General features: G+C 70.5%; 54 protein-coding genes and 1 pseudogene (1 of these 55 cut by a window edge). 29 read left to right on the top strand and 26 right to left on the bottom strand.

Translation table 11 applies throughout. From position 1 onward, the window contains the following. A protein-coding gene (locus HJC40_RS21910; RefSeq protein ID WP_250003163.1) for an amidohydrolase crosses the window boundary here: on the top strand, positions 1-1,154 show its 3' portion. It extends 103 nt beyond the left edge of the window; 1,154 of the gene's 1,257 nt are visible here — the last part of the coding sequence; its start codon lies beyond the left edge, outside the window; the stop codon is at positions 1,152-1,154. Between the two features lie 6 nt (positions 1,155-1,160). On the opposite strand, the gene HJC40_RS21905 is transcribed toward HJC40_RS21910, so the two are convergent. After that, the gene (locus HJC40_RS21905; protein WP_250003162.1) at positions 1,161-2,117 is read right to left on the bottom strand and encodes a DUF4349 domain-containing protein; all 957 of its coding nucleotides are present in this window, start codon (positions 2,115-2,117) and stop codon (positions 1,161-1,163) included. A gap of 107 nt (positions 2,118-2,224) precedes the next feature. Here HJC40_RS21905 and HJC40_RS21900 point away from each other — a divergent pair, with 107 nt between their 5' ends. The 4 genes from HJC40_RS21900 to HJC40_RS21885 all read left to right on the top strand — a co-directional run bounded on the left by HJC40_RS21900 (position 2,225) and on the right by HJC40_RS21885 (position 5,590). After that, entirely contained in the window at positions 2,225-2,860 is a 636-nt protein-coding gene (locus tag HJC40_RS21900; RefSeq protein ID WP_250003161.1) for an MBL fold metallo-hydrolase, read from the top strand. Position 2,861: 1 nt separating this feature from the next. Beyond that, positions 2,862-3,788 carry a hypothetical protein gene (locus tag HJC40_RS21895; RefSeq protein WP_250003160.1) on the top strand — a complete coding sequence of 309 codons (927 nt, stop codon included), beginning with the start codon at positions 2,862-2,864 and terminating at the stop codon, positions 3,786-3,788. Positions 3,789-3,855: 67 nt separating this feature from the next. Then, on the top strand, positions 3,856-4,593 hold the full coding sequence (locus HJC40_RS21890; RefSeq protein WP_250003159.1) for a hypothetical protein: 738 nt from the start codon (positions 3,856-3,858) through the stop codon (positions 4,591-4,593). 40 nt (positions 4,594-4,633) lie between these two features. Then, on the top strand, positions 4,634-5,590 hold the full coding sequence (locus HJC40_RS21885; RefSeq protein ID WP_250003158.1) for a GNAT family N-acetyltransferase: 957 nt from the start codon (positions 4,634-4,636) through the stop codon (positions 5,588-5,590). Here the strand turns inward: HJC40_RS21885 and HJC40_RS21880 are convergent. Continuing rightward, positions 5,587-6,048, bottom strand: a complete 462-nt coding sequence (locus HJC40_RS21880) for a gamma-glutamylcyclotransferase (RefSeq protein WP_250003156.1) — start codon at positions 6,046-6,048, stop codon at positions 5,587-5,589. The genes HJC40_RS21885 and HJC40_RS21880 overlap by 4 nt on opposite strands. Positions 6,049-6,137: 89 nt before the next feature. Between HJC40_RS21880 and HJC40_RS21875 the strand changes: the two genes are divergently transcribed. Continuing rightward, positions 6,138-7,538, top strand: a complete 1,401-nt coding sequence (locus HJC40_RS21875; RefSeq protein ID WP_250003154.1) for an NAD(P)H-quinone dehydrogenase — start codon at positions 6,138-6,140, stop codon at positions 7,536-7,538. On the opposite strand, the gene HJC40_RS21870 is transcribed toward HJC40_RS21875, so the two are convergent. After that, on the bottom strand, positions 7,468-8,217 hold the full coding sequence (locus HJC40_RS21870) for a DedA family protein (protein ID WP_250003152.1): 750 nt from the start codon (positions 8,215-8,217) through the stop codon (positions 7,468-7,470). The two genes, HJC40_RS21875 and HJC40_RS21870, sit on opposite strands and share 71 nt — an antisense overlap. 370 nt (positions 8,218-8,587) lie before the next feature. Between HJC40_RS21870 and HJC40_RS21865 the strand changes: the two genes are divergently transcribed. Continuing rightward, the gene (locus HJC40_RS21865; protein WP_250003149.1) at positions 8,588-9,130 is read left to right on the top strand and encodes a GNAT family N-acetyltransferase; all 543 of its coding nucleotides are present in this window, start codon (positions 8,588-8,590) and stop codon (positions 9,128-9,130) included. Between the two features lie 190 nt (positions 9,131-9,320). Here the strand turns inward: HJC40_RS21865 and HJC40_RS21860 are convergent, their stop codons facing one another. Then, positions 9,321-11,069: a biotin carboxylase N-terminal domain-containing protein gene (locus tag HJC40_RS21860; protein WP_250003147.1), complete on the bottom strand. Its 1,749-nt coding sequence runs from the start codon at positions 11,067-11,069 to the stop codon at positions 9,321-9,323. Between the two features lie 44 nt (positions 11,070-11,113). On the opposite strand from HJC40_RS21860, the gene HJC40_RS21855 reads away from it, so the two are divergent. From HJC40_RS21855 to HJC40_RS21845, 3 genes are read left to right on the top strand one after another with little or no spacing between them, the layout of a single operon-like run. Continuing rightward, positions 11,114-11,725, top strand: coding sequence for a PadR family transcriptional regulator (locus HJC40_RS21855; protein ID WP_308200928.1), 612 nt, complete (start codon positions 11,114-11,116; stop codon positions 11,723-11,725). Between the two features lie 32 nt (positions 11,726-11,757). Next, positions 11,758-12,702, top strand: a complete 945-nt coding sequence (locus tag HJC40_RS21850; protein WP_250003145.1) for an ATP-binding cassette domain-containing protein — start codon at positions 11,758-11,760, stop codon at positions 12,700-12,702. Positions 12,703-12,705: 3 nt separating this feature from the next. Then, positions 12,706-13,461, top strand: a complete 756-nt coding sequence (locus HJC40_RS21845; RefSeq protein WP_250003143.1) for an ABC transporter permease — start codon at positions 12,706-12,708, stop codon at positions 13,459-13,461. 210 nt (positions 13,462-13,671) lie between these two features. Here HJC40_RS21845 and HJC40_RS21840 read toward each other — a convergent pair whose 3' ends face one another. From HJC40_RS21840 to HJC40_RS21830, 4 genes are all read right to left on the bottom strand, one after another. Further along, positions 13,672-14,286, bottom strand: coding sequence for a Maf family protein (locus tag HJC40_RS21840; protein ID WP_250003141.1), 615 nt, complete (start codon positions 14,284-14,286; stop codon positions 13,672-13,674). Between the two features lie 204 nt (positions 14,287-14,490). After that, positions 14,491-15,606 (bottom strand): S8 family serine peptidase, encoded by a 1,116-nt coding sequence (locus HJC40_RS46630; protein ID WP_374272481.1) that lies wholly within the window; start codon positions 15,604-15,606, stop codon positions 14,491-14,493. A gap of 1,405 nt (positions 15,607-17,011) precedes the next feature. Continuing rightward, on the bottom strand, positions 17,012-17,458 hold the full coding sequence (locus HJC40_RS21835; protein ID WP_250003139.1) for a hypothetical protein: 447 nt from the start codon (positions 17,456-17,458) through the stop codon (positions 17,012-17,014). Between the two features lie 108 nt (positions 17,459-17,566). Beyond that, positions 17,567-17,764, bottom strand: a complete 198-nt coding sequence (locus HJC40_RS21830; RefSeq protein WP_250003138.1) for an acyl-CoA carboxylase subunit epsilon — start codon at positions 17,762-17,764, stop codon at positions 17,567-17,569. A gap of 101 nt (positions 17,765-17,865) precedes the next feature. On the opposite strand from HJC40_RS21830, the pseudogene HJC40_RS21825 reads away from it, so the two are divergent. From HJC40_RS21825 to HJC40_RS21810, 4 genes and pseudogenes are all read left to right on the top strand, one after another. Further along, positions 17,866-18,808: pseudogene (locus tag HJC40_RS21825) on the top strand (serine/threonine-protein kinase); the annotation flags it as partial. Between the two features lie 2,430 nt (positions 18,809-21,238). After that, positions 21,239-21,469 (top strand): hypothetical protein, encoded by a 231-nt coding sequence (locus tag HJC40_RS21820; protein ID WP_250003136.1) that lies wholly within the window; start codon positions 21,239-21,241, stop codon positions 21,467-21,469. A 38-nt stretch (positions 21,470-21,507) separates the two neighbouring features. Beyond that, on the top strand, positions 21,508-22,242 hold the full coding sequence (locus HJC40_RS21815; RefSeq protein WP_250003133.1) for a M50 family metallopeptidase: 735 nt from the start codon (positions 21,508-21,510) through the stop codon (positions 22,240-22,242). Between the two features lie 71 nt (positions 22,243-22,313). After that, positions 22,314-22,976: a M50 family metallopeptidase gene (locus HJC40_RS21810; protein ID WP_250003131.1), complete on the top strand. Its 663-nt coding sequence runs from the start codon at positions 22,314-22,316 to the stop codon at positions 22,974-22,976. Positions 22,977-22,984: 8 nt separating this feature from the next. On the opposite strand, the gene HJC40_RS21805 is transcribed toward HJC40_RS21810, so the two are convergent. Continuing rightward, positions 22,985-24,568, bottom strand: coding sequence for an acyl-CoA carboxylase subunit beta (locus tag HJC40_RS21805; protein WP_250003441.1), 1,584 nt, complete (start codon positions 24,566-24,568; stop codon positions 22,985-22,987). Positions 24,569-24,724: 156 nt separating this feature from the next. Here HJC40_RS21805 and HJC40_RS21800 point away from each other — a divergent pair, with 156 nt between their 5' ends. From HJC40_RS21800 to HJC40_RS21790, 3 genes are read left to right on the top strand one after another with little or no spacing between them, the layout of a single operon-like run. Continuing rightward, positions 24,725-25,894 (top strand): hypothetical protein, encoded by a 1,170-nt coding sequence (locus tag HJC40_RS21800; RefSeq protein ID WP_250003130.1) that lies wholly within the window; start codon positions 24,725-24,727, stop codon positions 25,892-25,894. A 16-nt stretch (positions 25,895-25,910) separates the two neighbouring features. Beyond that, a complete protein-coding gene (locus tag HJC40_RS21795; RefSeq protein WP_250003128.1) occupies positions 25,911-26,762 on the top strand; it encodes a biotin--[acetyl-CoA-carboxylase] ligase in 852 nt (283 codons plus the stop codon). Positions 26,763-26,766: 4 nt separating this feature from the next. Continuing rightward, positions 26,767-27,333: a PH domain-containing protein gene (locus HJC40_RS21790; RefSeq protein ID WP_250003126.1), complete on the top strand. Its 567-nt coding sequence runs from the start codon at positions 26,767-26,769 to the stop codon at positions 27,331-27,333. A gap of 40 nt (positions 27,334-27,373) precedes the next feature. On the opposite strand, the gene HJC40_RS21785 is transcribed toward HJC40_RS21790, so the two are convergent. The 3 genes from HJC40_RS21785 to HJC40_RS21775 are packed head-to-tail and all read right to left on the bottom strand — an operon-like array spanning position 27,374 to position 29,312. Next, the gene (locus tag HJC40_RS21785) at positions 27,374-27,916 is read right to left on the bottom strand and encodes a GtrA family protein (protein ID WP_250003123.1); all 543 of its coding nucleotides are present in this window, start codon (positions 27,914-27,916) and stop codon (positions 27,374-27,376) included. 27 nt (positions 27,917-27,943) lie between these two features. Further along, a complete protein-coding gene (locus tag HJC40_RS21780; protein ID WP_284043529.1) occupies positions 27,944-28,555 on the bottom strand; it encodes a GtrA family protein in 612 nt (203 codons plus the stop codon). Beyond that, positions 28,536-29,312: a sigma-70 family RNA polymerase sigma factor gene (locus HJC40_RS21775; protein WP_250003120.1), complete on the bottom strand. Its 777-nt coding sequence runs from the start codon at positions 29,310-29,312 to the stop codon at positions 28,536-28,538. Before HJC40_RS21775 ends, HJC40_RS21780 begins: the two co-directional genes overlap by 20 nt. Before the next feature lie 343 nt (positions 29,313-29,655). Between HJC40_RS21775 and HJC40_RS21770 the strand changes: the two genes are divergently transcribed. From HJC40_RS21770 to HJC40_RS21755, 4 genes are read left to right on the top strand one after another with little or no spacing between them, the layout of a single operon-like run. Next, on the top strand, positions 29,656-31,467 hold the full coding sequence (locus HJC40_RS21770) for a phosphoenolpyruvate carboxykinase (GTP) (RefSeq protein ID WP_250003440.1): 1,812 nt from the start codon (positions 29,656-29,658) through the stop codon (positions 31,465-31,467). A 20-nt stretch (positions 31,468-31,487) separates the two neighbouring features. Next, positions 31,488-32,408 (top strand): hypothetical protein, encoded by a 921-nt coding sequence (locus HJC40_RS21765; protein ID WP_374272389.1) that lies wholly within the window; start codon positions 31,488-31,490, stop codon positions 32,406-32,408. Positions 32,409-32,446: 38 nt separating this feature from the next. Then, positions 32,447-33,589 (top strand): NAD(P)/FAD-dependent oxidoreductase, encoded by a 1,143-nt coding sequence (locus HJC40_RS21760; protein ID WP_250003118.1) that lies wholly within the window; start codon positions 32,447-32,449, stop codon positions 33,587-33,589. Between the two features lie 32 nt (positions 33,590-33,621). Then, on the top strand, positions 33,622-34,404 hold the full coding sequence (locus tag HJC40_RS21755; RefSeq protein ID WP_250003117.1) for an isoprenyl transferase: 783 nt from the start codon (positions 33,622-33,624) through the stop codon (positions 34,402-34,404). 69 nt (positions 34,405-34,473) lie between these two features. On the opposite strand, the gene otsB is transcribed toward HJC40_RS21755, so the two are convergent. Then, a complete protein-coding gene (otsB, locus tag HJC40_RS21750; RefSeq protein WP_250003116.1) occupies positions 34,474-35,280 on the bottom strand; it encodes a trehalose-phosphatase in 807 nt (268 codons plus the stop codon). 271 nt (positions 35,281-35,551) lie between these two features. Here otsB and HJC40_RS21745 point away from each other — a divergent pair, with 271 nt between their 5' ends. From HJC40_RS21745 to HJC40_RS21735, 3 genes are all read left to right on the top strand, one after another. Further along, positions 35,552-36,961 carry a PhoH family protein gene (locus HJC40_RS21745; RefSeq protein WP_250003115.1) on the top strand — a complete coding sequence of 470 codons (1,410 nt, stop codon included), beginning with the start codon at positions 35,552-35,554 and terminating at the stop codon, positions 36,959-36,961. Between the two features lie 326 nt (positions 36,962-37,287). Continuing rightward, complete coding sequence (locus HJC40_RS21740; RefSeq protein ID WP_250003114.1) at positions 37,288-38,037, top strand: lytic transglycosylase domain-containing protein; 750 nt, start codon at positions 37,288-37,290, stop codon at positions 38,035-38,037. 68 nt (positions 38,038-38,105) lie between these two features. Continuing rightward, a complete protein-coding gene (locus HJC40_RS21735) occupies positions 38,106-38,879 on the top strand; it encodes a trypsin-like serine protease (RefSeq protein WP_250003113.1) in 774 nt (257 codons plus the stop codon). Between the two features lie 10 nt (positions 38,880-38,889). Here HJC40_RS21735 and HJC40_RS21730 read toward each other — a convergent pair whose 3' ends face one another. Continuing rightward, positions 38,890-39,540 (bottom strand): rhomboid family intramembrane serine protease, encoded by a 651-nt coding sequence (locus HJC40_RS21730; RefSeq protein WP_250003112.1) that lies wholly within the window; start codon positions 39,538-39,540, stop codon positions 38,890-38,892. Between the two features lie 63 nt (positions 39,541-39,603). Beyond that, entirely contained in the window at positions 39,604-40,647 is a 1,044-nt protein-coding gene (gene glpX, locus HJC40_RS21725) for a class II fructose-bisphosphatase (RefSeq protein WP_250003111.1), read from the bottom strand. A 101-nt stretch (positions 40,648-40,748) separates the two neighbouring features. On the opposite strand from glpX, the gene HJC40_RS21720 reads away from it, so the two are divergent. Then, positions 40,749-41,366: a DUF4245 domain-containing protein gene (locus HJC40_RS21720; RefSeq protein WP_250003110.1), complete on the top strand. Its 618-nt coding sequence runs from the start codon at positions 40,749-40,751 to the stop codon at positions 41,364-41,366. Positions 41,367-41,383: 17 nt separating this feature from the next. On the opposite strand, the gene HJC40_RS21715 is transcribed toward HJC40_RS21720, so the two are convergent. From HJC40_RS21715 to HJC40_RS21700, 4 genes are all read right to left on the bottom strand, one after another. Further along, positions 41,384-41,587, bottom strand: coding sequence for an exodeoxyribonuclease VII small subunit (locus tag HJC40_RS21715; protein WP_250003109.1), 204 nt, complete (start codon positions 41,585-41,587; stop codon positions 41,384-41,386). A 109-nt stretch (positions 41,588-41,696) separates the two neighbouring features. Further along, entirely contained in the window at positions 41,697-42,935 is a 1,239-nt protein-coding gene (gene xseA, locus HJC40_RS21710) for an exodeoxyribonuclease VII large subunit (protein WP_250003108.1), read from the bottom strand. A gap of 63 nt (positions 42,936-42,998) precedes the next feature. Then, complete coding sequence (locus HJC40_RS21705) at positions 42,999-43,607, bottom strand: hypothetical protein (protein WP_250003107.1); 609 nt, start codon at positions 43,605-43,607, stop codon at positions 42,999-43,001. Between the two features lie 89 nt (positions 43,608-43,696). Then, on the bottom strand, positions 43,697-44,248 hold the full coding sequence (locus HJC40_RS21700) for a hypothetical protein (RefSeq protein ID WP_250003106.1): 552 nt from the start codon (positions 44,246-44,248) through the stop codon (positions 43,697-43,699). A gap of 137 nt (positions 44,249-44,385) precedes the next feature. On the opposite strand from HJC40_RS21700, the gene HJC40_RS21695 reads away from it, so the two are divergent. Beyond that, positions 44,386-45,396 carry a 4-hydroxy-3-methylbut-2-enyl diphosphate reductase gene (locus HJC40_RS21695; protein WP_250003105.1) on the top strand — a complete coding sequence of 337 codons (1,011 nt, stop codon included), beginning with the start codon at positions 44,386-44,388 and terminating at the stop codon, positions 45,394-45,396. An 89-nt stretch (positions 45,397-45,485) separates the two neighbouring features. Here the strand turns inward: HJC40_RS21695 and HJC40_RS21690 are convergent, their stop codons facing one another. Then, a complete protein-coding gene (locus tag HJC40_RS21690; protein WP_250003104.1) occupies positions 45,486-46,628 on the bottom strand; it encodes a DNA recombination protein RmuC in 1,143 nt (380 codons plus the stop codon). Between the two features lie 54 nt (positions 46,629-46,682). Here HJC40_RS21690 and HJC40_RS21685 point away from each other — a divergent pair, with 54 nt between their 5' ends. Continuing rightward, positions 46,683-47,444: a hypothetical protein gene (locus tag HJC40_RS21685; RefSeq protein WP_250003103.1), complete on the top strand. Its 762-nt coding sequence runs from the start codon at positions 46,683-46,685 to the stop codon at positions 47,442-47,444. 30 nt (positions 47,445-47,474) lie between these two features. On the opposite strand, the gene HJC40_RS21680 is transcribed toward HJC40_RS21685, so the two are convergent. The 6 genes from HJC40_RS21680 to HJC40_RS21655 form a co-directional block, all read right to left on the bottom strand. Continuing rightward, the gene (locus tag HJC40_RS21680) at positions 47,475-48,044 is read right to left on the bottom strand and encodes a hypothetical protein (RefSeq protein WP_250003102.1); all 570 of its coding nucleotides are present in this window, start codon (positions 48,042-48,044) and stop codon (positions 47,475-47,477) included. A 110-nt stretch (positions 48,045-48,154) separates the two neighbouring features. Beyond that, on the bottom strand, positions 48,155-50,692 hold the full coding sequence (gene valS / locus HJC40_RS21675) for a valine--tRNA ligase (RefSeq protein WP_250003101.1): 2,538 nt from the start codon (positions 50,690-50,692) through the stop codon (positions 48,155-48,157). 105 nt (positions 50,693-50,797) lie between these two features. Next, positions 50,798-51,535 (bottom strand): SDR family oxidoreductase, encoded by a 738-nt coding sequence (locus HJC40_RS21670; protein ID WP_250003100.1) that lies wholly within the window; start codon positions 51,533-51,535, stop codon positions 50,798-50,800. A 100-nt stretch (positions 51,536-51,635) separates the two neighbouring features. Further along, a complete protein-coding gene (locus HJC40_RS21665; protein ID WP_250003099.1) occupies positions 51,636-52,571 on the bottom strand; it encodes a LysR family transcriptional regulator in 936 nt (311 codons plus the stop codon). Between the two features lie 21 nt (positions 52,572-52,592). Further along, on the bottom strand, positions 52,593-53,108 hold the full coding sequence (locus HJC40_RS21660; RefSeq protein WP_250003098.1) for a methylated-DNA--[protein]-cysteine S-methyltransferase: 516 nt from the start codon (positions 53,106-53,108) through the stop codon (positions 52,593-52,595). Positions 53,109-53,184: 76 nt separating this feature from the next. Next, positions 53,185-54,603 (bottom strand): DNA-3-methyladenine glycosylase 2 family protein, encoded by a 1,419-nt coding sequence (locus HJC40_RS21655; RefSeq protein ID WP_250003097.1) that lies wholly within the window; start codon positions 54,601-54,603, stop codon positions 53,185-53,187. Between the two features lie 109 nt (positions 54,604-54,712). Between HJC40_RS21655 and HJC40_RS21650 the strand changes: the two genes are divergently transcribed. Both HJC40_RS21650 and ychF read left to right on the top strand, forming a co-directional pair. Further along, positions 54,713-55,486: an alpha/beta fold hydrolase gene (locus HJC40_RS21650; protein ID WP_250003096.1), complete on the top strand. Its 774-nt coding sequence runs from the start codon at positions 54,713-54,715 to the stop codon at positions 55,484-55,486. Positions 55,487-55,508: 22 nt separating this feature from the next. After that, complete coding sequence (ychF, locus tag HJC40_RS21645) at positions 55,509-56,594, top strand: redox-regulated ATPase YchF (RefSeq protein ID WP_250003095.1); 1,086 nt, start codon at positions 55,509-55,511, stop codon at positions 56,592-56,594. The last annotated feature ends 95 nt before the right edge of the window (positions 56,595-56,689 follow it).

Below are 56,689 nucleotides of genomic sequence, written 5' to 3'. Positions count from 1 at the left end.
CGCACGGTGCGGAGCTCGTAGCGATTCGGCGTCACATTCACGCTCACCCCGAGCCCTCGTACCACGAGTTCGAGACGGCAGCCCTGGTCGCTCGTGAGCTCGCCGTGGCCGGGCTGCACCCGCGGCTGCTGCCCGAGGGCAACGGGGTGATCTGCGACATCGGTGAGGGCGACCGGGTGATCGCCTTCCGTGCCGACCTCGACGCGCTGCCGCTGCAGGACCTCAAGAATGTGCCGTACAAGTCCACGGTGCCCAACGTCGCCCACGCCTGCGGTCACGACGTGCACACCACCGTCATGCTCGGCCTCGGCCTGGCTCTGCAGCAGCTGGCCGAGCAGGGACAGCTGCCCGGCCGGGTCCGGCTGATCTTCCAGTGCGCCGAGGAGACCGTCCCCTCCGGCGCCCCCAGGCTGATCGCCGCGGGCGCCCTCAAGGACGTCGCCGCGATCTTCGCGCTGCACTGCTACCCGCAGCTGCCGGCCGGTCTGATCGGGGTGCGTTCCGGCCCGTTCACCGCGGCCGCCGACACGGTCGACATCAAGCTGAGCGGCCCCGGCGGGCACACCGCCCGGCCGCACCTGACCGCCGACCTCGTGTACGCGCTGGGCAAGGTCCTCGTCGACGTGCCGGCCCTGCTCGGCCGTCGCGTCGACCCCCGCGCCGGGCTGTCGATGGTCTGGGGCGCGGTGCACGCGGGCGAGGCGTTCAACGCGATCCCCGGCGAGGGCGTGGCCCGCGGAACCGTGCGGATCCTGAGCCGGGATGCCTGGCGGACCGCGCCCGAGCTGGTCACCCAGCTCATCAAGGACGTGGTCGCGCCGACCGGGGCGCACGTCGAGGTGGGCTACCACCGCGGCGTCCCGCCGGTCATCAACGACCGGATGGCCGCCGCGGTGATCGCGGGCGCGGCCGGCGCCGCGCTGGGCGCCGAGCGGGTGGTCGAGGCCGAGATCAGCATGGGTGGCGAGGACTTCGCCTTCTACCTCGACCAGGTGCCCGGCGCGATGATCCGGCTGGGCACCGGCGTGCCCGGCTCGGACGCCAAGCACGACCTGCACCAGGGCGACTTCGATGTGGACGAGAACAGCATCGGATACGGCGTGCGGGTCATGGTCCACACCGCGCTGGCCGCCCTGGCCACCGCCTCCTTCTGACCTGATCTACGGCTGCTGGTCGGGCGGTCCCGAGACCGGGGCCTGCTCGGCCGGCGGCTGGTGCGCATAGGCCGGGGCGAGCTGGGCGCCGCGGCGGCTGCGGTTGTAGCGCCGCAGGGCGTACAGGACGGCCCAGATCGGCAGGCCGAAGGCGAGCAGCCACGGCAGCAGGGCGCCCAGCACGGTGAGCAGGACGCGCAGCGACGCCAGCAGCGCGTGCCAGCCCGCGCCCAGTCCGCCGAGGAATCCCGGGTCGTCCTCGGCGATCGCCTCGGCGTCCGGGTCGAGCAGGGTGACCGAGATCGTCGAGAGCGCGGTCAGGTCGGCCAGGTTGCGCTTCTTGGCCTGCAGGGACGCCAGATCGGCCTCCCGGGTCGCCACCTCACGCTCGAGCATCACCAGGTCGTTGAGCGACTTGGCCTGGGCCAGCAGCTTGCGGCCGCTGTCCACCCGGGCCTGTTGCACGGTGATCCGGGCGTCCAGGTCGATGGTCTGCTCGGTGACGTCCTCGGTGCTGATCTGGCGCTGCTCCTCGTCGCCCAGCTTGGACAGTTGATCGACCACCGCGCCGAACTTCTCGGCCGGGATGCGCAGCTCCATCGTCGCGGTGGCCGCTCCGGAGCCGCTGCTGCGGTTGTCGCCGCTGACGAAGCCGCCCGCGGTCTTGGCGATGCCGGTGGCCTGCCCGGCCGCGGCCTCGACGTTCTTGACCCGCACGCTGACGGTGCCGCGGTAGATGATCGAGCGTTGTTCCACCTTCAGGTCGGGGGCCTGAGCCGGGGTGTCGGCGACCTTCCCCTTCTGCTCCGCCACGTCGGCCCCGCCCATGGCCGGGGCCGGAGCGTTCTCGGCCCGGCTGCTCGACGCGCTCTGATCGGCGCTGTCCTCCCCGCAACCGGCGAGCAGGACGCCGGCGAGCAGAGCCGTTCCCAGTAGATATGTCGTCCGCGAGCGAGCGCGCATGTTTCTCCCCATCCCCGTTCGGTGTGCCCCTGGGACGTGCGGCGGAGCATTCCCGGTTCCGGCAGACTGCGAGATGAGCGGTTACGAATCGGCAGCGGAGGCATCCCGTGCGCATCACGAAGTTCACCCACTCCTGTCTGCGGGTCGAGGGCGCGGGCGTTCTCGTGGTCGATCCGGGGGCGTTCAGCGAGCGAACGGCCCTCGACGGCGCCGACGCTGTCCTGATCACGCACGAGCACATCGACCATCTCGATCCCGACGCGCTCGCCGAGGCGATCGACAAGCAGCCCGGTCTGCGGCTCTACGCCCACGCCGATGTCCTGGGCCGGCATCCGCGTTTCGCGGCGGTGGCCACCGCGGTCGAGCCGGGCGGCGCCTTCGAGGCGGCGGGATACCGGATCCGGGCGTACGGGGGCCGGCACGCGGTGATCCACCCGGACATCCCGGGCATCGCGAACGTCGGCTATCTGATCGCCGACGGGTCCACGAACCTGTACCACCCCGGGGACTCGTTCACCGTGCCGGAGGACACGACGGTGGACACGCTGTTCGCGCCGTTGAATGCTCCGTGGATGAAGCTTTCCGAGTCCATCGACTTCGTCCGCGCGGTCCGGCCCGGACGGGCGTACGCGCTGCACGACTTTCTGCTGACCGAGACAGGGGCGAAAATCTCCGACGGCCATCTCGAACGACTCTCGGGCACGAAGTACGCCCACGTCGCGCCCGGCACTACCATCACCTGACGTGCCCAGCGCGACCGACGAACTGATCCAGCGGCTCTACGAGTCCCCGCCCGAGGGTTTCGTCGCGGCCCGGACAGCCGCGATCGACCAGGCCCGCAAGTCCGGTGACAAGCCGACCGCCAAGCGCCTGGCTGCCCTCAAGAAGCCGACCGTGGCCGCCTGGGTGGTCAACCTGCTGGCCCTGCGCAAGCCCGAACTGATCGACGAGCTGGTCGAGCTCTCCGGCGCCCTGCGCGAGGCTCAGCGCGGCCTCGACGGCACGGCCCTGCGCGAGCTGACCAACCAGCGCCGCCAGGTCGTCTCGGCCCTGGTCGCCGCGGCCGGCAAGCTGGCCCGGGCCGAGGAGCCGTCGATCAAGCTGCCGCTCGGCGAGGTCGAGGCGACGCTGACCGCCGCCCTGGCCGAGCCCGAGATCGCGGCCCAGGTGCGCACCGGCCGGCTGATCCGGGCCGCCACCTACGCCGGCTTCGGCGAGGTTCCCCGTCCGCGGCTGCGCCTGGTCACCGACGACACCGACGTCGACGAGGCCGACACCGGCACCGAGGACGAGGAGCCGGACGGCGGCGAGGTCGTCGAGTTCCCGCAGCAGTCGGCGCGGGAGCGGGCGGCCGCCGAGCGCCGCCGCCGGGAGCGGGAGCAGCGCCGGCGCGAGCTGCGCCGCGAGCTCGGCAACGCCCAGTCGGCCGAGAAGCGGGCCGACGCCCAGCTGGAGCGAGCCGAGTCGGCCGAGCGTGACGCTGGTCACCTCGTCGAGGATCTGGACGCCGAGCTGGCCGAGCTGGAACGCCGGCGTACCGAGGCGCAGGCCGACGTGGCCCGCCGCAAGCAGGCTCGCCGCCTCGCCGAACGGGAAGCGGCGGCGGCCCGGCGCCAGGTGGGCGACGTCCAGGCGGCCCTCGAAGACCTCGAATCGGACGAGTCGGATTGATCCGGATCGCCCGGCCAGACGAAAAGAATATTTTCCAAGTCGTGTCAGGGAGAGCAGAATCGGGCGGGTGACACCCGAACAGGCTGCCGCCACTGCCAAGACGGGACTCGCGACGATCGTCGGCGCCTTTGCCGAGTCGCCCCAGACGCTGCGCCGCGCGCGCCTGCTGGGTCTGTCCGGCTGGGCCTACCACGTCTCGGCCCGGGCCGGCGCGCTCGGCGACGTGCGTCCCGAGACCGTGGCCGCGTCGATCGGCATGATCGCCCCCGAGGCGGTCATCGACGGCTGGGAGGCGACGGCCAAGTCCTCCGCGCCCCTGGAGGTGGCCACCTGGCACCTGCACGAGCTGTGCACCTGGGGCACCGAGCAGCTCGGCGGCTTCCCCCGGCTGGCCCGGCTGCACGAGCTGACCCATCGCGTGGTGGCCGCGGTCGACTACGCGGGACTGCCGCTGTTCGCCGCGTGGCGGGCCATGCCGGTGACCGACCAGACGCCCGGCGCGCAGGTCGCGGTGCTGCTCCACCTGCTGCACGAGCATCGGCTCGGCGTGCAACTGGTCGCCGTGCGGGCCGGCGGGCTCACCCCGCTGCAGGCCATCATCGCCGGGCCCGAGGGCGAGACCGGCGCGGTCGCCTTCGGCTGGCAGCCGCCCTATCCGCCGGCCGGCCCGATCGTCCGCCGCCTGATCTGGGCCGAGTCGGTCGCCGACGCGATGGCCGGCCAGGCCTATGCGGCTCTCGACCTGGGCGAACGGGTCGAGCTCATCGGTCTGCTGGAGTCGTTGCGCCACCGCCTCGCGCAATAAACGCTGGCCGGGCCGGGCCGCCCCGTGATCCGATGCGCGGGTGACTGAGCTTCCCGACGGCTGGAGCGTTCGCCGGCCCACCCTCGACGACTCGCCCGCGCTCCTCGCGCTGGTGCACGCCAGCGACATCGCCGCCGTCGGTTATCCCGACTACAGCCCCGAAGAGGTGCGCGAGGCGCTGACCGAACCGCACACCGACCCGGCCCGCGACTGCTGGGTCGTGCTCGATGCCGGCGGGCGCATCGTCGGCTGGACCTACCCGGGCAACCCGACCGGCGAGAGCCGTGACTTCATCGAGGTGTACGTGTGGCCGGGCGACGGGCGGCCGGCCATGCGCCCGCTGCTCGAGCTGATGCTGGCGCGGGTGGCCGAGCGCAAGGTCGAGTTCGGCCATGCGGCGTACGAGGTGCGGGCCGGGGCGTTGCCGGCCGAGACCGCCTACATCGACCTGCTGTCCGAGTACGGCTTCACGTTCCTCAAGCAGCACGCCCGCATGCGGATCTCCTTGGCCGGGGTGGCGCCCACCGCCCCCGAGCCGCCCGCGGGCGTCACGATCCGGACGGTCCGCCCCGGCGACGAGGCCGACATGCGCGCCTTCCACGCCGTCGTCGAGCAGGCCTTCCTCGACTCCGACCACCGCAGCGCCTCCTATCAGGACTGGCGCAAGCAGGTCGACGACGATCCCGCGCCGGTCTTCGACGAGTGGTTCGTCGCCGAGGTCGACGGGGTCGTGGCCGGCGTGCTGGAGTCCTCGTACGACAGTGACGAGGACTCCGGCGAGGGCTGGGTCAAGCGGCTCGCGGTGCTGGGGTCGTACCGGAGAAAGGGTCTGGGGGAGGCGCTGCTGCGCCGGGCCTTCGCCGCCTATGCCGCCAAGGGGCGGGCCCAGGCCGGGCTGGGCGTCGACCTGGCCAACCCGACGAGGGCCGCGCGGCTCTACCGGGCCGTCGGCATGACCCCGCTCTACGAGGCGAACATCTATCAGAAAATGATCTAGCCTTCGGGCTTCGACGTGCCGGTGGGACGGCGGCGCAGCTCCTCGACGTAGTCGTCGGGGGCGCCCGCCTTCTCCGCGGCGGTCGCGATCTCGCTCAGATACCACGCCGTGGGCAGGCCGCCCTCGTAGCCGTCGAAGACGTAGACCCAGGCGCTGAACTCACCCTCGAGCGTGGATACACGCACGGTGAGCTTCTGGTATGCGCCCGCGGTGACTCCCTCGACCTCGTCGAGCTGTGACGCATCCCACGGGTGGACGTCGTAGAGCGACACGAACACCCGGTCGCCGGGGGATTCGACGATCGTGCTGACGGCCCCCTCCCAGCCCATCTTTCCCTCCCCGGCGAAGGTCAGGCGCCAGCCTTCTATCCACCCCACGCCCACCATGGGCGAGTGCGGACAGTAGGCCCGCATGCGGGCCGGATCCAGGTTTGAGCCATACGCGGCGTAATGACGCACGGCGATGACGATAGCCGGATCGGGCGGTGGTGGAGAATACAAGGAGTGCGTGTCGGCACATCTGCCATGCGGGAAGAGGTTGAAGCGTCGTGAGTCGGATCGTGATCATCGGTGGGGGGCCGGGCGGGTACGAGGCGGCCCTGGTCGCCGCTCAGCTCGACGCGGACGTCACCCTCGTCGAAGCCGAGGGCCCGGGCGGCGCCTGCGTGCTGACCGACTGTGTGCCGTCCAAGACCTTCATCGCCAGCTCCGAGGTCATGACCGGTTACCGGCACAACGAGCGCTTCGGCATCCGCTCGGCCGGGCTCGAGGGCGTGTCGGTCGACGCGGTCGCGGTCAACCAGCGGGTCAAGAAACTGGCGCTGGCCCAGTCGGCCGACATCCAGGCCAAGCTGATCAAGGCCGGGGTCGACGTCGTGCACGGCCACGCGCGGCTCGGCGAGGACACCCTCGGGCACACCCACCAGGTCCTGGTCACGCCGCACGGCGGCGACACGTACGCGGTGGAGGCCACCACCGTGCTGCTGGCCACCGGGGCCACCCCGCGCGTGCTGGCGACCGCCCGGCCCGACGGCGAGCGCATCCTCGACTGGCGGCAGCTCTACGACCTCACCGAGCTGCCGTCCCACCTGATCGTGATCGGCTCGGGGGTCACCGGCGCCGAGTTCGCCAGTGCCTACCTGGCCATGGGCGTGCGGGTCACCCTGGTCTCCAGCCGCGAGCGGGTCATGCCGCACGAGGACGCGGACGCCGCGATGGCGATCGAGCGCGTCTTCCGCGAGCGGGGCATGGCCATTCTCAGTCAGTCACGGGGCAAGTCGGTGGAGAACACCGGCGACGGCGTCCGGGTGACGCTGGGCGACGGCTCGGTGGTCGAGGGTTCGCACGCGCTCATCGCCGTCGGGGCCGTGCCCAACACGGCCGAGCTGGGCCTGGCCGAGTACGGCGTCCAGGTGGGCGACGGTGGCTACGTGACCGTCGACCGGGTGTCGCGCACCAACGTGCCGGGCATCTACGCCGCCGGCGACTGCACCGGCGTGCTGCCGCTTGCCAGCGTCGCCGCCATGCAGGGCCGCATCGCGATCTGGCACGCGATGGGCGAGGCGGTGGCGCCGCTGCGGCTGCGGACGGTGTCGGCGAACGTCTTCACCGATCCCGAGCTGGCCACCGTGGGCGTCTCGCAGAACGAGGTCGACTCGGGCCGCACGCCCGCCCGTCAGGTGATGCTGCCGCTGACCGGGAACGCCCGGGCCAAGATGGCCGACCTGCACGACGGCTTCGTGAAGCTCTTCTGCCGCCCGGCGACCGGTCAGATCGTCGGCGGCGTGGTGGTCGCGCCCAAGGCGAGCGAGCTCATCCTGCCGATCACGATGGCGATCGAGAACAACCTGACCGTGGACCAGCTGGCCCACACGATCACTATCTACCCGTCGTTGTCGGGGTCGATCGCGGAAGCGGCGCGTCAGCTGATGCAGCACGAGCGGCAATGACGTCGGCCTGACCGGCCGCCGCGGCGGCTTTGGCGGCGGCCTCGAGGGCGTCCTCCTTGCGGCCGCCGAACAGCGCGAGGATCCAGCCGGCGGTGCCGAAGACGACCGCGGCGGTGGCGGCGATGGCGAACAGCCGCCACGCGGACTGGGTGATCGCGGTGCCGCCGATGTGGCCGACCAGGCCGCCGTACGAGCCCCAGGCGAGCGCGGCGGCCCCGTCGTACAGGACGAAGAGCTTGGCCGGGTATCCGCGGCGGCCGGCGTGGAACCCGGCGGCCATGCGCCCGCCCGGCACGAACCGGCAGAGCAGCAGAACGAGCGGGCCGGGCCGGCGCAGGCCGCGGGTGAAGCGCTGGGCCGCCTGCTTGGTGCGGGACGGGTCCTTGTCCTCGTCGTGCTTGGGCGCGTAGCGGGCGCGTAACGCGGCCAGCCGGCCCGAGCCGCGGTCACCGCTGCTGCGGCCGAGGACGAAGGCGATCGTGTCGCCGGTGAACATGCCGAGCGCGCCGACGGCGATCACCAAGGCAAGATCAAGATTGCCGTAGACAGTGAGCGCGCCGGATGTGATCATGATCGCCTGGATCGGCACCACCGGGATCAGCGCGTCGATGGCGAGGAAGCCGAAGAGAGCAAGGTACGCCCATGCCGGTGTTGCCATCATGGTCAACAGTTCGGTCATCGGTCGCCACCTCGCGGCTGTTTTTCGGGGCCCACGACATTGTCCGTGGAGTCACCTGAGAATGTGCTGTGTTCAGCATGCTCCTGATCAGACATGGTCGTCCGTGATGCCTGACACGGTATTGGCTCGATCTCATTTGCGCGCGCGATTTTCGGCACGATGCCGTCTCGAAAGGGCGTTCGGTCCGTTTCGTCCGTGAGATTTTTCGCCGCGGCGGCTGCGGGCGTACCGTGAAGTCGGCCGGAACGCCGGGTCCCCCGTTCCCGGTGTGCCGGCCGGTGGGCCGTCCGTAGGTCCCGTACGGGCGGCCCACCCCTGTGCCCCGGCCGCCGTCGTTCCCGGGGTCGCCGGCCTCGCCTACGCTGGCCGCGTGCCCGCCCTGGTTCCCCCGACCGTCGACGTTCACCTCTCGTTCCTGGCCGCCATGGACGAGTACGTCGCCGAGGGGCGCGGCGGTCCGGACGACTTCAGCAACATCGGCGCGGACTTCCGGGCGTACGCGACGACGTGGTCCGCCCCGGCGGGCTTCCGGCACTTTGTCGGCTATCTGCTGGCGCAGCGGCTCGAGGAAACTCCCCGGCCGCCCGGCTACGTCCCGACGACCGTGCTGTGGTGGCTCGACGGACCTGATTATCTCGGCCGGCTCAACATCAGGCACCGCCTGGCCCCGGGCCCGGCCGGTGAGCGTAACGGGCATATCGGCTACGACGTACGCCCGTCGGCCCGGCGCCAGGGCCATGCCACCGCCATGCTGGCCGCCGCCCGCCCCCTCGCTGCCGCACTGGGCCTGCCTCGGGTGCTGATCACCTGCGACGTCGGCAACGAGCCGTCCCGGCGCACGATCGAACGCAACGGTGGTGTCCCGGCCGCCCGCCGGGACGAGAAGCTCCGCTACTGGTTGTCCACCACCTGAACCGCCTCTCCGGCGCCGGTCTCGCGGTGCGCCGGTCTCGCGGTGCGCCGGTCTCGCGGTGCGCCGGTCTCGCGGTGCGCCGGTCTCGCGGTGCGCCGGTCTCGCGGTGCGCCGGTCTCGCGGTGCGCCGGTCTCGCGGTGCGCCCGTCTCGCGGTGCGCTCGTCTCAAGGTGCGCCGGGTGGAGGGGCCTCAGTCGATGCTGCAGACCACGGACCCGGCCGTGATGGACTCGCCGACCTTGACCGAGAGCCCGGAGACCGTTCCCGCCTTGTGCGCCGTGAGCGGCTGTTCCATCTTCATGGCCTCGACCACGATGATCACGTCACCGTCGGACACGCTGTCGCCGTCGGTCACCGCCACCTTGACGACGGTGCCCTGCATGGGGGCCGTCAGAGCCACGCCGCCGGCCTGGGCCTGAGCTCCGCCGGCGGCCCGGCGCGTCGCCGGCCGGCCCGGTGCGGCCTGGGCCGGAGCCGGCTGGAGGAGCCGGGCCGGCACGGTGACCTCGAGGCGCTTGCCGCCGACCTCGACCACGACCGTCTCCCGTTCGCCGCCGGCCGCCGCGACCCCGGCCCCGCCGGTGAACGGCTCGACGCCGCCCGCCCACTCCGTCTCGATCCACCGGGTGTGGACCGTGAACGGCGCCGAGGTGAACGCCGCATCCCGCACCACCGCGCGGTGAAACGGCAGCACGGTCGCGATCCCGGTGATCACCGTCTCGTCGAGCACCCGGCGGGACCGTTCGAGCGCCTCTTCCCTCGTACGCCCGGAAACGATGATCTTGGCCAGCAGCGAGTCGAAGGTGCCGCCGACGACGCTGCCCGCCTCGACGCCCGCATCGACCCGCACGCCGGGCCCGGACGGCCAGGACAGCGTCTCGACAGTTCCCGGGGCGGGCAGGAAGTTGCGCCCCGGGTCCTCGCCGTTGATGCGGAACTCGATCGAGTGGCCGCGCGGCACCGGGTCGCTGGTCGACTCGAGGCGCTCGCCGGCCGCGATGCGGAACTGCTCCCGGACGAGGTCGAGCCCCGCCGTCTCCTCGCTCACCGGGTGCTCGACCTGCAGGCGCGTGTTCACTTCGAGGAACGAGATGGTCCCGTCCGGCCCGACCAGATATTCGACCGTGCCCGCGCCGTGGTAGCCGGCCTCGCGGCAGATCGCCTTGGCGCTCTCGTGCAGGGAGGCGCGCTGCTCGTCGCTCAGGAACGGCGCGGGCGCCTCCTCCACCAGTTTCTGATGGCGTCGCTGCAGGGAGCAGTCCCGCGTGCCGACCACGATCACGTTGCCGTGCGTGTCGGCCAGCACCTGCGCCTCGACATGCCGGGGCCGGTCGAGATAACGCTCGACGAAGCACTCGCCGCGCCCGAAGGCCGCCACCGCCTCGCGCGTCGCGCTCTCGAACAGGGCCGGGATCTCCTCGAGCGTGCGGGCCACCTTGAGTCCCCGCCCGCCACCGCCGAAGGCCGCCTTGATGGCCACCGGCAACCCGTGCTGCTCGGCGAACGCGATGATCTCGTCCGCGTCGGCCACCGGCTCGGCCGTGCCCGGCACCAGCGGCGCGCCCGCGCGCTGGGCGATGTGCCGCGCGGTGACCTTGTCACCCAGGTCGCGGATCGCTTGCGGGGTCGGCCCGACCCAGATCAGCCCCGCGTCCAGCACGGCCTGCGCGAAGTCGGCGTTCTCGGACAGGAAGCCGTAGCCCGGGTGGACGGCGTCGGCGCCGCTGCGGGCCGCGACCGCCAGCAGCTTGTCGATGCGCAGGTAGGTATCGGCCGCGGTCTCACCCCCGAGCCCGTACGCCTCGTCGGCGAGCCGGGCGTGCGGCGCGTCGCGGTCACTGTCGGCGTAGACGGCGACGCTGGTCAGCCCGGCGTCCTGGCAGGCCCGGACGACCCGGACGGCGATCTCGCCACGGTTGGCGATCAATACCTTGCGCACCGCCCGAGCCTATCGTCAGCGGCCGGCGGATTTACGCTGAGAGAGTGTCCGCGACCCGCATGATGATTCTCGGCCTGGTCCAGTGGCTGGAGCCGGTGCACGGCTACGACGTCCGGCGCGAGCTGATGAGCTGGAGCGCCGACAAATGGGCCAACGTGCAACCCGGCTCGATCTATCACGGTCTGCGCAAGCTGGCCGAGGAGGGCCTGCTGCACGAGGTCGCCACCGAGCAGGTGGGCGCGCGCCCCGCGCGGACGACGTACGGGATCACCGACAAGGGGAAGGCGGAGTTCCAGTCGCTGCTGCGCAACGGCTGGTGGAACGTGACGCCGGCGGTCGATCCGTTCATGGCCGCCTTCTCCTTCCTGCCCGCGCTGAGCCGTGAGGAGTCGTCGGCCGCGCTGCGCAACCGCGCGACGCAGTTGCGCGCCGGCGTGCTGCAGTTGGAGGCCGCGACCAAGGCCGACTGGGCCGACAACAAGCCGGCCTTCGTCGCCTGGATGTGGGAGCGCAACGTGGTCATGGCCGAGGCCGAGATCGCCTGGTGCGAGCGCACGGCCCAGCGGATCGAGACCATGGGCGACGCCTGGGAGAGCATCAGCGGCGCTGCCGGTCGGGGTGAGGCCGACGCCGTCGCCTCTAATAATCAAGTTTGACTAGTAAAACTTGATCTCCGTAGTCTGCTCTCATGATAGAGACGCGCGGGCTACGCAAGTCCTTCGTGTCGCGCCAAGGGCGCGAGAAGAAAAAGGTCGAGGCCGTACGCGGTGTCGACCTCGACGTGGCCGAAGGCGAGATCTTCGGCTTCCTGGGTCCCAACGGGGCCGGCAAGACCACCACGCTGCGCATGCTGGCCACCCTGATCGAACCCGACGACGGCCGGGCCACGATCGCCGGCGCCGACCTGCGCGCCGACCCCGGTGAGGTACGCCGCCGCATCGGCTACGTCGCCCAAGGCGGCAGCACCTGGGACGACTCCACCGCCCGGGAGGAACTGGTCCTGCAGGCCCGCCTCTACGGCGCGTCCAAGAGCGACGCGCTGGCCCGGGCCGCGCGGGTGCTCGACGGGTTCCAGCTCTCCGAGTACGCCGACCGCAAATGCAAGACCTACTCGGGCGGCCAGCGCCGGCGGGTCGACATCGCGCTCGGCATCATCCACGAGCCCAAGGTCGTCTTCCTCGACGAACCGACCACCGGCCTGGACCCGCAGAGCCGGGCCCACATGTGGGACGAGGTCAGACGGCTGCGCGCGGAGGGCATGACCGTCTTCATCACGACCCACTACCTCGACGAGGCCGACGCGCTCTGCGACCGGATCTCCATCATGGACAACGGCGAGATCGTCGCCTCCGGCACCCCCGCCGACCTCAAACGCGAGATCTCCGGCGACGTCGTCCGGGTCGGCCTCCCCGTCGACGCCATCGCCGCGGCGGCCCAGGCCCTCAACTCGTACAAGATCGAGACGTACGAGGACAACGTGCGCCTCTACGTAGAGGACGGCGCCGTGGCCATCCCGCAGATCCTGCGCGCCCTCGACGCGGCCGGCGTCCCCCTGGGCACGGTCGAGCTGCACCGCCCCAGCCTCGACGACGTGTTCCTGACCAAGACCGGCCGATCGCTGCGGGAGAGCTGATCCATGAAACTGCTGCGCGACATCTCCCTGATCTTCAACCGCCAGATGCAGTTACTGCTGCGCAACCCCATCTGGATCTTCGTAGGCGTCTTCCAGCCGGTGATGTACCTGCTGCTCTTCGCCCCGCTGCTCAAGCCGGCCCTGCAGGTGCAGACCAACGCCGAGGCGTACGAGATCTTCGTGCCCGGCCTGCTCGTCCTGCTGGCCATCTTCGGCGGCCTGTTCCAGGGCTTCGGCCTCATCGCCGAACTGCGCGCCGGCGTCATCGAACGTTCCCGCGTGACCCCCGTCAGCCGCCTGGCGCTGCTGCTGGGCCGCTCCCTGCGCGACGTGGTCTCGCTGATCGCCCAGGCCGTGATCATCACTCTGCTGGCGTTGCTGTTCGACCTGCGGGTCTTCCTGCCCAACCTGCTGCTGGCCTACCTGATGCTGGCGCTGATCTCCCTGATGACGTCCGCGGTCTCCTACGGTGTGGCCCTGGCCGTGAAGAGCGAGGACGCACTGGCCCCGCTGATGAACACGGTGGCCCAGCCGGTGCTCCTGCTGAGCGGCATCCTGCTGCCGTTGACGTACGCGCCCGGCTGGCTCCAGGGCATAGCCGACTGGAACCCGTTCTCGTGGGCGGTGAACGGTACGAGGGCCCTGTTCCGGGGTGATCTAGGGGCTCCGGACGTGTGGCAAGGCCTGCTCATCATGGCCGTGCTGGCTGTTCTGGCCGTGGCCTGGGCGGCCAGGCAGTTCGCCCGAAGCGTCCGCTGATCCGCGGCCGGCGTCCTGAAGGTCCGGTGGCTCAGTCGAAGCGTCTGCTGACCGGCTGGCCGTCCTGCCGTCCGGTGATTCGGCTGAAGTGTTGCTGACTGGCATGCTCCGCAATCTGCGGGCATGCCAGTCAGGCATCACGCCCGTAGACGCGGTCGGAGACAGAGCCGCCCTCGAAGTCGAAGGCAGAGCCGCCGGCGAACCCGAGAGCTATTTGCCCCAGAGGGCGATATAGGGGACACCCATCTCGGCGAGAAGGTTACGAAGCAGAGGAAGAGACAGCCCGATGACGTTGCCGGGGTCCCCCTCGATGCGGTCGACGAAGGCGGCGCCCCGCCCGTCGAGGGTGAACGAGCCGGCCACCTGCAAAGGCTCACCGCTGGCCACGTAGGCCGTGATCTCGTCATCACTGATGTCGGCGAAGTGCACCGTGGTCATGCCGACCGCCTCAGCCTGCTTGCCGGTGACCAGGCTGGTGACGTGGTGACCGGTGTGCAGAACCCCGGACCGCCCGCGCATGCGCATCCAGCGCTGGGTGGCCTCCGCAGCGTCGGCCGGCTTGCCGAAGATCTCCCCCTCGAAGGCCAGCACAGAGTCACACCCCAGCACGACAACCCCAGGGTCAGCGTTCAACTGAGCAGCGATGGTGCGAGCCTTCATACGCGCGAGCGCCAGGCAAAGCGTGTACGCGTCATCAGCCTCAACAGTCGACTCATCAACGCCGCTGACCATGACCTCAGCCTCAATACCAGCTGCGCTCAACAGTCCCCGCCGTGCCGGACTGGCCGAAGCAAGAATCAACCGGTACACGATGTCCTTCTCCACGCACCAGAGGCTACAAGCCCCACCCGGCACCGCGAGCACGCAACCCATCGTTTCGGCCCCGAACGAGACCAATTCACCGAGACCGCCGACATCGCAAAGAACGTGGCAGCGGCCGCTGCCACGGAAAAGCGCAACCCGCCGAATAACGACTTGGGGCCCCTGACCCCAGCGCGCCCGGCAACGGGGACGGCTATGTCTTGTTTCTCAACTGCGCCGCCGACGAAGCAAGGCAAACGCGATGAGAACGCCTGCCGCCGCGACAACTCCGGCGACTCCACCCCAGAGGAGCACGTTGTTATTGCCGACAGGCTCAGTCTCCGCCCGGGGCGTAGTGCTAGGAGCAACAACCTCAGGCCGAATAGCACCCGGCGCGCTCGTTGCCGCAGAACTACTTCCAGGGCGAGTGGTTGCCTCACCTTCAAGCGGCGGAACGTCAGCCGTCAGCGCCTTAACAATGTTGAGCCGCCCAAACCCGCACTCGTCGTCTCGACCCGGCGTCCCGACGTCATCCGCAGTTGCGGTTAATCTGTGAATGACCTCAATTGCAGTAAGTCTAGGAAATTTGGCTCGTATAAGCGCTGCGGCACCTGACACGATAGCAGTGGAGTCTGAAGTTCCGGTTGCTGACCCATAGCTATCCGGCGGTTGGGCGGATATAATGTCGACTCCAGGAGCGCAAATCTGGACCTTGTCGTCCTTGACTGAGCTGGAAGAGTACTTCCCGTTGCGCCCTGTCGAGCCTACGGCCAGAACGCCATCGAAGGCGGCCGGATAATTGATGATCGCATCGGACGAGGTATTGCCCGTTGCGGCCACAATTACGATGTCAGCCTTGATGGCGTCGTTTATCGCGTCTTGGAGTTCAAATCCCGGGCCAGCAGCACCCGAAATGTTGATTACACGCGCACTCTTGCTTGACGCCCAACTTACGCCTTTGGCCATTAGGTCTGAGTGTCCGCGCCCGTCGTTGGTGATATCGACGGGCAAGATCTTGGCGGAAGGCGCAATACCTTGTATGCCGGTCACCGATCCTCGCCCGTGGCCAGCAATGAGTGCTGCCATTCGGGTTCCGTGTCCGTCGCTATCCGATCGTCCGTCACCAGGGCCGGAAGGTGTCTGGTCGCTTCCAGTCAGTAAGTTCCGCTTTATATCAGGATGAGGATAGGTTCCTGAGTCAAGGACTGCGACTATTACTCCAGATCCCGTTGTAATCGCCTGCGACTGAGCAATATTGAGACTTCTCAGGTACCATTGACGTTCGCGGACCGAGTCGGCGAAAGCTGGTGTTGACGGAATTTGAGCAGCGACAATAATAGTCACTGTGAGAGCGGCGAAAGCCTTGAAGTGGACCTTCAACTCAGGCCAATCGCGGGTCCCGGGTCAATGCGATGCTCCCGTGCTGGCCGTACAACAGGCTCTACGCCGGATGCTGTACGCCAGGGATTATCTGGGTCCCAACGAACCGCTTCATCTGGGTCGCGCCTCGGTGCACCGCGACCCGCTTGGCCGTAGGGTCCTCCACCGGCTGAATGCTGGACCGATGTGTTTGGTCCTGCATTCTTGCTGGAAGGTGTTGTGCCGCCGATGAGCCCACCAATCGGATTAACCCGCTGAGAGACTGGTCTAGCAGCTGCAGACTGCGCAGCGCCTGCGCCGGGCACGCCTCCAATTAATCCGCCGGGGGGCATTGAATGAGTAACGCCCGAGGCTGATACTCCGGGCCGAATAGTGCCTCCGGGAAGAGGCAACGGCCCGCTACGCCCGCTCGCGGAAGCAGCAGGCGGCACGAGTGCGCCGCCGCCGGGATTGAAGGTGCCCGGAACGGGAGCTACGAGACCAGGACTAAATATGGGACCCGCTGAGCCGATGGGCGTTGCTGGCAGGGGCGAAGAGATTCCTGGAGGCGGAATAGTGGGACTTGGAGGCGTGGCTCCGCCAAGGATAAGTCCTGGCTGCGGCGGGGGAGGCTGCGGAAGAGGCGGCACGTTGAGGCTACCGGAGGTCGGGAAGGTACCTGACTGGCGTGGTCGGCTCGTCGATGTTGAGGTGTTCGTCGCGTAAGAAGCCGTGACCGGGGGGATCGGTGGGGCTACATAAGTCCCAGGCTCGCCGCTGGTCGGGTCGTCACGGCGATTTTCCGGCGTATACGGGCGCGGGGTTTGGATCCTGGTCTGCGCCTGTGCCAGGTCGGCGCTCACGCCGCTTAGCAGCGTTATTGCCCTCTGGTACAGCGCCTCCTGCCGGCCGGGCGCGACTGGAGGCTGTTCGCCGCTCGGGCGCGGGGAGGGCTGAGGCTGTCCACTCGCGTTCTGCTGCTTAGCGGTGTAGTCGGCCAGCGCTAGCTCATTCGACTGGTACTCGCGAGCCAGCTTCTCCATCTCCTTCTGCGCGAGGCTGATGGACAGCGTCGCAGCGGCGAAGGCGTCGTGATTGGAGATAGCGGCTTCGTAGGTCTCGGTAAGGTTCGAGATCAACTCATCGAGCCGAGCGATGTAGGCAGCCGAGGCGGCGTTCTTTTCCGGCGGCCACGCCGCAGCCAGGTTGTCGCGGTAATTTCTCACTTGCCATTGGTGCTCGACAAGCAGGTCAGCCGACTGCTTCCAGCCGGTCAGCAGCTCATAGTGGCGTTCAGTGTCCGGATTCTGGATGAGGTCCTGCATTCCCTGCATGCTCAGCATGCCCCAGGGGGTTCCGCCGGCGCCGCCACCGCCTCCAGCGATCAGCATCAGACGTCCCCCTCCCCGCGCGTAGGCGTGATCGCCGTGCTGGCCTCGGGGATGCCGACCTTGTCCAGTGCCTTGTCGACGTCGCTGACCTTTGCGTGAGCAAAGGCATCAGAGCCTCTGTAGCGCTTGCTGATGTCGGCAGCTGCGCTGGCGAAACCTTGAGTGCCGTTCGCGTAGCTGTAGACGTTCTGGTGGGTGACGTTCTGCGCGTGGTTATGGGCGGTCAGGAACGAGTACAGCTCGGCGAACGCGGCTGGTGGGTCAGGTAGCCGCGTCAGCATGGAGTCGCTCACCGACGACATGTGGGGGGCGTAGCTGTCTTTCACGTTGGCGGCGAGCTGGGCCGCGAACTGTTCCATCGCCTGGATGTCGGCCTCGATCGCGCCGAAATCGGTGGTGCCGTAGTCACGCAGCCACGCGGGACCGCGATCCTCCTCCGGAATCATCCGCGCCTCCCCGACGAACCGGTCACGAGCTGAGCTCAGCTGAGCGATTGTGAGAGTAGTCGGTCACTGCCAGCATCGGGGCCCCTGTGGACAGTGACGAACGATGATCTATCGGGGGAGGGCGGAGGCCTTCCAGGAGCTCGGGCGCATCGACGGTCGTGCGGATCGGGCCCAGCGGGAGGCCGGTGGTGGAACGGCTGGGGCATCAGCCCTGCTGGATGCTGTGAGCAGCACCGTGACCAGCGCGGCCAGCTCGACGTTGGTCGGCTCGCCGCGGAGGATGCTGACCAGCGGTTCCGTATTCATCGACCGAGCGTACGACGCCGCGCCGAAGATCCGGTGACACGCATCCCACACTCGGCTGATCGATTCGCTGTCGCTCGACATGACCGGGTATTTTCTCCGTGATGTCTTCCTCTCCCCCGCTCGTAGTCGCTGACCGTTACCGGCTTGTCGCGCCGCTCGGTCAGGGCGGGATGGGTCGTGTCTGGCGGGCGACCGATGTCGTCCTGCACCGCGAGGTCGCGATCAAGGAGCTGGTGCCCCCGCCGGGGCTGACGCCGGGCGAGCGGCAGGAGATGCGGGAGCGGTCGCTGCGGGAGGCGCGCGCGATCGCCCGGCTCAACAACATCAACGTGGTTCGCGTCTTCGACGTGCTGCGCACCGACGCCGATCCGTGGATCGTGATGGAGTACGTGCCGTCCCGGTCGCTGCAGGACACGCTGGCCGCCGACGGGCCCTACAGTCCGGTCCGCGCGGCCGAGATCGGCCTGGGCGTGCTCAACGCGCTGCGGGCCGCCCACCGGGCCGGCGTGGTCCACCGCGACGTCAAGCCGGGCAACGTGCTCATCGGCGCCGACGGCCGGGTCGTGCTCACCGACTTCGGCCTGGCCACCGTGCCGGGCGACCCCAACGTCACGCGTACGGGCCTGGTGCTCGGCTCGCCGGCCTACATCGCGCCCGAGCGGGCCCGGGACGGCTCAGCCGGTCCGGCCGCCGACCTGTGGTCGCTCGGCGCCACGCTCTACGCCGCAGTCGAGGGCGCCTCGCCGTTCGCCCGGCCGTCGGCGATCGCCACGCTGGCCGCGCTGGCCACCGAGAACCCGCCGCCCGCGCGCAACGCCGGCCCGATGAAGCCCGTGCTGAACGGTCTGCTGCGCAAGGACCCGACGCACCGCATCAACGCCGAGGAGGCCGAGCGTCTGCTGCTGCGCGCGGCCGGCCGGCGATCCAAGCTGAGCTTCCCGATGAGCCCGACGATGCGGCGCCCGGGGGCGGGCCGGGACCGTTCGGCGCTGACGACCGGCACCTCCTCGGCCCCGGTTGTGCCTGGTCCGCGTCCGCCGGTCGCGCGTCCCTCCGGGCGTACGGTGACTCCCGCTCCCGGCCGTCCGGCGGGTCCGCCGCAGCCGCCGGTCACCCCGGGCCGCCCGGCCGCCGGTGAGGGCCGTCCGGTCTACGCGCCGGGCAAGGCTCCGGTGGGCCGTCCCGCCGCCGAGATCCCGACCCGCGTCGACAGCCCCAAGGTCGACGCCCCGCGCCTGGACGCCACCCGGGTCGACGGGCCCAAGATCGATGCCACGCGCGTCGACGGCCCCCCGGTCCAGGACGACAAGACCACCTTCGTCGGTACGCGGCCAGGGGCACCCGCCACGCCGGGGCAGCCCTCGACGCCCGATGCGCCGCGCTCCGGTCCGCAGCCGAGCGGCGGGCTTTCCCGTACGGCCCGGGGTGCGCAAGCCGGCTTCACGGCGGCCGATGTCGCGGCCAACCGGCGCGGGACGGCCGCTCCGGAGCACGAGAGGTCGCTGTCCGACGCCACGTCGCTGCTTCCGCGGGTGAAGCCGGACGAGCCCGCCCCCGCCGACCCGACGACCCGCATCGCCCTTCCGCCCCGGAAGGCGAAGCCGGCCGCCGAACCAGCCGACAAGACCACCAAGATCTCCGAGCCGGTCGACCGGACAGCGAAGGTCTCGGAACCGGCCGACAAGACCACGACGATCGCCGCGCCGGTCGACCGGACGACGAAGATCTCGATGCCGGCCGAGCGGACGACGAAGAGCGCCGAGCCGGCCGACAAGTCGACGAAGACCGCGGAACCAGCGACGACGACGGAGCCGGCCGAGGCTGAGCCGACCGAGGGCGAGCCCGCCAAGGCAGAGCCGGCTGAGGCCGCGTCGGTCAAGGCGGAGCCTTCCACGGCCGAGCCCGCCCCGGATGAGCACGATCAGAACGAACCGGCCGAGCGTGATCGGAACGAACCGGCCGAGCGTGATCAGAACGAGCCGGCCGAGCAGGATCAGAACGAGCCGGCCGAGCAGGATCAGAACGAGCCGGCCGAGCCGGAAACCGCCGACGCCGAGCAGGCGAAGAGCGACGGCCCGGCCGGTGACACCGAGGTCCCGGACGGTAAGGACGACCAGCCGCCCGCCGTGACCGCGACTCCGGTCGTCAGCCTTCCCCAGGACGCCCCGGCCACGGACGCCAAGACGACCAGGACGAAGCCGGCCCGCCGAAAGGGAAAGCTCGCCGCGGCGTCCAAGGTCGCCGCTTCGCCGACCGCGCAGCCCGAGATCGCGAAGGCCGGGAAGCCGGCTGACGACCGCGAAGCCGCAGACGCCACGGCGGAAAGCGCCGACGGTCCCGCGGCCAAGAACGTCCAAGCCGGAGCGGCCGACGACAACGACGCCGTCAAGGACGCCCCAGCCGAAACGGCCGACCAGGACGCCGGCGCCCAGCACTCCCCGGCCGCGACGACCGCCGGAGAGAACGGCAACGCGAAGGCGCCGGCTGACGCCCACCCGGTCGACAAGACGGCCAAGCTGAACGGGCCCGACCCGCTCAAGACGACGCGGCTGCGGTCCGATGCGGGTGACCGGCCGGACGCCACGGTCCTCGTGCCGGCCGCCCGGAGCGCCTCCGCCGACGAACCGCTCGAGCCCATGCCGGCGTTCAACCGGCCGAACCGCCCGGCGTGGACGCCCATGCCCGTCCGGCAGTCACCCGGCATCACCGTCTTCGGCACCCGGCTCACGTACGGTCAGGCGGCCGTGGCCGGAGGCATCCTGCTGCTCATCATCGTGCTGGTGGTCGTCCTCATCGGCGTCCTCGGCCGGGACGGTGGCGGGGACGATGAGGCCCAGCCGCCGGTGACCCCCACGGCCTCGGCCGGCGGTCAGCCCTCGCAGCAGCAGCAACCCACCAGCGCCGCGACGACCGGCTCGAGCCCGTCGCCGGCCCCGTCGTCCGCTCCTCCGTCGAGCCCGGCCGCGCAGGCCCTGCCCACCACGTGGCAGGTCTACACGGACGACTCCGGCTTCAAGGTGCCGCTGCCCAAGAGCGCCTCGATCTCGAACCGCGGCAGCGAGACCCGCATCGAGTGGAACAACCGTCTGCTGCTCATCGACCAGACCGATGATCCCAAGCCCGACGCGCTGGCCGACTGGCAACAGCAGGAGCGCGACCGCGCCGGCCGGGACTACCGGAACTACGAGAAGGTCCGGCTGCAGTCGGTCGGCAACTACTTCAAGCAGGCCGCCGACTGGGAGTTCTTCTACACGACGAGCTCCGGCAATCCCCAGCACGCGGTGAAGCGCAACATCATCGTCAGCGACAACCAGGCGTACTCGATCTCCTGGTATGTCTCGCCCGACGACTGGAACGCCGCGCAGTCCGACCTCAAGCGGATCTACCAGGGATTCAAGCCCAAACCGTAACTCCGGTGAGTGACAACGAGCATGAATGGGTAGTTCAGGTCGTACCACGAAACGGAGGTACGACATGACTGGTCGATCGCACGGTGGCAGGCCCGCACTGGCGCTCTGGATGCTCGTAGCCGTCGCTGACCTGGCGATTCTCGCCGCAGCCGTCGGTACTCTCGTCCTGTTCACGATCGTCGCCGTGCTCGCGGTGGCCGTCGGAGCCGTCGTCGCCGCCCGCCTGATGCTGGCCCGGCGTGCCGCTCCCGTGGCTGCCGAATCAGTGGTGCGACGCCGCGCACAAGGCGCGTAACAGGAACCACCTAGCGAGATCAGATACAGTTCCGCGCTGTGTCGATCCAAGGTGTGACGGACTTCTGGGACAAGCTGCTCGGTGCTCAACCCGACCCGCCCGGCCTGCTCGTGCTGCTCACCGCGCTGGCTGCTCTGATCTCGGTCGCGTTCCGCCCGGTCTGGCGTATCGCCCGCAATGCCGTCACGATCGCCCACGAGGGCGGGCACGCGTTGTTCGCGCTGCTCACGGGTCGGCGGCTGCGGGGCATCCGGCTGGAGTTCGACACGTCCGGCCTGACCCTGTCCTCGGGGCGCCCGACCGGTCCCGGCATGATGCTCACCCTGCTCGGCGGCTACATCGCGCCGTCCCTGGTCGGCCTGCTGGGCGCCTGGCTGCTCGGCGGCAACCGCATCACGCTGCTGCTCTGGCTGGCCGTGGTGCTGTTGCTGCTCATGCTGATCAACATCCGCAACCTCTTCGGTGTGGTGTCGCTGGTGGTCACCGGCGCGATCGTGTTCGCCGTGTCCTGGTACGCGTCGCCCGCGGTGCAAGCGGCTTTCGCGTACGTCGGGGTGTGGTTCCTGCTGATCGGCGGGGTGCGGCCGGTCTTCGAGCTGCAGAGCCTGCGCCGCCGCGGCCGCATGCCGGACTCCGACGCCGACCAGCTCGCCCACGTGTCGCACGTGCCGGCCATCTTCTGGGTCGGCGTCTTCCTGATCGTCGACCTGGCCGCCCTGGTGGTCGGCGCGTTCCTGCTGGCCGGCCAGTGGATCTCCGCGAACGTGTCCTGATCGGCACGACCGTGATGCCCTCGTCCCAACGGCCGATGGGGTGGGTGCACGGGCGGCGATAGCTTCCCGAGATGGACGGTCCGGGGCTGGCGTGGACGACGGCGGTGCTGGCCTTCGTGGCCGCCGTGCCGCTGTGGCGCTTCACGACCCACGCGATCACCATCGCCCACGAGGGCGGGCACGCCATGTTCGGCGCGCTCACCGGTCTGTTCGTCAAGAAGATCACTGTGGAGCGCGGTGGCGGCAGCACCTCGTTCCGGCAGGAGAAGTGGGGCTTCGTCCCGACCCTGGCCGCCGGGCTGGCCGGCTACCTCGGTCCGTCGATCTTCGGACTGGCCGGGGCCTGGATGCTGGTGCACGACATCAGCCCGCGGTCCGTGCTCCTCATGACCCTCGTGCTGATGGCCATGCTGCTCGTCATGGTGCGCAACTTCTTCGGGTTCCTCGCCGTGCCGCTGACCGGCGCGATGGTGTGGGCCGTCGCGATGCGCGCGAGTGAGGACGTGCAGCTCGTGTTCACGTACATCTGGGTGTGGTTTCTGCTGATGGGCGGCACCCGCCAGATCCCGGAGCTGTTCTCGGTCTGGAAGGGCGGCGGCGAGCCCGACACCGGTGTCCTGGCCAAGGCGACGGGTCTGTCCACCGCGTTCTTCGTCGCCTTCTTCTGGCTCGGCTCCATGGCCGCGCTGATCTACGGCGGCGTCCTCCTGTTGCGCAACCCCCTGCCGACCTGAATCGCGTTCTACAGCGGGATGTTGCCGTGCTTCTTCGGGGGCAGGGTCTCGCGTTTGGTCCGGAGCGTGCGCAGACCCAGCGTGATCTGCGCCCGGGTCTCCGACGGCATGATCACCGCGTCCACATAGCCCCGTTCGGCCGCGGTGTACGGGTTGGCCAGCGTGTCCTCGTACTCCTGGATCAGCTCGGAGCGCCGCGCCGCGGGGTCGTCGGCGGCGGCCAGCTCGGCGCGGTGCAGGATGTTGACCGCGCCCTGCGCTCCCATCACCGCGATCTGCGCCGTGGGCCACGCGAAGTTGAGGTCGGCGCCCAGGTGCTTCGACCCCATCACGTCGTACGCGCCCCCGTAGGCCTTCCGCGTGATCACCGTCACCTTGGGGACGGTCGCCTCGGCGTACGCGTAGATCAGTTTCGCCCCTCGCCGGATGATGCCGTCCCACTCCTGCGACGTGCCGGGCAGGAAACCCGGGACGTCGACGAAGGTCACCACCGGGATGTTGAAGGCATCGCACGTGCGCACGAAGCGGGCCGCCTTCTCCGACGCCGCGATGTCCAGCGTGCCCGCGAGGTGCAGCGGCTGGTTGGCGACGACGCCGACCGGCCGACCCTCGACCCGGCCGAAGCCGACCACGATGTTCTGCGCGTAGAGCGGCTGCACCTCGAGGAAGTCCTCGACCACCGTTTCCACGACCGTCTTGATGTCGTACGGCTGATTGGCCGAGTCGGGAACGAGCGCGTCGAGCGCGAGATCCGATGTCGACGGCGAGAGCTCGGCCGGCGACGAGAAGACCGCCGGCTCGTCCAGGTTGTTCGACGGGAGGTAGGACAGCAGCGCGCGCACGTAGTCGATCGCGTCGTCCTCGTCCGAGGCCAGGTAGTGCGCGTTGCCGCTGCGGGTGTTGTGGGTGCGGGCGCCGCCCAGCTCCTCCATGCCGACTTCCTCGCCGGTCACCGTCTTGATCACGTCGGGGCCGGTGATGAACATGTGCGAGGTCTGGTCGACCATCACAGTGAAGTCGGTGATCGCAGGGGAGTAGACCGCGCCGCCCGCGCACGGGCCCATGATCAGGGAGATCTGCGGGATGACGCCGCTGGCCCGCACGTTGCGGAAGAAGATGTCGGCGTAGAGACCGAGCGCCACCACACCCTCCTGGATGCGGGCGCCGCCCGAGTCGTTGATCCCGATGATCGGGCAGCCGATCTTCATGGCCAGGTCGAGCACCTTGACGATCTTCTCGCCGAAGACCTCGCCGAGCGAGCCGCCGAAGATCGTGAAGTCCTGGGAGAACACGCAGACCTGCCGGCCGTCGACGGTGCCGTAGCCGGTGACCACGCCGTCGCCGTACGGGCGGTTCCGGTCGAGGCCGAAGTTGGTGGAGCGGTGCCGGGCCAGCGCGTCGAGCTCCACGAACGAGCCCTCGTCGAGCAGCATCTCGATGCGCTCGCGGGCGGTCTTCTTGCCCCGGGCGTGCTGTTTCTCGATCGCCCGGGCGGAGCCGGCATGGACCGCCTCGTCGTTGCGCCGGGCGAGATCGGCGAGCTTGCCCGCGGTGGTGTGAATGTCGGCCTGGACTGCGTCGTCCTGCTCGATGGTCACGGTGATCCCTCACGCTCTCCGCGGATACTCGTCAGTAATGATCGTAGTGCGCCAGGGGGACCGGCTCGCCGAGCGAACCGCTCGACACCGGCCGACCCCACGCCGCTACGGGTGCGTTTCGCACTCAATGCCCCATTCGTTACCTGTGTCGTGACCAACTGGATGACCGCGGCCGGGATCGCCCTCATCGCCGGCGGGATCGCCACCCTGATCTGCTTCCGTTCCGTGCTGTTCGGTCGGGGCAGCCGGCGGGCCGGCCGCAAAGCCCGCGCGCTCGAGGCCACCCCGGGTCCTCGTACGGCTGAGGCCGCCGACATCCAGCCGAAGTCGCGCCGGGCCGGGGGCGGTCGCCGCCGCGGCCGGGCGCCGGAGCCGGCTGTGGTCACGCCGGCCGATGACGATCCGCACCTCGGACTTGCCATGATCGGGCTGGCCGACGAGGACGAGCGGCCCGGCGTCGGCGAGGAGCTCCGGTACGAGGAGGAGCTCCGGTACGAGGACGAGCTCGCGCCGCCGTCCGGCGATTTCCTGGCCGAGCCGGCCGAGCTCCCGCCCGCAGCCGCCGTTTTCGACGCCGGGCCCGACCTGTACGAGCCCGACGAGTACGCCGCCGAGGATTACCAGGTCGAGAATTACGCCGCCGAGGAGTACCCGGCTGAGGACTACGCGGACTACGCGCCCGAGTCTGTCGAGTACGGTCCCGAACCCGACGACTACGTGCCCGAACCCCGCGAGCGGGCCGGCCTCGAGCTGGTCCCCGACCTCCCACCCGAGCCCCAGGGGCTCCTGATGGACCAGCCGCCCCACCCGGGCGATCGCTACGGCCACCGCATCGCGGGCTGGGTGCGACCCGAATACCGGCAGGTCCGCGAGGAGCCACCGTCCGGCGAGTACTGGACCCCCATCCCCGTCGACCTGGAGCCCGACCCCGAACCCTCGGCCAAGGGCTACGGCTGGCCCGCCCCGGTCGAGCGCCTGCCCGCGGTCCCCGACTACGAGCCGGCCACCGGTTTCGACCTGCTGCCGGTCGAGCCCGAGCCCACCGAGGTCGTCACCTCGCTGGCCGACGAGCGCCGCGCCCGGCAGTCCGGTAACTGGTCGTCCCGCAACGACAAGCGCGAGGTCAAGCGGGAGAGGCGGGAGTGGCGCCTGGAGAACGAGTCGTTGCCGACCACGCAGCTGTTCGCCGCCGCGTCCGAGGACCCGCCGCCCGCCGCCCGCCGCCGTCCACGCCCGCGGCCCCGGCCCTCGGTGGAGCCCCCGGACCGCAGCACCCGGGTCTATGTCAGCCGTCACGCCGCCGAGCCGCCACCCCGATAGCGGCTACGCTCGGCGGATGGCTTCGCCGTTCACCGATCTCGACCGACCTCCGCTGTCCCCGCGCTCGCTCGAACGCGCGCTGGTCACCCCGGGCAGCCTGTGGTCGCGGGTCGAGATCGTGGCCGAGACCGCCTCGACGAATGCCGATGTCGCCGCTGCGGGCGTCCGGGGCGAGCCCGAGGGTCTGATCGTCGTGGCCGAGCGGCAGACGGCCGGCCGGGGTCGCCGCGACCGTCAATGGAGCTCCCCGGCCCGGGCCGGGCTCACGCTGAGTGTCCTGTTGCGACCGGGGCGGCCCGACCGTGAGCGGGGCTGGGCGGCCCTGCCGGCCGCTTCCTTCGCCTGGCTGCCGCTGCTGGCCGGGGTGGCGCTGCGCGAGGCGGTCGAGCGGGTGGCCGAGGTCGACGCGGCTCTGAAATGGCCCAACGACCTGCTGGTGAGCGGTGGGAAATGTGCCGGCATCCTGGCCGAGGTGTCCGGGGACGCGGTCGTGGTCGGCATCGGCCTCAACGTGACGACCCGCGCCGAGGAGCTGCCGGAGACCGCCGAGCTGCCCGCCACCTCGCTGCGCGTGGCCGGGGCCGCCGTGACCGATCGTGATCCCCTGGTGCGGGCGCTGCTGCGCGGCTTCGCTTCCTGGTACGCGGGCTGGCGCGAGGCCGGCGGCGATGCCGAGATGTCCGGGCTGCTGGCGGCCTACCGGCGGGGCTGCGCGACGATCGGGCAGCAGGTGCGGGTGATGCTCCCCGCGGGCGAGACGCTCACCGGCGAGGCGACCGGGGTCGACGGTGACGGCCAATTGGTCGTCCGGACGGTGGACGGGGCCGACCATCGCGTCTCGGCGGGTGACGTGGTGCACGTACGCTGACCGCGTGGCGTTCCCCGCGGAAGTTCTCGCCGAGGAGGAGGAAGTCGTCCTCCACCTGCGTCCGCACTGGCGGACGGCCCTGCGGCCCGGCCTGCTCGTGCTGCTCGCGGTGGTGGTGTGCGCCGTGGCCTGGGTGATGTTGCCGGGCACCGAGGGCGGCCGCATCGCGTTCCTGGTGGTCGCGGCCATCATGCTCTACCAGGGCATCCGGTACGGGGCGGCGCCGCTGGTGATCTGGCGGTGCACCCATTACGTGCTGACCGGCGAACGGATCCTGCTGCAGGACGGCGTGATCGCCCGGGAGCGGCGTGACCTGCCGCTCAACCGGGTCAACGACCACGTGGTGACCCAGTCCGTGCTCGACCGCGTGTTCGGCACGGGCACGCTGAAGGTCGACTCGATCGGCGAGCAGGCCGTGGTGCTGAACGCCGTGCCGCGCGCCCAGCAGGTGCAGACGCTGCTCTACGAGCTGATCGAGCAGGATCGCCTGCTACACCCCGACGAGGACGAAGAAGAGGCAGAGCCGGAGGTTCCCGTCCAACGGCGCGGCCTCTTCAAGAGGCAGAACTAGCGCGTGTTTCGCACCGCTGCCGGGCTCCCACCACGAATGGCTAGCGCCTGGCGTCGAGCTGCGCGACGCTGCCCGGCTCGTCCTCGGTGCTCAGCTCGGCCAGCCCGGCCACCGCGTCCAGCTCGGTGAGGTCGCCCTCGTGCCCGTCGACCGGCGGCTTGAGGAAGACAAACGTGCGGTAGGCCCAGAAGCGGAACACCGTGGCGACCACGATGCCGACCGCGGTCACGGCCATGAAGGCGTGCGCGTCGCGCTCCTCGGTCAGCCCGAAGCCGTACTTGCCGATGGCGATCGCCCCGGACTGGATGACCATGCCGATGAGGTTGAAGCCGAAGAACAGGGAGTACTCGCGCTTCAGGGCCGTGCGGCTGTGGTTGCGGTATGTCCAGTAGCGGTTGGCGATGTAGGCGAGCGTGGTCGTCACGACGGTGGCGATGATGCTGGCCTTGACGGCGCCGATGGGCAGCGCGACCCAGGTGATCACCAGATAGAGCAGCGTGTTTCCGGCGCCGATGACGCCGAACGCCAGCACTTCCGGGGCAAGACGGCGCAGGTGTTCCGTCAGCGCACGAGCTGAGGGCATTGGTCAACCTTACGGGAGAGGGGGCGGTTACGCCGTGTCACGAACGGGGGACGACGGTGGGGTACCCGTCGCACTGTGCTCCAGTCGTGAAGGCGTGCCCGGCGCGGTCGGCGCCGGAAAGACGAACCGGCGGTACGACCAGAAACGGAACAGCGAGCCGGCCGCGGTGCCGACCAGCTGGCCCGAGATGTTGTCCGCGAGCTGGGTCTGGAAGACGGGGGAGAGCTGTCCGAGACCGTAGTGGCTGATCGCCAGGCAGGCCAGACCGATGCCCAGGCCTATGGCGTTCAACACGAAGAAGACCGTGTATTGCCGGGCCATGTTGGTGTGGGCCCGATCACGCCAGGTCCAGAACCGGTTGCCGACGAAGGCGAAGGTCGTCGCGACCACCGTCGAGATGGTTTTGGCGATCAGCGTCTCGAAGTCGGCCTGCAGCAGCACGTTGAAGATCACGATGTCGATGGCGAAGGCGATGCCGCCCACCGTGCCGAACTTGCCGAGCTCACGGATGAGCGCCCGGAACCTGGTGCGCAGGCCGGAGCGCTGCGTCGCTGAGGTGTCGGGCACGGTCCCGAGAGTACCGGGGGCAGTCACGGACCGCTGTTCCCGTTGGCGAGTCTTAACCGCCGGACCCCGCATGGTGACGCTGCCGGTACGGAGGGTGAATCTTGTTGATCTCGGCAATCTCGGCCACTTTCTCCCGGCAATCGGCACACCACCCCAGATGGGCGCGCATCCGGTTGCCGTCCCGCGGCGCGAGCCGTCCGCGGAGGTGGACGCCGAGCCGGTCGCCGGCCCACCGGCACTCGGGGTGGTCGGCGGTCGTCACGTGCTGTTGCAGATAGAGGCTGCGCAGACCCTCCCGGGCCCGATGGGCGAGCACCGCCACCGCGTTGGGCGTCATGCCCAGCTTGCCGGCCACCTCGGCCGGGGTGTTGCCCTCGACGGCGGTGTGCCAGAGGACGTCACGCCATCGCTCCGGGAGCTGCCGGAAGGCGGCCGCGGCGTACGTCCGTTCCAGCCGGTCGAGCGCCGGGTCGGAGTAGGGCTCGCCCTCGTCGTACCGGGTCAGGTCGTCGGTGAACTCGAGCCGGCGGTCGCTGCGGGCCCGGTGGTAACAGACGTGCCGCATGGTCGTGTGCAGGTAGGCGCGGAAGGCGACCAGGGGGCCGCGGCCGGCGCGCAGCGAGGCGAACACCTTGGCGAACGTCTCGGCGACCAGGTCGTCCACGTCGGCCGGGTCGTTGGTCAGGCCCCAGGCCAGCTGCCGGGCCGCCGCGCGGTGCCGTTCGTAGAGCGTCCCGTACGCCGCGGTGTCGCCGGCCCGGACGGCCGCCAGCAGCTCGGTGTCCGGCGGCTCGGGACTTCCGTCCGGCGGACTGGCCGGGATCGTCATTCCTGCCTCCTGCGGCGGGAGTAAGAGGAAAGCCCGATGAAAGCCAGCTTAGGACGTTAAGTCCGGTTTGCGAAAATCGACGGGAGTTGGGCGTGCCCAGCCCCAGGGCTCGGCCGAATCCGACGAGATTGCGCGGAACTGCGCCGTACGGCGAAGGATCGATCGCTTGCGAGCAGCGGAGCCAAAGATTGTGCGGTTATCCACAGCGACGGCCGACGAACTGAATGTGTTCCCGCCTTAGGCTGAGCCAACTCTCAAGACCCCCGGGCCGGCGCCACCGGTCCCTGCGGTCATTGGTCAGTGCCGACCGAAGGAGAACGTCTTGACCCAGCCCGCCGAAACAATGCCCGCCGAATCAACCCAGCCCACCGAGCACCCGACCCTCTTGGCCTGGATCGATCAGGTCGCCGCCCTCACCACCCCCGACCGCGTCGTCTGGTGCGACGGCTCCGACGAGGAGTGGACCGCCCTCACCGACGCGCTGGTCGGGTCCGGAGCATTGGCCCGGCTCGACCCGTCCAGGAAGCCGAACTCCTTCTGGGCGCGCACCGACCCCGGCGACGTGGCCCGGGTCGAGGAGCGCACGTTCATCTGCTCGGCCGACGAAGCCGACGCGGGACCCACCAACAACTGGATGGACCCGGCGGAGATGAAGGCGGTGATGACCGACCTTTACCGCGGCAGCATGCGCGGCCGCACGATGTACGTCGTGCCGTTCTGCATGGGTCCCCTGGACGCGCCCGAGCCCATGTTCGGTGTCGAGCTGACCGACAGCCCCTACGTCGTGGCCAGCATGCGGATCATGACGCGGATGGGCACGGCGGTGCTCGAGGCGATGGGCACGGACGCCGCCTTCGTCCCCGCGCTGCATTCGGTCGGCGCTCCGATCGAGCCGGGCCAGGACGATGTGGCCTGGCCGTGCAACGAGACCAAGTACATCTCGCACTTCCCGGAGACGCGCGAGATCTGGTCGTACGGGTCCGGGTACGGCGGCAACTCGCTGCTGGGCAAGAAGTGCTACGCGCTGCGGATCGCCAGCGTGGCCGCCCGCGACGAGGGCTGGCTGGCCGAGCACATGCTGATCATGAAGCTCACCTCCCCCGAAGGGCAGGTCCGCTATCTCGCCGGCGCCTTCCCGTCGGCCTGCGGCAAGACCAACCTGGCCATGCTCGAACCGACCCTGCCCGGCTGGAAGGTCGAGACCGTCGGCGACGACATCGCCTGGATGCGCTTCGGCGAGGACGGCCGTCTCTGGGCCACCAACCCCGAGTTCGGACTGTTCGGCGTGGCCCCCGGCACCGACTTCCACACCAACCCCAACGCGATGCGCACGCTCGCCCGCGGCAACTCGGTCTTCACCAACGTGGCCCTGACCGACGACGGGGACATCTGGTGGGAGGGCATGGGCACGCCGCCGGCCCACCTCACGTCGTGGCGGGGCGAGGACTGGACGCCGGAGTCGGAGACCCCGTCGAGCCATCCCAACAGCCGATTCTGTACGCCCATCGAGCAGTGCCCGATCCTGGCCGACGAATATCACGACCCGCGGGGCGTACCGATCGACGCGATCCTGTTCGGCGGCCGCCGCAAGACGACCGTCCCGCTGGTCGCCGAGGCGCGCGACTGGGTGCACGGCGTCTACCTCGGGGCCACCCTGTCGAGCGAGACCACGGCGGCCGCGGTCGGCCAGGTCGGGGTCGTGCGCCGCGACCCGATGGCGATGCTGCCGTTCATCGGCTACCACGCCGGCGACTACTTCCAGCACTGGATCGACATGGCCAAGGGCGCGTCGGGCGACGCCGGCAAACTGCCCCGGATCTTCTACGTCAACTGGTTCCGGCGCGGCGACGACGACCGGTTCCTGTGGCCCGGGTTCGGCGAGAACAGCCGCGTCCTCAAGTGGATCGCCGAGCGGCTCGACGGCCGGGGCGAGGCGATCGAGACAGCGATCGGGCACGTGCCGACCGTGAGCGCGATCGACCGTACCGGTCTCGACCTGGACGATCGTGACCTGGAAGCCGTCCTCCGGGTCGACCGCGAGGAGTGGCTGGCCGAGATTCCGCAGATCACCGAGTGGTTCACGAAGTTCGGCGACAAGCTGCCGGCCGTGCTCTGGGCCGAGCTCGACGCGCTGCGCGCCCGTCTGGCCGAGTAAGCCGGGCCCCGACCGGGTAAATGCCGGCCGTGGCAACTGAAACGGTGCGACCCCGCGCGTTACGCGTGCTGACCGCCCTGCTGGTTGCCACGGCCGTGTCGACCGTCGTGGTCGAGGTCCTCAACTACTTGTACGCCCCTGAGCACGGCTTCGGGCTGGCGGTCCGCACCGGGTGGGGCCTGCTGCGCACGCTGGGCTGGCTGCTGCTGATCCGGCAGGTGCGCCGCGACCGCGCCGTCGCCCGGCCGCTGGGCCTGATCCTGGCCGTCACCACGGTCTTCGCGGTCGGCCGGCTCGTCGTGCCGCGCTCCGGACTGCCCCCGTTGCCGGGCGTCCTCGGCTTCGCGGTGCTGCTCCTGCTGTGCGTCGCCGTGGTCGTCATGCTCTACCGCCATCCGGTCGTCCGCGAACACCTGGTGCGGCATCCGACCAAGCTGGTGCTGACCCGTGAGGGACTCAGCCTTCGTGAGGCGGCGCCGCGCCGGGCTCCGGTGACCGGCTGGCTGCTGACCGCCCGCATCGCCGCGTTCACCTACAGCCCGCTCATGCTCGTGCCCTGTCTGATCTCGTTCGGCCAGCTGCGCGACCGTCCGGAGTGGTTGCTCGCGGTGCTGATCTGGCTGGGGCTGGGCATCGGGGTCAGCTACGCGGTGCTGCTGGGCACGTTCTTCCTGCTGCGCGGCAAGGCGGGCGCCCGGCGCTATCTCGGCTGGCTCACCGTCTTCGTGCTGGCCTGGGACCTGCCGCTCTGCTACTTCCTGCTGGGCGTCGACGGCCTGATCCGCGACGGCGCTCCGCTGCTGGCCGCGGCGGTGCTGACCTGGTATGCGCTGTACCGAGCGGCCAGGCTCGACGGGCGCCCGGCCGAGGATGTGGACGGCGCCGCCCAGCGTCCGCGCGCTCCTGTGGACAACTCGGCTCGCGGTGTTGACACCGCGTAAGTTCAGCCCCCAAGCCCCGAGGCGGGTGGGGGCTAGGGATGGAAGGGCGCGCCGGCTTGCGAGATTTTGATGTTGCGATTGTCGGCGCCGGGCCGGCCGGAGCGGCGGCGGCGCTGGCGGCCTGCCGGACCGGGGCGCGCGTCCTGCTGCTCGACCGGTCCGACTTCCCGCGCGACAAGGTCTGCGGCGACGGCATCGCGGCCGAGGCGGTGACCGTCCTGCGTGGACTGGGCGTGGCCGGGGTCACCGACGGCTACCCGGCCATCGAGCGGCTCCGGCTGGTCGGTCCGGGCGGCTCGGCGGTCGCCCGCCCGCTGCCCCGGGCGGCGTACACCGTGCCCCGGCGGGTCTTCGACGAGCGGTTGGTCCGCGCCGCCGTCGCGGCCGGGGCCGACCTGCGCAAACACACCGTACGGTCGGTGCGCGCGGCCGGGGACGGCATCACGATCGACGGTCGTTTCCGGGCCGGTGTGGTCATCGGGGCCGACGGCGCCGGCTCGGTGGTGCGGCGGGCCCTGGGCCACCCGGTCAATCCGCCCGGACACCTGGCTGTCGCCATCCGGGGGTACGCGCCCACCACGAACACGACCGAGCAGGTCATCGTGACGACCCGGCAGCGCTGGCCCGCCTATGCCTGGGAGTTCCCGCTGGGCGACGGCACCGCGAACGTCGGCTACGGGGAGGTCCTGCGCGGTGTGCCGCTCTCCCGGGCGTACCTGTCGGAACGCCTCGACGCGCTGCTGGACGGCGGCGAGCCGACCGGCGTGCGCGGGCACCACCTGCCGTTGTCGACGCGCCGGCCGCCACCCGCACGGGGCCGGGTACTGCTCACCGGCGACGCGCTCTCGCTGATCAACCCGTTCACGGGGGAGGGCATCTTCTACGCTGTCCTCTCCGGGGCGCTGGCCGGCGAGGCGGCCGCGGCCGGTCCCGAGCGGGTCGCCGAACGGTACGGCCGTGCTCTGCGTCACCGGCTCGGCCGGCACCTGCGGCACTCCGGCTTCGCCACCCGGCTGACCAGGCAGCCGTGGGTGGTCGACGCCGCGGTGGGCGCGGCTGCCCGAGATGGGGAGGTCTTCGACCGGATGGTGGAGCTCGGCCTCGGTGACGGGGTTTTCGACCTTCGCACGATCGGTCGTATCGCCGCCCGGTTGGGTCAGCGTCACCCGGCCGACCCTTGAGTCGCTACCGATGAGGGCTAGGGTTTCAAGCGATGAGTCTGCGGTCGTTGATTTCCACTCCGTTCTACCGCGTGTATGAACGTCGGCTGGCCGGCAAGCTGGCCGGCAAGCCCGTGCCTCAGCACGTCGGCGTCATGTGTGACGGCAACCGCCGGTGGGCTCGGGAGATGGGTTTCGTCGACCCCAACGACGGTCACCGCGTCGGCGCGGCCCGCGTCAAGGAGCTGCTGACCTGGTGCGACCAGGCCGGCATCAAGCACGTCACGCTCTATCTGCTGGCCACCGACAACCTGCGCCGCCCGTCGGCCGAGCTCGACCCGCTCCTGAAGATCATCGAGGATCTCGCCACCGAGCTGGCCGAGGACGGCAACCCGTGGCGGCTGCGCATGGTCGGCGCGCTCGACCTGCTGCCGGGGCCGACGGCCGTCGCGCTCAAGGCGGCCCAGGAGAAGACCCGCGACCGTACGCTCGGCGTCGAGGTCAACATGGCGGTGGGCTACGGCGGCCGGCGCGAGATCACCGACGCTGTGCGTTCCCTGCTGCACGAGCAGGCGGCCAACGGGCGCACGATCGAGGAGATGGCCGAGATCCTCGACGTCGAGCACATCGCCGAGCACCTCTACACCCGCGGCCAGCCGGACCCCGACCTGGTCATCCGCACGAGCGGCGAGCAGCGGCTCTCCGGTTTCCTGCTGTGGCAGTCGGCGCACTCGGAGTTCTATTTCCACGACGCCAACTGGCCCGATTTCCGCCGCATCGACTTCCTGCGGGCGCTGCGGTCGTACGGCAACCGGCAGCGCCGTTACGGCGCCTGAGCACCAAGACCCGGCGCCCAGGGCCGGCACCTCGGTGCCGGCCACATCGGCAGTTGCCGCCCCGAGACGCTAGAACCTGGTAAGCCCGGCCGTCAGGAACTGGACGACGGCCTCGGGCGACTCGAGGGTGAGGTCGGCCGCGCTGGACACCTCGGCGCCGGTCTCGGGGTTGGCCACGGCGACCGCGACCCCGAAGAACGACGGGTCGACCGCCTCGCGGGCCCGCAGCGCGTCGAACGCCTTGATGTCGGACATGTCGTCCCCGAAATACCAGGCGCAGCCGGCGTCGCGGACGCCCTCGGTGATGACCATGCCCTTGTCCTGGTCGACCGGCGGCTTGAGCTCGACCACCATGCGGCCGGCCTGGGTGCGCAGGCCGACGCTCTCGGCCTGCTCGTGGGCCCAGCGCTCGACCGCGAGCGCCTCCTGCGGCGCTGTGCGGTAGTGCAGGGCCACGGAGAGGCGCTTGTATTCGACCAGGACCGGCGCGGGCAGCTCGGCCTTGGCCCGCTCGGCCAGGTCGGCCATCGCGGGCACCCAGGGCAGCGCGGCCGGCTCGGTGACGACCTCGCCCTCGTGCCACACCTCGAGGCCGTAGAGGCCGTAGAGGTCGACACGCTCGAGTGACGAGAAACGCGAGCGCAGGAAGCTGACCGGGCGGGCCGACACGATGGCGACCCGCTGGACGACCTCGGCGAGTCGTTCCAGCACACCGGGGACGGCCGGCGCCGGTTGTGAGGCGTCGGGGTCGTCGGTGACGGGTGAGAGCACGCCGTCGAAGTCGAAGAAGAAGGTGGTCGCCGCGGCGTTGGCTGCGGTGAACGCCCAGGCCTCGTCGATGCTCAGAGGATGGGTCGGACGCGGAGTCTGTGCCACGTCGTCAGATTACCCGCCTGAGGTGACGTTTCATGCGAGAGAAATTTGCCTGGACGTCGTCCGTCACCCGTTTTTGCGTACTACCGCGCCGCGCAGTTGACCGCTAGCGTTTGGGTCATGGCACGGGGTCATCCCGAGCCAGCCGGCCGGCCCGGACCTGCGACAAGTGCGCCACGGGGCCCCGCAATCCGACCCCGTGCATGAGAGACGGGCGCCGGAGGTGGCGGACCGCGGGCGTACCGGGTTGCACGCCCGCCGCTGGAGCAGGCCTGTGACATCTCGCCGATCAGACGCCGACGTCGCCCGCGACCCGGCTGCCGAAGTCTCCACGAAGACAGCGCGCCCGGGACGCCAGTCCCGAGACAGGCACGCGGACGCGGAACCGGCCCCGACGGGCCGTGTTTTCGTTCTGGACACCTCGGTTCTGCTGTCCGACCCGGCGGCGTTCCGCCGCTTCACCGATCATGAGGTGGTCATTCCCCTCGTGGTCATCTCCGAGTTGGAGGGCAAGCGTCACCATCCCGAGCTGGGGTGGTTCGCCCGGCAGTCGTTGCGTTTCCTCGACGATCTGCGGATCAAGTTCGGCCGTCTCGACCAGCCCGTCCTCTGCAACGACGAGGGCGGCACGCTCCAGGTCGAGCTCAACCACGCGGATCAGAGCGTGCTGCCGCAGGGCTTCCGCAACGACTCGAACGACACTCGCATCCTCTCGGTCGCCCTCGGGCTGGCCGCCGACGGACGCGAGGTCACGCTGGTCAGCAAGGACATGCCGCTGCGGGTCAAGGCCGCGTCGGTCGGGCTCACCGCCGACGAGTACCGCCACGGCCAGGCCAGCGACCCGACCTGGACGGGCATGGCCGACCTGAAGCTCGGCGAGGACGCGGTCAGCGCGCTCTACAGCGGCGAGGAGCTGGAGCTCGACGAGGTGGAGAACCTGCCCTGCCACACGGGCCTCGTGGTGCACTCGCCGCGGGGGTCGGCGCTCGCGCGGGTCAACCCCGACAAGACCGTACGACTGGTTCGCGGCGACCGTGAGGCGTTCGGTCTCCGCGGCCGTTCGGCTGAGCAACGGATCGCCCTCGACCTCCTGCTCGACGAGTCGATCGGCATCGTCTCGCTGGGCGGCCGGGCCGGCACGGGCAAGTCGGCGCTCGCGCTCTGCGCGGGGCTCGAGGCCACCATGGAACGCAACCGCCACAAGAAGGTCATCGTGTTCCGCCCGCTCTACGCCGTCGGTGGGCAGGAGCTCGGTTATCTGCCCGGCAGCGAGAACGAGAAGATGTCGCCGTGGGCCCAGGCCGTCTTCGACACGCTGGGCGCCGTGGCGCACGCCAACGTCGTCGAGGAGGTCATGGCCCGCGGGCTGCTCGAGGTGCTTCCGCTGACCCACATCCGCGGTCGCAGTCTGCACGACGCTTTCGTGATCGTCGACGAGGCGCAGTCGCTGGAACGCAACGTGCTGCTGACCGTTCTGTCGCGCATCGGCCAGGGCTCGCGGGTGATCCTCACCCACGACGTCGCCCAGCGCGACAACCTGCGCGTCGGCCGGCACGACGGTGTCACGGCGGTGATCGAGGCGCTCAAGGGCCACCCGATCTTCGCCCATGTGACGCTGACCCGTTCCGAGCGGTCTCCGATCGCCGAAGTGGTCACCGACCTCCTCGAGGAGATTCCACTCTGAGTAACGAGGGGAATCCGCGACGTGATCGCGGATTCCCCTCCGGAGTGACACGAATTCCGGGCCCTTTCACCCGTTTTGAGCGCGAATTTGTTGTGAGCAAGTTCACAAGACGGCGTCGTCGTTTCACATCCACTTCACGGTGAGCCATGGTGTCTGACGAGCGCCATGCGTCGTCATCGTCGTCGGAGATCGACGTCGAGCCGGCCGCCGATCGAGGGTGATCGGTGTCGCGGCCCCTCGGGGCTGCGGCGCTCGCGGCGTGTTCCACCACCATTTCCCCTGGTGGCGGACGTGCCGCGTCCTTGCCCCCGACGAAGGGAAACTTCGTGAATCGGCTCTGGAGCCGGGTCGGAGTACGAGTTGCCTCGGTCAGCCTGCTTGTCGCGGGTGCGGCCACCGGCATCTACCTCGGACAGGACCGGGAAGTCCAGCAGCGGAGCGCCGAAGCGAGCGTCGTCGCGCAGGTCGCCGTCGACAACTCGCAGCTGCTGAAGCAACGTCAGTCCGAGCACGCCGCCGCCCGCGCGTTCCAGCGTGAGGCCACCGTCGACGCTGCCGCCGAAGCCGCCACCACCGCGAAGGCCGCCGCCACCAAGGCGCACCAGGCCGAGCAGAAGGTGATCGCGCAGAAGAAGGCCGCCGCCGAGGCCGCCGCGAAGAAGGCCCAGGAAGAAAAGGCCAAGGAGAAGGAGGAGGAGGCGGACTCGGAATCGGGTTCGAGCTCGGACTCCTCCCCGGCGTACACCGGCGACATCCCCGCCTCCTGCAGTGAGTACAGCGGGAACAGGGCTATCGGCTGTTCGATGATGCTCGACGCGGGCTTCAAGATCTCCCAGTTCCCCTGCCTCGAGAAGCTGTGGGACAAGGAGAGTGGCTGGAACAAGAAGGCCACCAACCCCAGCTCGGGCGCGTACGGCATCCCCCAGGCCCTGCCGGGCAGCAAGATGAAGTCGGCCGGCAGTGACTGGAAGACCAACCCGGCCACGCAGATCGAGTGGGGCCTCGGCTACATCGAGGGTCGCTACAACACCCCGTGCAGCGCGTGGGGCCACTCGCAGGACGTGGGCTGGTACTAAGTAGACAAGCGTTGTGACGGGCCGCGCGGCTAACCGTGCGGCCCGTTTCGCTGTGATCAAATGTCCGTATGGTCCGAAAAGCCACGATGCTGGCTCTGGTGGCTGTCCTGCTGAGCTCGCAATCCGCCCAGGCCGGCAGCCTCGTGCGGCCGGCCCGTGACGTCGTCGGCGGGCTGGTGGCGCCGCAGGGCAAGTTCCCCTGGGCGGTACGGCTCTCGATGGGCTGCGGCGGGACCCTGATCGAACCTCGGGTCGTGCTGACCGCCGGGCATTGCGTCGACGGCACCGGCAAGAACGAGAGCATCCAGGTCACCGCCGGAGTGACCGACCTGAAGTCCCGGCGGGCCCAGACCGCCCGGTCCGAACGGGTGATCCGCGCCGAGGGCTTCGTCGACGAGACGCGCGGCGACGACTGGGCGGTCGTCCGTCTCGACAAGCCGCTGCGGCTGCCGACCCTGCCGCTCGCCCAGGACCCGATCGGTGCGGGGGCGTTCGTGGTGATGGGCTGGGGGCAGACCCAGGAGGCCTCGATCCAGCAGGAGGAGCGGCTGCACTACGCGACTGTGCCGATCGTGCCGGATGCGAAATGCGCGGCGGCGTACCAGAAGGCCGGAGTGACCCTCGTGCCCGAGGAGCACCTCTGTGCCGGGTCGACCACCGCAGACGCCTGTCAGGGCGACAGCGGCGGACCGATGATCGGCCACGGCCGGCGCGGGGAATGGGTGCAGGTCGGGATCGTGAGCTGGGGGCTGGGTTGCGCGCGCGACGGTTACCCCGGCGTCTACACCCAGCTGTCCACCTTCCGTCCGGCGATCAGGGCCGCCGTCCGGAAACTGCGGTGAGGACCGGCGCTCAGAAATTGAACGTCGTGTCGGTGGCCGCCGGCCGGATCCGCTTGCGACGGAAGATGATCGCCGCGATCGCGCCGCCCACCAGGCCCAGCAGGTGCCCCTGCCAGGAGATCGGCTGGTCGGTCGGCAGGATGTTGTAGAGCTGGTACCAATACAGCAGGCCGATGAACGCGGCCACGCCGAGGTTCCACCACGAGCGCTCGACCAGGCCGCGGGTGAGCAGCAGGCCGAGATAGCCGAAGACGACACCGCTGGCGCCGACGACGACGCTGTTGGGGTCGCCGACGAACCAGACGCCCAGTCCGCTCACCAGGATGATCACGAACGTCGACCAGATGAACCGTTTGGTGCCGCCGGCCAGGGCGAACGTGCCGACCAGGATGAGCGGCACGGCGTTGCCGTAGAGGTGTTCCCATCCCGCGTGCAGGAACGGGCTGAACAGCACGCCGTCGAGGCCCTCGACCCGGCGCGGGATGATGCCACCGGCCACGTCGAGCTGGCCCGAGCCGATGCCCACGTCGATCGCCTCGACGAGGAACAGCACCGGAATGACGGCGCACATGGTCACGAACGCCCGGCCGAGGGACGCGTAGAAAGCGTCCGTGCCGAACTTCGCCTCAGCGTCCGCGCGAGCTTGCGCCCCGTAACTCATCTTTCGATAGTTCCAGGCAACAGCAAGGCCCGCCAATGGGCGGGCCCTGCCAACAGGTAAGTCTCAGATAACCGGGTCACCGTCACCCAGCGGTACGGTCGGCAGGTGGCCGTCGAAGTCGATGGCCGAGTAGAGGGCCAGTTTCTCGAGCCGGTGGTACGAATCGATCACCCGGATCGTGCCGCTCTTGGACCGCATGACCATCGACTGGGTGTGCGCGCCGCCGGAGCGGTAACGCACGCCCTTGAGCAGGTCGCCCGAGGTCACCCCGGTGGCCACGAAGAAGCAGTTGTCCCCGGTGACCAGGTCGTCGGTGGTGAGCACGCGGTCGAGGTCGTGACCGGCGGCCAGGGCCTTCTCGCGCTCGGCGGCGTCCTGCGGCCACAGTTTGGCCTGGATCATGCCGCCCAGGCACTTGAGCGCGCAGGCCGCGGTGATGCCCTCGGGCGTGCCGCCCACCCCCATCAGGACGTCCACGTCGGATTCGAGCCGGGCCGCCGAGATGGCTCCGGCGATGTCCCCGTCGGTGATGAACTTGATGTTGGCGCCGGCCTGACGCACCTCCTCGACCAGGGTCGCGTGCCGCGGCCGGTCGAGGATGCAGACGGTCACGTCGGAGATGCTGGACCGCTTGGCCTTGGCGATGCGGCGCAGGTTCTCGGCCGTGCCGGCGTTGATGTCGATCACGTCGGCGCAGTCCGGGCCGACGGCGATCTTCTCCATGTAGAAGACGGCGCTCGGGTCGAACATCGCGCCGCGCTCGGCCACGGCCAGCACCGCCACGGCGCCGGGCATGCCCTTGCTCATCAACGTCGTGCCGTCGATCGGGTCCACGGCCACATCGACCTCGGGCCCGGTGCCGTCGCCGACCCGCTCCCCGTTGAAGAGCATGGGCGCCTCGTCCTTCTCGCCCTCGCCGATCACCACCGTGCCGCGCATCTGGATCGAGTTGATCAGCTTGCGCATGGCGTCGACGGCGGCGCCGTCCCCGCCGTTCTTGTCGCCGCGCCCGACCCAGCGGCCGGCCGCCATGGCGGCGGCCTCGGTGACACGGACCAGATCGAGGGCGATGTTGCGGTCGAGATCCTGCGGGACCCGTGCGGGCATGGGCGCCTCCTCGCGACGTTGCGGGGCTTCGTGGGTGCACCGATCCTCACATGCGCGGACGCGCGAAGTCTCGACTCAGCGACATGGTTAACAATGGGTAGGTGGAACCCGCATCGCCCGACGCTCCCTCGCCGACCACCTCCGCCGCCTCGACCGCTTCCACCGCCCCGGCCGCTCCCGGCGAGCCGCAGGAGCCGGTGCGGCTCGCGCGTGGTCAGGAGCGGTCGCCCCGGGACATGGTGATGTCGCTGGCTGTCCTGCTGATCCCGATCGCGCTGCTGCTGACCTTCTACCGCCTCGTGCTGGACGGCGACAAGCCGGTCGCGGTCGACCCGGCGCCCACGATCCAGGAGGCCCAGCAGGCGAAGGCCTTCACCGTGCTGGTGCCGCAGGGCCTGGGCGACGACTGGCACGCGTCGAGCGCGACCTTCCGCCGGGCCGAGAACGGCGCGACGCTGCGGCTCGGCTACGTCGACCCCGACAAGGACCCGATCCAGCTCGTGCAGAGCAGCGTGCCCTCGTCGACGCTGCTGCCGCTGGAGCTCACCCAGGACGCCAAACCGCTCGGCGACTTCCGCGCCCCGAGCGGCGTGTGGCGGCTCTACGACGGCCGCCCGGGGGAGCGGGCGCTCGTGCTGGCCGACCAGACCCGCACGGTCGTCATCGTCGGCAAGACCGACACCGACAACCTCGAAGCCCTGGCCGGCGCCCTGCGCTAGGTCCTGACCTTCGAGCCCTAACCCTCCGAGCGGGCGGCGCGCGCGGTTTCGATGCGCTCGCGGGCGCCGTCGAGCCAGTGCTGGCAGACGTCGGCCAGTTTCTCGCCGCGTTCCCACAGGGCCAGCGACTCCTCCAGCGAGGTGCCGCCCTGCTCCAGCCGCTCGACGACCCCGGCCAGCTCGGTGCGCGCCTGCTCGTAGCTCAACTTCTCGTCGGTCACTGCATCTCCGGTACCGCTGGTCGGCGCACTGCGCTTGGTCACCACAACCTCATCCTCACCACAGCCTCGTCCTCATCAGAGCTCATCCTCATCACAGCCTCGGCACTGCTCACCCGTCGTCCCGGACCTCCGCGCGGAGCTCGCCCTCGGCGAGCCGCAACCGGAGGACGTCGTCGGCCTTGACCTCGTCGGCGGCCCGCACGACATGGCCGTCGGAGCGCTGCACGATCGCGTACCCCCGCTGCAGCGTCGCGGCCGGGGAGAGCGCGCGCAGCCGGGCCACCGTGTGGCGGAGCTCGTCGTCGGCGCGGCGCAGGCGGTGGTCGAGGCTGCGCACCGCCCGGTCGCGCAGCGCGGTCACGTCGGCGGCGCGCTGGTCGACGAGCAGCTCGGGACGGGCCAGCGAGGGCCGGGACCGCCACGACTCGAGGCGATGGGTCTCGCGTTCGACCAGCGTGAGGACGGCGCGCTCGAGCCGGCGGCGGGCCACCTCGATGAGCTGCGTCTCCTCACCCAGGTCGGGCACGAGCCGCTTGGCCGCGTCGGTCGGCGTGGAGGCCCGCACGTCGGCCACGTAGTCGAGCAGCGGCGCGTCGGTCTCGTGACCGATCGCGCTGACCACCGGCGTCCGCGTGCCGAAGACCGCGCGGCAGAGCGCCTCGTCGGAGAAGGGCAGCAGATCCTCGACGCTGCCACCGCCCCGGGCGATCACGATGACGTCGATGGTGTCGTCGTTGTCGAGCACCTTGAGCGCGTCGATGATCTGCGGGACCGCGGTCGGCCCCTGCACCGGGACGTTGACCACCCGGAAGTCGACCGAGGGCCAGCGGCGGCGCGTGTTCATCAGCACGTCGCGCTCGGCCGCGCTGGCCCGGCCGGTGATCAGGCCGATGCGCCGCGGCAGGAACGGGAGCCGCCGTTTGCGCTCGCGGGCGAACAACCCCTCGGCCGCGAGCAGCTTTTTCAGCCTTTCGAGCCGGGCCAGCAACTCGCCCAGCCCAACCTGGCGGATCTCGTCGGCGCGCAGGCTCAGCGTGCCGCGGGCGGGGTAGAACTCGGGCTTGGCGTGCAGCGTGACCCGGGCGCCCTCGGCCAGCTCGGGGGCTCCCGCGTCGAGCACGTCGCGGTGGGCGGTCACGGTGAGGCTGAGGTCGGCCGACGGGTCGCGCAGGGTCAGGAAAACCACGGTGGAGCCCGGCCGGCGGCTGATCTGGGCGACCTGACCGTCGACCCAGACCCACCCGAGCTTGGCTATCCAGGAGCCGATCTTCTGGCTGACGACGCGGACCGGCCAGGGCTCCTCGGCGGAGCTTTTCGGGGGCGCCGCGCTCGGCTCTGGCTCACTCACCCGGCCAGACTACGGAAGCCCTCCGACATTTCCGCTGCCGCCCGACGGCCGCGCCGACGAGGGCTATTGCCGGAGGGTGCGGTCCTCGGCGCTGTCGCCGCGGCTCGGGTCGGGGCCGGGCGACGGTCGCACCGACGCTCCCTGGTCGTAGGCGCGCTTCTCGGCGTGGCCCGGCGGGTTGCCCACCGGCGACGCGTCCGCCCGGCGGGGCTCGGGGCGAGCCGGACGGAGCCAGGCGACGACGGCCATGGCGATCAACCCGGCGCACAGCCAGAAGAGCACGTCGGCGACGGAACGGAACGGGTCGGTACGCCAGTCGCCGGGATCGCGGGCCAGCATCGTGAACGGGAAGCCGTGCCGTACGGCGTAGTCGCGCGAACAGCAGGCCACGGCCAGCGACGGGATCGTGCTGCCCACCAGCCCCAGCACCGCGACCAGCCCACCCGCCGCCCAGGCGAGGCCGGACAGCCGGCTCCCGATCCGGCCCGCGCCCAGCAGGAGCAGCCCGGTGATCAGCAGCACCACGTGGAAGACGACATAGGAGACGTCGTTCAGGCCCATCGCCAGGTCGAGCAGCCCGAGCGCGACGCAGGCCCATCCCACGATCAGCCGGAAGGTCGCTCCCGCCGACGCGAGAAAACCGGGTTCGTCGTCCTCCACAGCCGCAGGCATGCGTCCGAGTATCTCGGCAAAACCATCACATCACCGGCGATTCGCCTTCTTCCGCCCCGATCGGTCAGGCCCGCGACGAACCCGATCGGTCAGGCCCGCGACGAACCGGTCCGGCGGCGGCCGATAACGACGGCGATGACCACCAGCAGGAGACCGGCGTACGACCAGACAAGCAGGTCGACGGCCAGCGAGACGACGTCGATGCTCCAGCCGGCCGACCGCGCCAGCCGGAACGCCGTCTCCGGGTCGTCGGCGAACCCGCCCCGGTGGATCCACTGGAAAGGCCAGCCCCGTTCCGACACGTACGCGAACTCGCAGCACCGGCGGGACTTCTCGACGATCAGGCCGGCCGCGGTGCCGCCCAGCGCCGATCCGGTCATCACCACGGCGGTGACCAGCCGGGGCAGCCGGATGCGGTGGGGCATGAGCAGCACCAGGCCGCCGGCGGCGAGCACCGTGCCGATCGCCGCGTCCAGCGCCGCCGTCGCCACGTGCAGGTTGAGCAGAATCCAGGTCAGCCCGCCGACCAGCGACAACGCGCCGAGGACGAAGCGCAGCGCCCGCCCGGTGACGGCCCACCCCGGCGCCGGACCGGCCACTGCGACCGGCTGCGCCACATCCCGTTGACCCTCATCGAGCACCCGACGAGTATCCCGGCCGGAGCCTCCGTGGTCGAGCCCTCGGCCGGGCGGACCGGCCGGTGGCCGGCGCCCGCCTGTGGACAACGGCACTGTGCGCGACCGGGCGTTGCCGGGACGCCGCCACGTACCATGGCCGGGTGAGCGAACCTCGGAAGCGTGTCCTGCTGGCCAAGCCGCGCGGCTACTGCGCGGGCGTCGACCGCGCGGTGCAGACCGTCGAGGAAGCGCTGAAGCTCTACGGCGCCCCGGTCTATGTGCGCAAGCAGATCGTGCACAACAAACACGTGGTCAACACGCTCGAGGCCCGCGGCGCGATCTTCGTGGAGGAGAACGAGGAGGTGCCCGAGGGCTCGACCGTCGTCTTCTCGGCCCACGGTGTCGCCCCCGAGGTGCACGAGCAGGCCCGGGCCCGCAACCTCAAGGCCATCGACGCGACCTGCCCGCTGGTCACCAAGGTCCACCACGAGGCCAAGCGGTTCGCCGCCGACGACTACGACATCCTGCTCATCGGTCACGAGGGCCACGAGGAGGTCGTCGGCACGTCCGGCGAGGCTCCCCAGCACATCCAGCTCGTCGACGGCCCCGACGCGGTCGACCAGGTCGTCGTGCGCGACCCGGCCAAGGTCGTGTGGCTGTCGCAGACCACGCTGTCGGTCGACGAGACGATGGAGACGGTGGCCCGGCTCAAGACCCGGCTGCCGCTGCTGCAGTCGCCCCCGAGCGACGACATCTGCTACGCCACGCAGAACCGCCAGCACGTGGTCAAGGAGATCGCCCCCGAGTGCGACGTGGTGATCGTCGTCGGCTCGACCAACTCGTCCAACTCCGTCCGCCTCGTCGAGGTGGCGGTGGACGCCGGCGCCCGCTCCGGCCACCTGGTCGACTACGCGTCCGAGATCCAGGACGAGTGGCTCGAGGGCGCGACCACGGTCGGCGTCTCGTCCGGCGCCAGCGTCCCCGAGGAACTGGTCATGGAGGTGCTGGGCCACCTGGCCACGCGCGGCTTCGGCGAGGTCACCGAGTTCACCACCGCCGACGAGCGCCTCACCTTCTCCCTACCCCAAGAGCTGCGGAGAGACATGAAAGCCGCAGCAGCTGTGCTTAATGGCTCCGCTCCGCTCCGCGAGCAATCGCCCCTTCGGGGCTGATGAGCGGGCAGCCAATTTCACGGCACCGCAAACCCGGCGGCGACGCGAAATCGACTCCCCGCTCATCAGCGGGGCGATTGCGGCGGGGGTCAGCGGGGTTCCAGCAGTTCGGGGGCCTGGGGCTGGCGGGGGGCTACCTCGAGCTGGACTGGGGTGGGGATGTCGTCGTCGGAGACGCCCATCTCGGCCAGTTTTCGGGCGCTGACCAGCACGCGGGCTTCCAGGGAACCGACTGCCTTGTTGTACGCGGTGACGGCGCCGCCGAGGGAGGCGCCGAGCTTGCCGACGTGGTCGCCGAGGGTCGACAGCCGGGCGTAGAGCTCGCGGGCGACGCTGTGCACCTCGACCGCGTTGCGGGCCAGCTCCTCCTGCCGCCAGGAGAACGCCACCGTCCGCAGCAGCGCGATGAGCGTGGCCGGGGTGGCCAGCACCACGTTGCGGCGGAAGGCGTGTTCCATCAGCGTCGGGTCATGGCGCAGGGCGACGTCGAGGAACGGGTCGGCCGGCATGAAGAGCACCACGAAGTCGGGCGCCGACTCGAAGGCGGTCCAGTACTGCTTGGCCGCCAGCGCGTCGATGTGTGAGCGCAGATGACGGGCGTGCTGGTCGAGGAATCCGTCGCGGCTGCGCTCGTCGCGGGCCTCCAGCGCCGACAGGTACGCCTCCAGGGGCGCCTTGGCGTCGACGACGACACTGCGGCCGCCGTGCAGACGTACGACGAGATCGGGGCGTACGCCGGAATTGTCGGTTGCCGCCGTGACCTGCTCAGCGAAGTCACAGTGTTCGAGCAGGCCGGCCGCTTCGACGATGCGGCGCAGCTGATGCTCGCCCCAGCGGCCCCGGGTCTGCGGCGTGCGCAGGGCGGCGACCAGCTGCTTGGTCTCGGTCCGCAGCTCGCCCGACACCGTGGCCATCGCGCGCACCTGCTCGCGCAGCTCGGCGTACGCGTCGATGCGCTCCCGCTCCAGCTCAGTGACCCTTTCCTCGTAGCGGCGCAGCGTCTCGTGCAGCGGCGCCACCGCCCGGGCCACCGCCTCCTGCGATTGGGCCGTGGACTCGTACGACAAGGAGCGGAGCGACTGTTCCAGGCGTTCCTCCCCGTCCGCGCGGGCCTGCACGGTCGCCTCGAGCCGGGCGATGTCGGCGGCCGCCCGCAGTCGCGCGGCGAGCCACCCGAGGGCGCCCCCGACGGCGAGGCAGACGAGCACCACGAGCAGCGTCGAAACAGTCACATACCGGAGGTTGCCAGACCGGGGATCCGAGACTCGCGAGGGTACCGTTGAAACATGAGCGTGTTGCTGATATTGGGCATCGTCATCATCGTCCTTCTCGTGATAATCCTGGCCCGGCGCAGCGGCGCGGCGTCACAGCAGACGCGACTCGAGGACGCGCGGGCCGAGGCCCAGCGGTGGTACGAGCGCCTCGGCGGCCAGCTGATGAACCTGCACGGCAACGACGAGGCCGCCCGGCAGGCGCTTTCCGACGCGGGTGAGCGCTACAACGCGGCCGGCGGTCAGCTGCAGCAGGCCAACACCGTCCGGCAGTACGAGCTGGCCCGCGAGTCGGCGCTGGAGGGCCTGCAGTATGTGCGGGCCGCGCGGGTCGCGATGGGCATCGACCCGGGTCCCGACCTGCCCGCCCTCGCCTCGGCCCAGGGCGCCGGCCAGCTGACCAGGGAGCGCGAGGTCAGCGTGCAGGGTCAGCACTACAAGGCCGGCCCGCAGCCCGGTCCCGAAACGCCCTACTACTACCCCGGCGGCCGCGTGCAGGGTCGTCCGGTGCCTTCCGGCTGGTATTCGACGCCGGTCTGGAAGACGGCCCTGGGTGCCGGCGCGGGCGTCCTCGGCGGCATGCTGATCTTCGACGCTCTGCTGTCGCCCGGCTTCGGTGACATGGGCTACGGCGACGGCTTCTCCGACGGCTACGCCGACGCCGCGCAGGACTTCGGCGGTGACGCGGGTGGCGACCAGGGCGCCGGTGACTTCGGCGGCGGAGATGTCGGCGGCGACATGGGTGGCGGCTGGGGCGGCGGCGACTTCGACTTCTAGCCGGCCGGCCCGCAGCGGTTCCGGGGCGTTCTAGCTCGCTCCCGCTGCGGGTTCGTCGTCGGCCGGGAGGTGCTTGGCCAGTTCCCGGCGGAGGCGCCGGGGGCTGGGCCAGACCTCGCTGAGGTCGGCGGTGAACGACTGCCCGTCCGGCGTCTCGGCCAGCGGAGGCGGTCCCACTTCCTCGCCCTGCACGGGGTGGACTCGGTCCATGTCGACCGGGGTGACCTCGAGCAAATTCTTGAAGCCGTCCCGGCGTACGGTCACGTGCTTGATGTCGGCCCAGGCGAGCATGACCGGGTCGCTTTCCTGGGCGGCCAGTTCCAGCCCGGCCGAGGAGACCCGCACCCACGTGCGCAGAGAGCCCCGGGTCGAGTAGGCGTAGGCGCCCGAGGCGAGCGCGGCGACCACCGACGCCTGCGCCGCGGTCTGCCACCACCGGTTGCCGGCTCCGCCCTCGCCCAGGAACGCGACGACCGGCGAGACCACGGCGAACGACACCATCAACAGCAGAAAGAGCGCGAGGAACGTCCGCACCGGCGACGACTTGAACAGCACGGCGTCGCGGGCGGGCGCCTCGACCTGCTCGGGCGCGATCGACATGCCTTCATGCTGCCCTGCCGGCGGCCCCCGCTCCGGCGATTTCCCGGAGCCGCAACCGAAAGCCCGGGCCGACGCCGGCTCCGCGAGGGAGCCGGCGCCGATCGGCGCGGTCAGAAGGCGCAGGCGATGACCAGCTCCGTGGTGCGGCCGGGCAGGGCGTCGAGCTTGGCGATGCGGCCGGCCGCCTTGAGGTCGCTCTCGACCAGGGCGAGCCGCTCCAGCATCTCGGCCGGGCCGAGCGCCTCGGCCAGCGGCACCTCGGCCTTCATCGACAGTTTCCGCTCGGATTTCGCCCGCCGGACCTGGCGCAGCGCCTCGCCGGCCAGATCGAGCAGGCCCGCGTCACCTTCGCCGGCGACCCGGGTCAGCTCGTAGGGCGTCGGCCAGGTCGCCTGGTGCACCGACCCGTACCGCCACCACGACCAGACCTCCTCGGTGACATAGGGCACGAACGGCGCGAACAACCGCAGCAGCACCGACAGCCCGGCGGCCAGCGCCGCCCGCGCCGAGTCGGCCCCCGGCCCGGACGCGTACGCCCGTTCCTTGACCAGCTCGATGTAGTCGTCGCAGAACGTCCAGAAGAAGGCCTCGGTCGCCTGCAGCGCATCGGTGTGGTCGTAGCGGTCGAACGCCTCGGTCGCCGCCGTCACGACGGTCGCGAGCCGGGCCAGCATCGCCTGGTCGAGCGGCTCGGTGACCGGTTGCCGCAACGCGTCGGCCGCGCCCAGCCCGAGGGCGAACTTGGACGCGTTGAGGATCTTGGTCGCCAGCCGGCGGCCGACCTTGATCTGGGCCGGGTCGAAGGCCAGGTCGGCGCCGGGCCGCCCGTTCGCCGCCCAGTACCGGACGGCGTCGGACCCGTTCTGCACCAGCAGATCCATCGGGGTGACGACGTTGCCCTTGGACTTCGACATCTTCTTGCGGTCGGGGTCGAGGATCCAGCCCGAGAGGACTGCCGTCTTCCAGGGCAGCACGTCGCTCTCGAGGTCGGCCCGCAGGACGGTGGAGAACAGCCAGGTCCGGATGATCTCCTGCCCCTGCGGGCGCAGGTCCATCGGGTAGACCCGGCTGAAGAGGTCGTCGTCGCCGTGCCAGCCGCCGACGATCTGCGGGGTCAGCGACGACGTCGCCCAGGTGTCCATGACGTCGGGGTCGGCCATGAAGCCGCCCGGGACGTCCCGCTGGGACTCGTCGAAGCCGGGCGGGCACTCCGAGGACGGGTCGACCGGCAACGACGATTCATCCGGTATGAGAAGCTTGTCGTAGTCCGGTTCGCCAGCGTCGTCGAGCCGGTACCACACCGGGAGAGGCACGCCGAAGAACCGCTGCCGGCTCACCAGCCAGTCGCCGGTCAGCCCGTTGACCCAGTGCTCGAAGCGGTGCCGCATGTGGTCGGGGAACCATCGCAGCTCGCGTCCCCGGGCGATCAGCCGCTCGCGCAGCTCGGGCTCGCGGCCCCCGTTGCGGATGAACCACTGCCGGCTGGTGACGATCTCGAGCGGCGAGTCGCCCCGCTCGTAGAACTTGACCGGGTGCGTGATCGGCTTCGGTTCGCCCAGCAGGTCACCGGTCTCGGTGAGGATGCGGACGATCTCGCGCCGGGCGGCGTTGACGGTCAGGCCGGCGAAGTCGCGGTAGGCCGCGTCGGAGACCCCGGCCGGGCGGTCGGGCAGGAAACGGCCGTCACGCCCGAGCACCACGCGCGTCTCGAGCTGCAGGTCGCGCCACCAGGTGACGTCGGTGAGGTCGCCGAAGGTGCACACCATCGCGATGCCGGTGCCCTTGTCGGCCGCGGCCATCGGGTGAGCCCGGACCGGGACCTCGACGTCGAAGTAGGGCGTACGGACGCTGGTCAGACCCTCGTAGCGCTCGTCGCCCGGGTGGTGGACCAGGGCCACGCACGCCGGCAACAGCTCGGGCCGGGTGGTGTCGACCTCGACCGGGCCGTCCGGCCCGTGGAACCGCAGCCGGTGGTAGGCGCCGGGGCGTTCCCGGTCCTCCAGCTCGGCCTGCGCGACCGCGGTGCGGAACCCGATGTCCCACAGCGTCGGCGCCTCGGCCGTGTAGGCCTCGCCGCGGGCCAGGTTGCTGAGGAAGGCGCGCTGCGAGACGGCCTGCGACCGCCGCCCGATCGTCGTGTACTGCAGGCTCCAGTCGACCGAGAGCCCGAGCCGCCGCCACAGCGTCTCGAACACCTTCTCGTCCTCGGCCGTCAGCCGGCCGCACAGCTCGACGAAGTTGCGCCGGGAGATCGCGATGGCCTGCTTCGGCGCCGTGGCCGGCGGCTCCCACTGCGGGTCGTACGGCAGTGCCGGATCACAGCGGACCCCGTAGACGTTCTGGACCCGTCGCTCGGTCGGCAGGCCGTTGTCGTCCCAGCCCATCGGGTAGAAGACCGTCCGGCCGCGCATGCGCTGGAACCGCGCGACCGTGTCGGTGTGCGTGTACGAGAAGACGTGCCCCATGTGCAGCTCGCCCGATACGGTCGGCGGAGGGGTGTCGATCGCGTATACGTCCGCCCGCTCCTTCGAGCGGTCGAACGCGTACGTGCCCTCCTCCTGCCAGGTGCGCGCCCATTTGTCCTCGAGGCCGTCGAGCGACGGCCGCTCGGGCAGACCGGCGCGCCCGGTCGTTCCCGTATCAGTCATGTGCAGGATGGTACGGCGAACCGCGGCGTGGAGCCGCCGATAAACGGTCCCGCGACGCCGGTCACACAGCCTCGCGACGCCGGTCACACAGCCCCGCGACGCCGGTCACACAGCCAGGCGGCCGCCGTCGACCGGCAGCACGGCACCGTGCACGAAGGACGCCCGATCGCTGATCAGGAAGGCGATGGCGTCGGCGATCTCGCGGGGGTCGGCCGCCCGGCCGGCGGGCAGGGTGCCGGCCAGCGACCCAGCGAAGCCGACGGCGCCCTCGGTCAGGGTCGGGCCGGGGCTGACCGCGTTGACCCGGACGCCGGCCGGACCGTACTCGGCCGCCCAGGCCTTGGTCAGCAGCACGACGGCGGCCTTGCTCGAGCCGTAGAGGGCGGCCCCCGGCATGCCGAACCCGGCCACCATCGTGCTCACGTTGACGATCGCCCCGTCGCCGCGCTCGGCCATCGCCGGCGCCAGTTCGGCGACGAGGAAGAACGGCACCCGGACGTTGATGTCATAGACGGCGTCGTACTGCTCGCCGGTGACCTCGTGGGTCGCCGCGAACGGGTAGACCCCGGCGTTGTTGACCAGGATGTCGACCTTGCCGCCGAGTCGGATCGCTTCCCGAGCCAGTCGCCGGGCGCCGTTCTCGTCGCGCAGATCGGCCACGAGGAAGTCGGCCCGGCCGCCCGCGTCCCGGATCTGCGCGACCGCGGCCTCGCCCCGCTCCCGGTCGCGGCCCGAGAGGACGACGTGACTGCCCAGCTCGGCCAGCCGGATCGCCGTGGCCCGCCCGATGCCGCTGGTGGCGCCGGTGACCAAGGTGGTGGTGGCGGACATTTCCTGCTTCACGATGCGCACCTGTCTGTCGATCGGCCGAGCGCGGAGGGCGCTCGGTCCGCCCGGTGCAACCGCGCGACCTGGTGTCCACTTCCTACCGGGTTGTAGGCCTTTACTTATGGGTGCCATCGCTTTCGCTTGGATCGGCCCGGTCGAGCGCCGCGATCAGGAACCCGAGGTCACGACGCCGCGAGTCGGCCGGCCAGGTGGCCCACGTGCGGCGGACCAGGGGGTTGCCGGCCAGCGGCCGCCAGACGACCCCGTCGGGCAGCGGCTGCGGCCAGTCGGGCGGAGCCAGCGAGAACACTCCGCCGCTCAGCACCGCGGTCAGTTTGACCTCGGGAATGAGCGACTGGCTGCCCTCCGGTTGGGGCCGCGGTCGCAGACCGTGGCTGCGCAGCACCGCCACGATCTCGTCGAACCAGGCCGGGCTGTCGGCCCGCCGGAAACTCAACCACTCCAGCCCGGCCAGCCTGTCCAGTCGGAGGGCGCCGATCCGCCCGTCGGCATCGGGGGTGGCGAGCTCGTCGGCGACACGGCTGGCGAGCAGCACGCCGAGCGGTTCGGCGCCGACCTGCATCGCGTCGAGGTCGTCACCGTCGGGACGCTCGCGGAGCAGGCCGAGGTCGAGCCGGCCGGAGCGCAGGGCGGCCACCTGGGCGCTGGTCGACAGGTGATGGGCCTCGACCCGGCCGGCCGGGCGGGCGCTCGCCAGCTCGGCGAGGGCTCCGGCCAGCACCTCCATCCGCACCTCGAGCGGCAGGCCCAGGTGCAGCACCGGTGGCTCACCCTCCGGGCGGACGACCGCGGCCATCGCCTGCTCGTACCGCGCCAGCACGGCCCGCGCCTCCGCGGCCAGCACCTCACCGGCCGTCGTCGGTCGCACGCCGGTGCTGGCCCGGATTAGCAGCGGCTGGTCCAGCTCACGCTCGACTGCCGCGACGACCTGGGACACCGCCGGTTGGCTCAGCCGGAGCCGGCGGGCCGCGCCGGAGAGGCTGCCCTCCTCGACGACGGCCACGAACACCCGCATCTCGCGTAACTCCACCGGTTCATCGCAGCACACAGGTCATCGCAGCACGCCGGGATCGGCCGACGCCTCGTGATCGAGCAGGAAGTGCTTGACCGGCAGGCCCCAGCGATAGCCGCCGAGCGACCCGTCGAGCCGCAGCACGCGGTGGCACGGGGTGAACAGCGCGACCGGGTTGCGGGCGCACGCGGTGGCCGCGGCCCTGATAGCCGCCGGTCGGCCGCTGAGCCGCGCGAACTCCGAATAGGTCACCGGCGAGCCGGGCTTGATCTCGCGCATGACCTGCCAGGCGTGGCGCAGATAGTCGCCGCCGCTGTGCTGCTCGACGACGACGGCGTCGAGCGCGGCCCGGTCACCGTCGAAATAGGACCGCACGTGCCCGGTGACCGGGCCCACGTCGTCGGCTCGGGTGGCCGGCTCGCGCAGGCTGGGATGGATCAGCTCGGTGAGCTCGCCGACCTCGGTGGTGAAGCCGGCGGCGCGGACGGCACCCGTGTCACTCACGACGACGGTGAACGGGCCGGTCGTGGTCTCCAGGGTTCGGTATTTCAACATCGCGTCCTCCAGGGTTGCGACACAGCCTGGCCCGGACCGGGCCGCCGTGGGAAAGATCTTGGTGGGCTGTGGACGACTACGCCGCGCGCCAGAGCCGGACGAGGGCGTAGCTTCGCCACGGCCGCCACCTTTCGGCGTACGCGGAAAGGGTTTTGACCTGGTCGGGCAGGCCCAGGGCGCGGGCGCCGCGGCGAGCGGCCAGATCGGTCGCCAGGAAGACGTCCGGATCGCCGATCGCGCGCATCGCGACGTAGCCGGCTGTCCACAGGCCTATCCCGGGAAGGTCGGTCAGGCGGGCCAGCGTCTCCTCGCGGTCGGCGCCGGGCTCCAGATCGATCTTCCCGTCGGCGACCGCGCCGGCCAGCCGGCGGATCGTCTCGCGGCGCGCCGTCGGCATGCCGAACGCGCTGTCCGGCAGGTCGGCGATCTCGGCCGCCGACGGGAAGCCGACGAGACCGCCGTCCCGCAGGAAGGGGCGAATCAGCCGGGTCAGCGTCGTGCGCGCGGCCGGGACACTGACCTGCTGGCCGACTGTCGCCCGCACCGCCATCTCGAAGCCGTCCACCGCGCGCGGCACCCGTACGCCCGGCTCGGAGCGCACCCGGGGCCCCAGCGCGGGGTCCGCGCCGAGCGTCGCGTCGACGGCCTCCGGGTCGGCGTCGAGGTCGAAGAGCCGGCGGCAGCGGGCGACGGCCGGCGCGAGATCGCGCACGTCGCTCAGCCGCAGCGTCGCCGAGACCCAGCGGTCGGCCGGGGTGAGCGAGACGGTCGCGCTCCCGTGCGGCAGGGTCAGCCCCCGGCGGTACGTGTTCCCGTCGCGCTCCTCGACACCCGGCAGCGCCCGCGTCCCGAGGAAATCGAGCAGCGCCGGGACGTGCAGCGGCGACCGGTAGGCGAGCCGGAGGGTGATCGTGCCCGCCTCGGCCGGCGCGACCGGCCGGCGCTCGCGCAGCCCGCTCGGCGCCTGGGCGTAGACCTCGAGGATCGTGTCGTTGAACTGCCGCACGCTGCCGAAACCGGCGGCGAACGCGATCTCGGCCAGGCCCAGGTCGGTGGTCTCGATGAGGATGCGCGCGGTCTGCGCCCGCTGCGCGCGAGCCAGGGCCAGCGGGCCGGCGCCGAGTTCGGCGGTGAGCAGCCGGTTGAGGTGCCGTTCGGTGTAGCCCAACCGGCTCGCCAGACCGGGCACGCCTTCCCGGTCGACCACGCCGTCGCCGATCAGCCTCATCGCGCGCCCGACCAGGTCGGCTCGCACGTCCCACTCGGGCGAGCCGGGCGCGGCGTCCGGCCGGCAGCGCTTGCAGGCCCGGAAGCCGGCGCGCTGGGCGGCGGCCGCGCCCGGATAGAAGCGGACGTTCTCCCGTTTCGGGGTCATCGCCCGGCACGACGGGCGGCAGTAGATGCCCGTGCTGGTCACGGCGGTGCAGAACCAGCCGTCGAAACGCTGGTCCCGGCTGTCCACGGCCCGGTAGCACCGCTCGAAGTCCAGTTCCATGCGGTCGAGTCTGCTCTCCCGGGTGCGGTCGTGGCTGGCGGGATTCGGACATCGCCATCACGTGTCAACTGTGGTTGACGGCGGCGATGATGTCAACTACGGTTGACGCATGGACACGATGACAGCGACCCACCTGCGCTATCGCACCTTCGGTTCCGGCGGTCCCAAGGTCGTGCTGCTGCACGGCGGGATGCAGACCTCGGCCAACCTCACCCGGCTGGCCGCCGCGCTGGCCGGCACGTTTACCGTGTACGTCCTGGACCGCCGCCGGGACCACCCCGGCCACAGCCTGCGATCCGAGGTCGACGACCTGGCCGCGATGATCGACGAGACCGGCGCCGGCAACGTCTTCGGGCTGAGCTCGGGCGCGGTCGTCGCGCTGCACGGCGCTCTCGAGTCGCCGCGCGTCGAACGGCTCGCGCTCTACGAGCCGCCCCTGCGCATCGCCGGCTTCGACCCGGTGGCGTGGCTGCCGCGCTACGAAAAGGAACTGGCCGCCGGGCGGACGGCCGCGGCCATGATCACGGTCTCCAAGGGCACCGGCGATCTCCGGTACGTCCCGAGGGCCGCGCTGACCCCGTTCGTCCGGCTGTGGATGCGATCCGACCCGGGGGTCCGGGCGCTGGTGCCGACGATGCGGCACGACGCGGCCGTGGTCGACCAGGCGAGCGGGCCCTTGAGCCGGTACGCGGCGGTCACCGCGGAAACGCTCCTGCTCGGAGGCGAGCGCTCCCCGGCGTACCTGAAAGGGGTTCTGAACGGCTTGGAACCGGTGTTGCCCCGGGTGCGGCGGGTCACGCTCGACGGTGTCGGCCACGTCGCGGCCGACAACAGCGGCAAGCCCGAACGGGTCGCGGCGGAACTGCGGAAGTTCTTCCGGTAGCCGCTGCGTAGACTAACGTTCCGTGAGCCTCACCATCGGAATCGTCGGCCTGCCGAACGTCGGCAAGAGCACCCTGTTCAACGCCCTGACCAAGAACGACGTGCTCGCCGCGAACTACCCGTTCGCGACGATCGAGCCGAACGTCGGCGTGGTCGGGCTGCCCGACGAGCGGCTGGAGAAACTCGCCGAGCTGTTCGACAGCGAGAAGACCATCCCGGCCCCGGTGAGCTTCGTCGACATCGCCGGCCTGGTCCGCGGCGCCTCCAAGGGCCAGGGCCGCGGCAACGCGTTCCTCGCCAACATCCGCGACGCCTCGGCGATCTGCCAGGTCGTCCGCGCGTTCAGCGACCCCAACGTGCTGCACGTCGACGGCAAGGTCTCGCCGGCCGACGACATCGAGACGATCAACACCGAGCTGATCCTGGCCGACCTGCAGACGGTGGAGAAGGCGCTGCCCCGCCTGCAGAAGGAAGCGAAGCTCAAGAAGGACCGCGCACCCGCCGTGGCTGCCGCCGAGGCCGCCTTCAAGCTGCTCAACGACGGCGTCACGCTGCACGCCGGCGCCAAGGCCGCGGGCATCGACGTCGACCTGCTGGGCGAGCTGCACCTGCTGACGACCAAGCCGTTCCTCTACGTCTTCAATGTGGACGAGGCCGAGCTGAACAATGCCGCGTTCCTCGACGAGCTGCGCGCCCTGGTCGCCCCGGCCGAGGCCGTCTTCATGGACGCGAAGATCGAGTCCGAGCTGATCGACCTGCCGCCGGACGAGGCCCAGGAGCTGCTCGAGTCGACCGGCCAGACCGAACCCGGCCTCAACCAGCTGATCCGCGTCGGCTTCGACACCCTGGGCCTGCAGACCTACCTGACCGCCGGCCCGAAGGAGGCGCGCGCCTGGGTGATCCCGGTCGGCGCGACCGCCCCCGAGGCCGCCGGCGTCATCCACAGCGACTTCCAGCGAGGCTTCATCAAGGCCGAGATCGTCAGCTACGACGACCTGATGGCCGCCGGCTCGATGTCCGCCGCCAAGGCCGCCGGCAAGGTCCGCATGGAAGGCAAGGACTACACCATGAAGGACGGCGACGTGGTCGAGTTCCGCTTCAACGTCTGAGTCAACTTGATCTCCGCAGTTTCGCCACGTTCCAGCCAGTGCGCGAACGGACGTCGCAGCGTTCATCATTGATGAGGGCGCACCGCCTGTCCCAG

It is taken from the genome of Actinoplanes sp. M2I2, from assembly GCF_023544445.1.
GTDB lineage: Bacteria > Actinomycetota > Actinomycetes > Mycobacteriales > Micromonosporaceae > Actinoplanes.
This window is presented reverse-complemented; position numbering and strand designations above follow the sequence as displayed.

Bases quoted from the DNA above. Each gene is read 5' to 3' on its own strand.
- HJC40_RS21655 (WP_250003097.1), bottom strand. From the start codon at position 54,603: ATGGAACTGGACTTCGAGCGGTGCTACCGGGCCGTGGACAGCCGGGAC.
- HJC40_RS21810 (WP_250003131.1), top strand. From the start codon at position 22,314: ATGGACGGTCCGGGGCTGGCGTGGACGACGGCGGTGCTGGCCTTCGTG.
- glpX (WP_250003111.1), bottom strand. From the start codon at position 40,647: ATGCCCGCACGGGTCCCGCAGGATCTCGACCGCAACATCGCCCTCGAT.
- HJC40_RS21770 (WP_250003440.1), top strand. From the start codon at position 29,656: ATGCCCGCCGAATCAACCCAGCCCACCGAGCACCCGACCCTCTTGGCC.
- valS (WP_250003101.1), bottom strand. From the start codon at position 50,692: ATGACTGATACGGGAACGACCGGGCGCGCCGGTCTGCCCGAGCGGCCG.
- HJC40_RS21845 (WP_250003143.1), top strand. From the start codon at position 12,706: ATGAAACTGCTGCGCGACATCTCCCTGATCTTCAACCGCCAGATGCAG.
- HJC40_RS21780 (WP_284043529.1), bottom strand. From the start codon at position 28,555: ATGCGGGGTCCGGCGGTTAAGACTCGCCAACGGGAACAGCGGTCCGTG.
- HJC40_RS21660 (WP_250003098.1), bottom strand. From the start codon at position 53,108: ATGTTGAAATACCGAACCCTGGAGACCACGACCGGCCCGTTCACCGTC.
- HJC40_RS21835 (WP_250003139.1), bottom strand. From the start codon at position 17,458: ATGATTCCGGAGGAGGATCGCGGTCCCGCGTGGCTGCGTGACTACGGC.
- HJC40_RS21830 (WP_250003138.1), bottom strand. From the start codon at position 17,764: ATGAATACGGAACCGCTGGTCAGCATCCTCCGCGGCGAGCCGACCAAC.
- HJC40_RS21680 (WP_250003102.1), bottom strand. From the start codon at position 48,044: ATGTCGATCGCGCCCGAGCAGGTCGAGGCGCCCGCCCGCGACGCCGTG.
- HJC40_RS21685 (WP_250003103.1), top strand. From the start codon at position 46,683: ATGAGCGTGTTGCTGATATTGGGCATCGTCATCATCGTCCTTCTCGTG.
- HJC40_RS21870 (WP_250003152.1), bottom strand. From the start codon at position 8,217: ATGACCGAACTGTTGACCATGATGGCAACACCGGCATGGGCGTACCTT.
- HJC40_RS21755 (WP_250003117.1), top strand. From the start codon at position 33,622: ATGAGTCTGCGGTCGTTGATTTCCACTCCGTTCTACCGCGTGTATGAA.
- HJC40_RS21765 (WP_374272389.1), top strand. From the start codon at position 31,488: ATGCCGGCCGTGGCAACTGAAACGGTGCGACCCCGCGCGTTACGCGTG.
- HJC40_RS21705 (WP_250003107.1), bottom strand. From the start codon at position 43,607: ATGCCTGCGGCTGTGGAGGACGACGAACCCGGTTTTCTCGCGTCGGCG.
- HJC40_RS21650 (WP_250003096.1), top strand. From the start codon at position 54,713: ATGGACACGATGACAGCGACCCACCTGCGCTATCGCACCTTCGGTTCC.
- HJC40_RS21850 (WP_250003145.1), top strand. From the start codon at position 11,758: ATGATAGAGACGCGCGGGCTACGCAAGTCCTTCGTGTCGCGCCAAGGG.
- HJC40_RS21730 (WP_250003112.1), bottom strand. From the start codon at position 39,540: ATGAGTTACGGGGCGCAAGCTCGCGCGGACGCTGAGGCGAAGTTCGGC.
- HJC40_RS21735 (WP_250003113.1), top strand. From the start codon at position 38,106: ATGGTCCGAAAAGCCACGATGCTGGCTCTGGTGGCTGTCCTGCTGAGC.
- HJC40_RS21785 (WP_250003123.1), bottom strand. From the start codon at position 27,916: ATGCCCTCAGCTCGTGCGCTGACGGAACACCTGCGCCGTCTTGCCCCG.
- HJC40_RS21905 (WP_250003162.1), bottom strand. From the start codon at position 2,117: ATGCGCGCTCGCTCGCGGACGACATATCTACTGGGAACGGCTCTGCTC.
- HJC40_RS21795 (WP_250003128.1), top strand. From the start codon at position 25,911: ATGGCTTCGCCGTTCACCGATCTCGACCGACCTCCGCTGTCCCCGCGC.
- HJC40_RS21820 (WP_250003136.1), top strand. From the start codon at position 21,239: ATGACTGGTCGATCGCACGGTGGCAGGCCCGCACTGGCGCTCTGGATG.
- HJC40_RS21775 (WP_250003120.1), bottom strand. From the start codon at position 29,312: ATGACGATCCCGGCCAGTCCGCCGGACGGAAGTCCCGAGCCGCCGGAC.
- HJC40_RS21760 (WP_250003118.1), top strand. From the start codon at position 32,447: ATGGAAGGGCGCGCCGGCTTGCGAGATTTTGATGTTGCGATTGTCGGC.